General features: G+C 71.7%; 48 protein-coding genes and 1 rRNA gene. 24 read left to right on the top strand and 25 right to left on the bottom strand.

The annotated features are described in order from the left end of the window. On the top strand, positions 1-842 hold an 842-nt coding region (locus KUA19_RS41065), incomplete at its 5' end, for an RNA-guided endonuclease InsQ/TnpB family protein (RefSeq protein WP_217405285.1). Positions 843-1,004: 162 nt separating this feature from the next. Here KUA19_RS41065 and KUA19_RS41070 read toward each other — a convergent pair. Further along, positions 1,005-1,166 carry a hypothetical protein gene (locus tag KUA19_RS41070; RefSeq protein ID WP_217405287.1) on the bottom strand — a complete coding sequence of 54 codons (162 nt, stop codon included), beginning with the start codon at positions 1,164-1,166 and terminating at the stop codon, positions 1,005-1,007. A 156-nt stretch (positions 1,167-1,322) separates the two neighbouring features. On the opposite strand from KUA19_RS41070, the gene KUA19_RS41075 reads away from it, so the two are divergent. Next, positions 1,323-2,063 (top strand): class I SAM-dependent methyltransferase, encoded by a 741-nt coding sequence (locus KUA19_RS41075; protein WP_217405289.1) that lies wholly within the window; start codon positions 1,323-1,325, stop codon positions 2,061-2,063. Between the two features lie 81 nt (positions 2,064-2,144). On the opposite strand, the gene KUA19_RS41080 is transcribed toward KUA19_RS41075, so the two are convergent. From KUA19_RS41080 to KUA19_RS41090, 3 genes are all read right to left on the bottom strand, one after another. Further along, positions 2,145-2,930: a bestrophin-like domain gene (locus KUA19_RS41080; RefSeq protein ID WP_217405291.1), complete on the bottom strand. Its 786-nt coding sequence runs from the start codon at positions 2,928-2,930 to the stop codon at positions 2,145-2,147. A 230-nt stretch (positions 2,931-3,160) separates the two neighbouring features. Then, positions 3,161-5,692, bottom strand: a complete 2,532-nt coding sequence (locus KUA19_RS41085) for an ABC transporter permease (protein WP_217405293.1) — start codon at positions 5,690-5,692, stop codon at positions 3,161-3,163. Then, entirely contained in the window at positions 5,692-6,486 is a 795-nt protein-coding gene (locus tag KUA19_RS41090; protein WP_217405295.1) for an ABC transporter ATP-binding protein, read from the bottom strand. The genes KUA19_RS41085 and KUA19_RS41090 overlap by 1 nt, the downstream gene beginning before the upstream one ends. Positions 6,487-6,647: 161 nt before the next feature. On the opposite strand from KUA19_RS41090, the gene KUA19_RS41095 reads away from it, so the two are divergent. The 4 genes from KUA19_RS41095 (at position 6,648) to KUA19_RS41110 (ending at position 10,275) form a co-directional block, all read left to right on the top strand. Continuing rightward, positions 6,648-7,943, top strand: a complete 1,296-nt coding sequence (locus KUA19_RS41095) for a sensor histidine kinase (protein ID WP_217405296.1) — start codon at positions 6,648-6,650, stop codon at positions 7,941-7,943. Then, positions 7,940-8,605: a response regulator gene (locus KUA19_RS41100; protein WP_217405298.1), complete on the top strand. Its 666-nt coding sequence runs from the start codon at positions 7,940-7,942 to the stop codon at positions 8,603-8,605. Before KUA19_RS41095 ends, KUA19_RS41100 begins: the two co-directional genes overlap by 4 nt. Before the next feature lie 120 nt (positions 8,606-8,725). Next, positions 8,726-9,058, top strand: a complete 333-nt coding sequence (locus KUA19_RS41105; RefSeq protein WP_217405300.1) for a YciI family protein — start codon at positions 8,726-8,728, stop codon at positions 9,056-9,058. Further along, positions 9,055-10,275, top strand: coding sequence for an RNA polymerase sigma factor (locus tag KUA19_RS41110; protein ID WP_217405302.1), 1,221 nt, complete (start codon positions 9,055-9,057; stop codon positions 10,273-10,275). Before KUA19_RS41105 ends, KUA19_RS41110 begins: the two co-directional genes overlap by 4 nt. A 58-nt stretch (positions 10,276-10,333) precedes the next feature. Here the strand turns inward: KUA19_RS41110 and KUA19_RS41115 are convergent, their stop codons facing one another. Further along, the gene (locus tag KUA19_RS41115; RefSeq protein ID WP_217405304.1) at positions 10,334-10,843 is read right to left on the bottom strand and encodes a nucleoside deaminase; all 510 of its coding nucleotides are present in this window, start codon (positions 10,841-10,843) and stop codon (positions 10,334-10,336) included. Continuing rightward, entirely contained in the window at positions 10,844-11,443 is a 600-nt protein-coding gene (locus KUA19_RS41120) for a hypothetical protein (protein ID WP_217405306.1), read from the bottom strand. It lies immediately after the preceding gene. A gap of 174 nt (positions 11,444-11,617) precedes the next feature. On the opposite strand from KUA19_RS41120, the gene KUA19_RS41125 reads away from it, so the two are divergent. Next, complete coding sequence (locus KUA19_RS41125; RefSeq protein WP_217405308.1) at positions 11,618-11,923, top strand: trypco2 family protein; 306 nt, start codon at positions 11,618-11,620, stop codon at positions 11,921-11,923. Next, complete coding sequence (locus KUA19_RS41130; RefSeq protein WP_217405310.1) at positions 11,920-15,585, top strand: WD40 repeat domain-containing protein; 3,666 nt, start codon at positions 11,920-11,922, stop codon at positions 15,583-15,585. The genes KUA19_RS41125 and KUA19_RS41130 overlap by 4 nt, the downstream gene beginning before the upstream one ends. Positions 15,586-15,597: 12 nt before the next feature. On the opposite strand, the gene KUA19_RS41135 is transcribed toward KUA19_RS41130, so the two are convergent. From KUA19_RS41135 to KUA19_RS41175, 9 genes are all read right to left on the bottom strand, one after another. Next, on the bottom strand, positions 15,598-18,057 hold the full coding sequence (locus KUA19_RS41135) for a DUF4132 domain-containing protein (protein ID WP_217405312.1): 2,460 nt from the start codon (positions 18,055-18,057) through the stop codon (positions 15,598-15,600). A gap of 105 nt (positions 18,058-18,162) precedes the next feature. Beyond that, positions 18,163-18,483, bottom strand: coding sequence for a DUF3040 domain-containing protein (locus tag KUA19_RS41140; RefSeq protein ID WP_217405313.1), 321 nt, complete (start codon positions 18,481-18,483; stop codon positions 18,163-18,165). A gap of 284 nt (positions 18,484-18,767) precedes the next feature. Further along, on the bottom strand, positions 18,768-20,291 hold the full coding sequence (locus tag KUA19_RS41145; protein WP_217405315.1) for a hypothetical protein: 1,524 nt from the start codon (positions 20,289-20,291) through the stop codon (positions 18,768-18,770). A gap of 145 nt (positions 20,292-20,436) precedes the next feature. Beyond that, the gene (locus tag KUA19_RS41150; RefSeq protein ID WP_308167938.1) at positions 20,437-21,945 is read right to left on the bottom strand and encodes a ricin-type beta-trefoil lectin domain protein; all 1,509 of its coding nucleotides are present in this window, start codon (positions 21,943-21,945) and stop codon (positions 20,437-20,439) included. A 158-nt stretch (positions 21,946-22,103) separates the two neighbouring features. After that, positions 22,104-23,048 carry an inositol-3-phosphate synthase gene (locus tag KUA19_RS41155; protein ID WP_217405317.1) on the bottom strand — a complete coding sequence of 315 codons (945 nt, stop codon included), beginning with the start codon at positions 23,046-23,048 and terminating at the stop codon, positions 22,104-22,106. 15 nt (positions 23,049-23,063) lie between these two features. Then, positions 23,064-23,255: a hypothetical protein gene (locus KUA19_RS41160; protein ID WP_217405319.1), complete on the bottom strand. Its 192-nt coding sequence runs from the start codon at positions 23,253-23,255 to the stop codon at positions 23,064-23,066. A 90-nt stretch (positions 23,256-23,345) separates the two neighbouring features. Then, positions 23,346-24,011, bottom strand: coding sequence for a DUF6308 family protein (locus KUA19_RS41165; RefSeq protein ID WP_217405321.1), 666 nt, complete (start codon positions 24,009-24,011; stop codon positions 23,346-23,348). Between the two features lie 150 nt (positions 24,012-24,161). Next, a complete protein-coding gene (locus KUA19_RS41170) occupies positions 24,162-25,244 on the bottom strand; it encodes a glycoside hydrolase family 19 protein (protein WP_217405323.1) in 1,083 nt (360 codons plus the stop codon). A gap of 261 nt (positions 25,245-25,505) precedes the next feature. Further along, positions 25,506-26,354, bottom strand: coding sequence for a helix-turn-helix domain-containing protein (locus KUA19_RS41175; RefSeq protein WP_217405325.1), 849 nt, complete (start codon positions 26,352-26,354; stop codon positions 25,506-25,508). 101 nt (positions 26,355-26,455) lie between these two features. On the opposite strand from KUA19_RS41175, the gene KUA19_RS41180 reads away from it, so the two are divergent. Next, positions 26,456-27,055 carry an NADPH-dependent FMN reductase gene (locus KUA19_RS41180; protein ID WP_217405327.1) on the top strand — a complete coding sequence of 200 codons (600 nt, stop codon included), beginning with the start codon at positions 26,456-26,458 and terminating at the stop codon, positions 27,053-27,055. 117 nt (positions 27,056-27,172) lie between these two features. Here KUA19_RS41180 and KUA19_RS41185 read toward each other — a convergent pair whose 3' ends face one another. Beyond that, positions 27,173-28,021, bottom strand: coding sequence for a hypothetical protein (locus KUA19_RS41185; RefSeq protein WP_217405329.1), 849 nt, complete (start codon positions 28,019-28,021; stop codon positions 27,173-27,175). A 113-nt stretch (positions 28,022-28,134) separates the two neighbouring features. Here KUA19_RS41185 and KUA19_RS41190 point away from each other — a divergent pair, with 113 nt between their 5' ends. Continuing rightward, positions 28,135-28,641, top strand: a complete 507-nt coding sequence (locus tag KUA19_RS41190) for a GNAT family N-acetyltransferase (protein ID WP_217405331.1) — start codon at positions 28,135-28,137, stop codon at positions 28,639-28,641. 33 nt (positions 28,642-28,674) lie between these two features. Here KUA19_RS41190 and KUA19_RS41195 read toward each other — a convergent pair whose 3' ends face one another. Next, positions 28,675-29,886: a HEAT repeat domain-containing protein gene (locus KUA19_RS41195; protein WP_217405333.1), complete on the bottom strand. Its 1,212-nt coding sequence runs from the start codon at positions 29,884-29,886 to the stop codon at positions 28,675-28,677. A gap of 98 nt (positions 29,887-29,984) precedes the next feature. Here KUA19_RS41195 and KUA19_RS41200 point away from each other — a divergent pair, with 98 nt between their 5' ends. The 3 genes from KUA19_RS41200 to KUA19_RS41210 are packed head-to-tail and all read left to right on the top strand — an operon-like array spanning position 29,985 to position 32,091. Next, positions 29,985-30,380 carry a DNA-binding protein gene (locus tag KUA19_RS41200; RefSeq protein WP_217405335.1) on the top strand — a complete coding sequence of 132 codons (396 nt, stop codon included), beginning with the start codon at positions 29,985-29,987 and terminating at the stop codon, positions 30,378-30,380. Beyond that, complete coding sequence (locus tag KUA19_RS41205; RefSeq protein WP_308167939.1) at positions 30,377-31,516, top strand: PEP/pyruvate-binding domain-containing protein; 1,140 nt, start codon at positions 30,377-30,379, stop codon at positions 31,514-31,516. Before KUA19_RS41200 ends, KUA19_RS41205 begins: the two co-directional genes overlap by 4 nt. Then, positions 31,513-32,091, top strand: a complete 579-nt coding sequence (locus KUA19_RS41210; protein WP_217405337.1) for a transcriptional regulator — start codon at positions 31,513-31,515, stop codon at positions 32,089-32,091. The genes KUA19_RS41205 and KUA19_RS41210 overlap by 4 nt, the downstream gene beginning before the upstream one ends. Before the next feature lie 39 nt (positions 32,092-32,130). Here the strand turns inward: KUA19_RS41210 and KUA19_RS41215 are convergent, their stop codons facing one another. Then, a complete protein-coding gene (locus tag KUA19_RS41215) occupies positions 32,131-32,280 on the bottom strand; it encodes an SDR family oxidoreductase (protein ID WP_217405339.1) in 150 nt (49 codons plus the stop codon). 38 nt (positions 32,281-32,318) lie between these two features. On the opposite strand from KUA19_RS41215, the gene KUA19_RS41220 reads away from it, so the two are divergent. Continuing rightward, on the top strand, positions 32,319-32,897 hold the full coding sequence (locus tag KUA19_RS41220) for a TetR/AcrR family transcriptional regulator (RefSeq protein ID WP_308167942.1): 579 nt from the start codon (positions 32,319-32,321) through the stop codon (positions 32,895-32,897). A gap of 65 nt (positions 32,898-32,962) precedes the next feature. Here KUA19_RS41220 and KUA19_RS41225 read toward each other — a convergent pair whose 3' ends face one another. Then, a complete protein-coding gene (locus tag KUA19_RS41225) occupies positions 32,963-33,793 on the bottom strand; it encodes a helix-turn-helix domain-containing protein (RefSeq protein WP_217405341.1) in 831 nt (276 codons plus the stop codon). Positions 33,794-33,880: 87 nt separating this feature from the next. On the opposite strand from KUA19_RS41225, the gene KUA19_RS41230 reads away from it, so the two are divergent. The 9 genes from KUA19_RS41230 (at position 33,881) to KUA19_RS41270 (ending at position 42,601) form a co-directional block, all read left to right on the top strand. Next, on the top strand, positions 33,881-34,255 hold the full coding sequence (locus KUA19_RS41230; protein WP_217405343.1) for a nuclear transport factor 2 family protein: 375 nt from the start codon (positions 33,881-33,883) through the stop codon (positions 34,253-34,255). Positions 34,256-34,369: 114 nt separating this feature from the next. Further along, on the top strand, positions 34,370-34,993 hold the full coding sequence (locus KUA19_RS41235) for a 5-oxoprolinase subunit B family protein (protein WP_217405345.1): 624 nt from the start codon (positions 34,370-34,372) through the stop codon (positions 34,991-34,993). After that, the gene (locus KUA19_RS41240) at positions 34,990-35,841 is read left to right on the top strand and encodes a 5-oxoprolinase subunit C family protein (protein ID WP_217405347.1); all 852 of its coding nucleotides are present in this window, start codon (positions 34,990-34,992) and stop codon (positions 35,839-35,841) included. Before KUA19_RS41235 ends, KUA19_RS41240 begins: the two co-directional genes overlap by 4 nt. Positions 35,842-36,039: 198 nt before the next feature. Continuing rightward, on the top strand, positions 36,040-36,663 hold the full coding sequence (locus KUA19_RS41245; protein ID WP_217405349.1) for a flavodoxin family protein: 624 nt from the start codon (positions 36,040-36,042) through the stop codon (positions 36,661-36,663). A 3-nt stretch (positions 36,664-36,666) separates the two neighbouring features. Further along, on the top strand, positions 36,667-37,893 hold the full coding sequence (locus KUA19_RS41250; RefSeq protein WP_217405350.1) for an MFS transporter: 1,227 nt from the start codon (positions 36,667-36,669) through the stop codon (positions 37,891-37,893). Beyond that, positions 37,890-39,113, top strand: a complete 1,224-nt coding sequence (locus KUA19_RS41255) for a glycosyltransferase (protein WP_217405352.1) — start codon at positions 37,890-37,892, stop codon at positions 39,111-39,113. Before KUA19_RS41250 ends, KUA19_RS41255 begins: the two co-directional genes overlap by 4 nt. Then, on the top strand, positions 39,100-40,197 hold the full coding sequence (locus KUA19_RS41260; protein ID WP_217405354.1) for a hypothetical protein: 1,098 nt from the start codon (positions 39,100-39,102) through the stop codon (positions 40,195-40,197). Before KUA19_RS41255 ends, KUA19_RS41260 begins: the two co-directional genes overlap by 14 nt. Next, positions 40,194-41,597: a cytochrome P450 gene (locus KUA19_RS41265; protein ID WP_217405356.1), complete on the top strand. Its 1,404-nt coding sequence runs from the start codon at positions 40,194-40,196 to the stop codon at positions 41,595-41,597. Before KUA19_RS41260 ends, KUA19_RS41265 begins: the two co-directional genes overlap by 4 nt. Continuing rightward, the gene (locus KUA19_RS41270) at positions 41,591-42,601 is read left to right on the top strand and encodes a glycosyltransferase family 2 protein (RefSeq protein ID WP_217405358.1); all 1,011 of its coding nucleotides are present in this window, start codon (positions 41,591-41,593) and stop codon (positions 42,599-42,601) included. Before KUA19_RS41265 ends, KUA19_RS41270 begins: the two co-directional genes overlap by 7 nt. Positions 42,602-42,663: 62 nt before the next feature. On the opposite strand, the gene KUA19_RS41275 is transcribed toward KUA19_RS41270, so the two are convergent. From KUA19_RS41275 to KUA19_RS41290, 4 genes are all read right to left on the bottom strand, one after another. Further along, positions 42,664-43,275: a histidine phosphatase family protein gene (locus KUA19_RS41275; RefSeq protein WP_217405360.1), complete on the bottom strand. Its 612-nt coding sequence runs from the start codon at positions 43,273-43,275 to the stop codon at positions 42,664-42,666. Further along, on the bottom strand, positions 43,276-43,887 hold the full coding sequence (locus tag KUA19_RS41280; RefSeq protein ID WP_217405361.1) for a phosphoribosyltransferase: 612 nt from the start codon (positions 43,885-43,887) through the stop codon (positions 43,276-43,278). Continuing rightward, positions 43,871-44,608: a class I SAM-dependent methyltransferase gene (locus KUA19_RS41285; protein ID WP_217405363.1), complete on the bottom strand. Its 738-nt coding sequence runs from the start codon at positions 44,606-44,608 to the stop codon at positions 43,871-43,873. The genes KUA19_RS41280 and KUA19_RS41285 overlap by 17 nt, the downstream gene beginning before the upstream one ends. Before the next feature lie 328 nt (positions 44,609-44,936). Next, positions 44,937-45,662, bottom strand: coding sequence for a TioE family transcriptional regulator (locus tag KUA19_RS41290; RefSeq protein WP_217405365.1), 726 nt, complete (start codon positions 45,660-45,662; stop codon positions 44,937-44,939). A gap of 59 nt (positions 45,663-45,721) precedes the next feature. Here KUA19_RS41290 and KUA19_RS41295 point away from each other — a divergent pair, with 59 nt between their 5' ends. Continuing rightward, positions 45,722-46,942 (top strand): erythromycin esterase family protein, encoded by a 1,221-nt coding sequence (locus KUA19_RS41295; protein WP_217405367.1) that lies wholly within the window; start codon positions 45,722-45,724, stop codon positions 46,940-46,942. Here the strand turns inward: KUA19_RS41295 and KUA19_RS41300 are convergent. Both KUA19_RS41300 and rrf read right to left on the bottom strand, forming a co-directional pair. Further along, complete coding sequence (locus KUA19_RS41300; protein ID WP_217405369.1) at positions 46,921-47,424, bottom strand: hypothetical protein; 504 nt, start codon at positions 47,422-47,424, stop codon at positions 46,921-46,923. The genes KUA19_RS41295 and KUA19_RS41300 overlap by 22 nt on opposite strands. A 230-nt stretch (positions 47,425-47,654) precedes the next feature. Further along, a 5S ribosomal RNA gene (gene rrf / locus KUA19_RS41305) occupies positions 47,655-47,771 on the bottom strand. Positions 47,772-47,777 lie beyond the last annotated feature (6 nt).

The following is a 47,777-nucleotide window of genomic DNA, read 5'->3' on the forward strand; positions in this document are numbered from 1 at the left end:
CGGGTACGGCCCGGATCCTGTCGGCCACCGTGCGGCGTACCGGCGGGCGTTGGCATGTGTCGTTCACGGTGGAGGTCACCCGCACCATCCGTACCCCCGCCCATCCGGGGCGGACCGTCGGTGTCGACGTCGGGGTCGCCAACCTGGCGGTGCTGTCGACCGGGCAGGTCGTGCCCAACCCGCGCCACCTGGCCGCCGCAGCCGCACGGCTGCGCGGCGCCGCCCGGACCCTGTCCCGACGGCAGGGACCCGACCGGCGCACCGGACAGCAGCCTTCCCGGCGCTGGCGACAGGCCAGGACCCGACTGGCTAAAGCGCACGCCCGGGTCGCGCACCTGCGCGCCGACGGCCTGCACAAACTCACCGCCACCCTCGCCGCAACCTACGGCATGGTGGTGGTCGAGGACCTCAACATCAAGGCCATGATGGCCAACCGGCGCCTGGCCCGGCACATCGCCGACGCGGGCTGGGCCACCCTGCGGCGGCAATTGGAGTACAAGACCGCCTGGCACGGTGGGCGGGTGGTCGTCGCCGACCGCTGGTTCGCGTCCTCGAAGACCTGTTCGTCCTGCGGCGCCGTGAGACCCAAACTGCCGCTGCGGGTACGGACCTACACCTGCCAGCACTGCGGTCTGAGCCTTGACCGCGATCACAACGCCGCACTCAACCTGCAGCAGTACGTCGCCCGGAGTGGCCGGCAGACGCTAAACGGCCGTGGAGCCGACCGTGAGACCACCCCCGTGGTGGCAGGTGGCTGTGAAACGACCACCCCGCACCACCTCGGTGGGTCAGACGGGGACCGTCGGCCGGCAACGGCCGACTGCAACACGAGTGCGCACTAAAGCGCACTCAATTGCAACGGCCAAACCGAATCGGAAGCGGCGAGTGCGGGTTCGATCCCTGTCGAGCCTGTCAAGAACGCGCTGGTCCGCCGGAACACCTGCGGGTGGGCGGACCAGCCGGCGATATGTCATGCCTGGTGATCCATGCGTTGTCGAGGCGCCTCACGGGATCGGCGGCAGCGGCGGGATGCCGGGGATGGGCAGTTCGGGAAGCGGCGGCAGGCTGGGGTCGACGGGGAGACCGGGTGCGCCGCTGGTCAGGATGGCGATGAGGCTCGCCAAGAGGTCGTGGATGCTGGTCAGCAGGTCGGCGATGGCGTCCATGGGTGGTACCCGCTTTCGTGCGCGGCCGGGGGGAGGAGTGGCCGATTAAGGACTATTTGAATGCCTATATCGGACACGTCGCAATAGCAGGCCTACGTACGGAGGACACCCTCCGGTGTATGCCGCGCTCCTACCGAGGCGCGGTAAACAGAAGGCATGACCGATCCCTACCGGACGTTGGGTCCCGGCTACTCCGAACGCCGCCGACCGGATCCGCGCCTGGCCACGATCATTGAGGAAGCGCTGGGGGACGCCCGTTCCGTGGTCAACGTCGGCGCGGGCACCGGCTCGTACGAGCCGACCGACCGCATGGTGCTCGCGGTGGAGCCGTCCCCGGTGATGATCGCGCAGCGGTCGCCGGGCAGCGCGCCGGTGGTGCGGGCGGTGGCCGAGCGGCTGCCCCTGCCCGACCGGAGTTTCGACGTCGGGCTGGCCATCCTCACGGTGCATCACTGGACCGATCCCGCCCGCGGGCTGGCCGAACTACGCCGTGTCTCACGCCGCCAGGTGGTGCTCACCTGGGATCACACGGTGGTGTCCCGCTTCTGGCTGGTCGCCGAGTACCTGCCGGAGATCGCCGAGGCCGAAGCGGACCTGCCCGCCTGTGACTTCATCAGCCGACAGCTCGGCCCGGCGCAGGTGACGGAGGTGCCGGTGCCGCACGACTGCAGTGACGGCTTCCTGGCCGCGTACTGGAACCGGCCATCCGCCTATCTCGACCCGACGGTGCGCGCCTCGATCTCCTCGCTGGCCAAGCTCGACCCGACCCGGGTCGCCGAGGCGATGCGGCGCCTGCGCGCCGACCTGGACAGCGGACTCTGGCAGCAGCGCCACGGCCGACCGGACGAGGCCGGCTCGGCCGACGTCGGCTACCGGCTCGTCAGCTCGCTCGAGTGATGCCTGATCGCGTTTCTCCGGCTCAGAAACCGCGTGGCAGGCGAATTCCACGGACGTCGCGGTGGATGCGGGAGCGCGCGGTCAGGGCGCGGCCGGGGGCAGGTTCATCGAGACACGTAGCGAGACCAGGGCGGTGTCGGGGATCTCGATGAAGCCACGGGTCGGGCGGTCCAGGTCGACGATGGTGAACAGCAGCAGGCTGACCATGATCGCGGCCAGGAGCAGCGGGACGATGCCCCGACCCAGCACGCCGACGTGCAGTCCGAGCAGGGCCAGCGCGATCGCGGCACCGATGATCTCGACGAGCAGCACCTCGCTCGGCACTCGGTTGGCCAGTCCGGTCACGCGGACGGTCTGCGCGTCGAACATGTCGTTCAGGGTCTCTTCGTAGAGCCGCGGCGCGGTGGCGGTCGGCTGCTCCCGTACCGCCTGGGCGGCCAGGCGCCACAGTGGGCGCTGCAGCGCCGACGCTTCGGCGATCGCGGCGGCCGCCGCCTTGCTGCCCGGCCTTACGAGCGACAGGCGCAGTTCGGCGTCGGTGTAGTCGACCAGCAGTGCCAGGGACTGCCTGCGGATCGGTTCGTCGAGGGTCTGCGCCCGCAGATAGGTCGTGCCGATGGCGTTGGCCTCGACGACGACGGCCTGACGGCGGGACTCGTACCGGCCGACCGCCAGCGACAGCCCGAACGCCAGGATCAGGCCGACGAACGCGATCAGGGCGGCCTGCAGGACGCCGAACGACTCACGGACCTCGTCCTGGCTGTCGCGCAGCCTGGTGCCAATGGCCAGGCCGACCATCGCCGCACCGACCATGGCGACGACCAGCAGGAGGGCGAGCAGCCAGGTCGGCGCTCCGAACAGCAGCATCGAGCCCCTACCTCACGAAGTGTCCACCTGCGTCATCCGCCATCCGTTCCGCACCGCGAGCGCACAGTCGATTCAGTACGCCACTGATCCGCGAACGTCCTCCGGTTGTCAGTCGAGCGTAGGACGGCCGCGCAGGCGCGGGCTCGAATCCGCGAAATTCACTGCGATCAGGATTCGGGCTGGTGGCGGTCCCGCCCAGGCCTGGTTCGCCTGGGCGGGACCGCCCCGGATCACTCGGTGGCGATCGCCGCCAGGATGTCGGCGCGCGCCGCCCGGCGGGCCGGCCACAGCGCGGCCAGCACCCCGACCAGCGCCATGCCCGCCAGCGCCACCCCGGCGGTCGGCCACGGCACCGACATCGAGAACACCGGGTTGGCCAGGATGACGTACTGCATCACCCCGCCCAACAGCACGCCCACGCCGATGCCGAGCAGGCCGCCGTACAGCGAGATCACCACGCTCTCCCGGCGGACCGTGCGCCGCACCAGCGGCCGCGACGCACCCAGCGCCCGGAACACGCCCAGCTCGCGGGTGCGTTCCAGCACCGACAGCGCCAGCGTGTTCACCACCCCGAACACCGCGATCACCACCGCCGCGCCGAGCAGCACATACACCAGGCCGAGCACCAGCTGGTACGGCTGCAGCAGCTCGTCCAGCAGCTGCTCCCGGTCCAGCACCACCACGTCGGGTCGGGCGGCGTACGCCCGCTCCACGGCGGCCCGCAGCGCGACCGGGTCGGCGCCGAGGGCATACATGCTGTCGTTGTACGAGTCGACGCCCTGCGGCAGCAGCGACCGGTCGAGCACCACGCCACGCAGCAGGTCGGTGCTGCGGTGCAGGCCCACGACCGTGGCCCGCACCTCGGCCCGGGTGCCCCCGCCCGCCGCGTCCTTGGCGCCGAACCGCAGCCGCACCTGGTCACCGACCCTCAGCCCGGCCTCGGCCGCGCGCCGCTCGTCGAGCAGCACACCCCGGCGCAGATCAGCCTCGCCCGCGACCAGCCGCGGCCGCAGCACCGTGCCGAGCGCGGCCGGGTCCAGGGCGGTGAACGTCACCTCCGTCTGCTCCCCGTGCTCCGGCACCAGCTCGGCACCGCCCAGCCCCGGCACGGCCAGCGCGTCGACACCCGGCACCGCCGCAGCGGCGGACCGGGCCGCGTCGTCGAGTTCACCGAACGCCGCCGCGCGCACCACCACCGCGTCCTGCGGCACCGCCGACCGGATCTCGTCGGTGAGACCGGCCGTCAGGGTCTGCCCGACGGTCGCGAACGCGCAGACCAGCGAGAGGCCGATCATCAGCGCGGACGCGGTCGCGGCGGTGCGGCGCGGGTCGCGTACGGCGTTGCGCAGCGCGATCCGGGTGACCGGCCCGCCGCGCGCGCCCAGTAGCCGCGCCAGCGGCCGCAGCACGCCCGCGACCAACACCGGCGCCATCAGCAGCACCCCGACCCAGGCCAGCACCGCACCGGCCATCGCCTGGACGCGCGCGGGCTCGTCCAGCTCCGCCGCCTTCGTCGACGCGATCATGACGACTCCGGCGGCCACCGCCACCAGGCCGAGCACGGTCCGCAGCAGCAGCGAGCGGCGCGGCACCTCGGCGTCGGTGCGCAGCGCCGCCATCGGCGACACCCGGGCCGCCCGGCGCGCCGACCCGTACGCCGACACCACCGTCACCAGGATGCCGACCGCGTAGCCGAGCAGGATCGCCCACGGCGACACGGCGTACTCGACCGTCCCGACGACCGGCAGCACCCGCATCGCCAACAGCCCCAGCCCGACACCGAGAGCGACCCCGAACGTCGCGCCGACCACGCCCAGCACGACCGCCTCGGCGAGCACCGCCCGGCGCACCTGGGCCCGCCGCGCCCCGACCGCCCGCAGCAGCGCGAACTGGCGGGTCCGTTGGGTGACCAGCATGGTGAACGTGTTGGCGATGACGAACACCCCGGCCATCAGCGCCACCGCCGCGAAGGTCAGCAGCGCCTTGCGAATCACATCGGCGTCGCTGTCGGCGGACCGGGACAGCTGTTCGCGCAGCTCGCTGCCGGACTTCACCTCGTAGCCGGAGCCGAGCGCGGCGCGTACGGCGGCGACGATGGCGTTCTCGTCCGCGCCGGACACCTCCACCCGGTCGAAGCCGGGCACCGCGTCGGGTTCGTCGTCCTGGGAGCGCAGCAGCCGGGCGGCGGTGTCGGTGTCGTAGGCGACCGCGGGATCGAACTCCTGGCCCGCCGGATGGTAGGCGAACAGGCCGACCACGGTCGCGGTGTCGTCGTGGCCCTCGGTCAGCAGCACCCGGGCCCGGCCGCCGACGGCGATGCCCGCCTCGGCCGCCGCCTGGTACTCCAGCGCGACCTCACCGGGCCGCTGTGGACCGCGGCCGACGGTGAGTTCGAACCGCTGCGAGCCGTCCCAGTCGGTCCCGGCCGTGCCGGGCCAGTACGTCGTGCCCAGCTTGCCGTCGGTGCCCACGAGCGCGGCGTAGCCGCTGCGCACGCCCTCGGCCCGGCTCACCCCGGGCAGGCCCGCCAGCCGGGCGACGATCTCCGGTGTGATCCCGGGCCGCTCCGGGTTCCCGGGGCGGCCCGGTTCCACCAGCGCGGACACGTCGGAGCGCTGGCCACCACCGCGCACGGTCGCCGCGGCCGAGTCCGACACCACCCAGGTGGCGACCACGAACCCGACGCCGAGCACGATCGCGGCCAGGGTCATCGCCACCCGGCCCAGGTGTGCGCGCAGGTCGCGCAGCATCGCCCGCAGCATCAGGCACCAGCCCCGACACTCGTCCGGCTCCGCGCCGCCGACTCCAGGCCCCGGACCCGGTCCAGCACCCGGTCGGCCGTGGGCTCGCGCAGCTCGTCCACGATCACGCCGTCAGCCAGGAACAGCACCCGGTCGGCGTACCCGGCCGCGACCGGGTCGTGGGTGACCATCACCACGGTCTGACCCAACTCGTCCACGCTGCGACGCAGGAACCCCAGCACCTCCGCACCGGCCCGGGAGTCCAGCGCACCGGTGGGCTCGTCGGCGAAGACCACGTCCGGGCGGCTGACCAGTGCGCGGGCGCAGGCGACACGCTGCTGCTGGCCACCGGACAGCTGGGACGGACGGTGGTGCAGCCGGTCCCGCAGCCCGACCGCGTCCACCACCGTGTCGGCGAACCCGAGGTCAGGCTTGCGCCCGGCCAGGTCCAGCGGCAGCGTGATGTTCTCCCACGCGGTCAGCGTGGGCAGCAGGTTGAACGCCTGGAACACGAAGCCCATCCGGTCGCGGCGCAGCGCGGTCAGCGCGTCGTCGCGCAGGCCGCTCAACTCGACCCGGTCGGCGCTGCCGTGGCGGGCACCGTGCAGCCACACCCGGCCCGAGGTCGGCGTGTCCAGCCCGGCCAGGCAGTGCATCAGCGTCGACTTCCCGGACCCGGACGGGCCCATGATCGCGGTCAGTTCGCCGCGACCGAACGCCACCGTCACCGCGTCCAGCGCCGTGACCTGGGCATCGCCTGTCCCGTACCGTTTGGTCAGGTCCTCCGCGCTCACCGCGGCCTCGAAACTCGTCATGGCGCACACGCTGCTGCCCCACCGCCGTCCCGCCGTCGGGCAAGAGTCGATCACCGGCTACTACTTAAGTAGCGGGTCGCGGCGACGGAAGTAGCGCCCGGCCCGGCAGCGGTCCAGCCTAGGCTCGACAGCGGGTGACGGCCGCGGAAGGAAGCGGGGGTATGGAGCGGGTCAGAGCAGAGGCGGCGGTGCCGGGCCTGCCGTCGTGGCTGCAACCCGGGCGCCTGCTGCGCCGGGTCGGGCACCGACTGTTCCCGCCCGCGCTCGGCTGCGCCGTGATGCTGTTCTCGTTCGTCTCGCCTTACCGCCCGGCGCCGCTCGTCTTCGACGGCAGATACCAGAGCGACTCCGCCTGGCTGGTCGCGATCTGCGTGCTGGCCTGCGGCGTGAGCGCCACCCTGGTCCGGCGGTGGCGCTGGCCGCTGTTCGTCAGCTCGCTGGCGGCCTGGCTGGCCCTGGCGATGGGTGCCGCGGTGTTCGTCGCCGCCTACTACGCGGGCGCGGGCCGACCCGACCGGCCGCTCCACCCGGGACGGCCCTGGCCCTACTTCCTCGTTGCATTCCCGCTGGTCGGGTTGTCGCTCGGCTGGAGCGCCGTGCACAGCGACCTGCTCTATCAGGGCATGACCGGCGGCGTGATCTTCGGCGCCACCCTCACCGGCCTGTTCGGGGTCTCGATGTGCGTGGTGCTGCCGTTCCTGTTCGGGCTGTGGGTCCGGGCCCGCCGCCAGGTCCTCGCCCAGCTGCGCGAACGGGCCGAACGGCTCGAACGTGAGCAGCACGAGCGCGCCGAGCACGCCCGCGCCGAGGAACGCCGCCGCATCGCCCGCGAGATGCACGACGTCGTCGCGCACCGGGTCGCGTTGATGGTGCTGCACGCCGGGGCGTTGGAGGTGAGCACCGTCGACACGCGTACCGCCGAGGAGGCGGCGCTGATCCGCACCACCGGCCGGGAGGCCATGCAGGAGCTGCGCGAAGTGCTCGGCATGCTGCGCGCGCCCGATGGCGCCGACGGCGCCGCACTGGAGCTGGCGCCCCAACCCACGCTGGCCGACCTGGACCGGCTGCTGGAGTCCAGCCGCGCCGCGGGTCTGCCGGTGCGCCGCGTCGACGACGGGCAGCGGCGGGATGTGTCGCCGTCGGCCCAGCGGACCGCCTACCGGGTGGTGCAGGAGGGCCTGACCAACGTGGCCAAGCACGCCGGGTCCGTGCCGACCACGGTGACGCTGCGCCACGAGCCGCACGAACTGGTGGTCACGATCGAGAACGCCGCCCCGGCCCACCCCGCCCCGCCCCAGCCCGACAGCGGATTGGGGCTGGTCGGGCTCGCCGAGCGGGTGGCTTTGGCGGGCGGCTCCGTGCAGGCGCGGCCGCGGCTGGACGGCGGGTTCGTGCTGTCCGCGCGCATCCCGGCCGACCCGCCCGAGCCGGGAACGGAACGGCGGGAGGCGACGTGATCCGGGTGCTGGTGGTCGACGACGAAGCGCTGGTCCGCTCCGGCCTGCGGATGATCCTGGAGGCGGCGGGCGACATCGCCGTGGTCGCCGAGGCCCGCGACGGCGCCGAAGCCGTGGACGCCGCGCGGCGGCACCGCCCCGACGTGGTGCTGATGGACGTCCGCATGCCCGGCACGGACGGCCTGGCCGGGGCCGCCGCCGTCGGGCAGCTGCCCGAACCACCCCGCGTCATCATGCTGACCACGTTCGACCTCGACGAGTACGTGCACGCCGCACTGCGCGCGGGAGCGGTCGGGTTCCTGCTCAAGGACACCCCGCCGCGTGACCTCGCCGAGGCGGTGCGCACCGTCGCGGCGGGCAACGCGATGCTGTCCCCGACCGTCACCCGCCGCCTGATCAGCTCGTTCGCCCAACGTGGCCCGTCGGTGGCCGACCAGGCGCGCGCTCGGCTGGCCGTGCTCACCGACCGTGAACGCGACGTGGTACGGGCGGTGGCGCGCGGCCTGTCCAACGCGGAGATCGCCCGCGAGCTGGACATGGCCGAGGCCACGGTCAAAGCACACGTAAGCCGGGCGCTGGCCAAGCTCGGCCTGACCAACCGGGTGCAGGCCGCCATCCTGGTACACGACGCCCGGCTCGATCCCGGTCCCGACCCGCGTTAGACGCGGACGAGATTTCTCGAAAGATCTCAGCCGAGGGTGTCGGATCGCGGCCGCGGCGTTCGTAGCAGTGGTGACAGGCCGCTCGAGGGAGCGGACCAACGACGACAGGAGAAGGTCCCGATGGCGCAGTACCTGATTTCCGTGCTCGACGACTCGACCAACACCGGCTCCGAGGAGGAGATGGCCGCGATCGACGTCTTCAACGAGCAGCTGCGGACCGACGGCCACTGGGTCTTCGCCGGCGGCCTCGGATCGCCCAGCACGGCCACCGTCATCGACGGCAGGCACGGCGAGCCGGTGTTCACCGACGGTCCCTACCTGGAGTCGAAGGAGTACATCGCCGGCTTCTGGATCATCGACGCCCCCGACCTCGACGTGGCGCTCCGGCTCGCCGCCCAGGGGTCGAAGAGCTGCAACCGCCGGGTCGAGGTCCGGCCGTTCCTGAGCGAATGAGCGACGTCGGCGAGGTGCTCGCCCGGGTCCACCGGCAGGAGTGGGCCCGGGTGGTCGCGACCCTGGCCAGGCGCCTCGGAGACCTCGACGTCGCCGAGGAGATGGCCGCCGAGGCGTTCGCGACCGCCGTCGAGCGCTGGCCGGTCGACGGCGTCCCGCCGAATCCAGGCGCGTGGCTCACCACCACCGCCCACCGCAAGGCCATCGATCGACTCCGGCGCGAGGTCAGGCGCGACGAGAAGCACCGGGAGGCGCTGATGCTGTCCGACACGCCCGAACCGGTCGGCGCCATCGACGACGACCGGCTGCGCCTGGTCTTCACCTGCTGCCATCCCGCCCTGGCCATGGAATCCCGGGTCGCGCTGACCCTGCGCATGGTCGGCGGGCTCACCGTGCCGGAGATCGCCCACGCGTTCCTGGTCCAGGAGACCGCCTTGGCGCAGCGGATCACCCGCGCCAAGGCGAAGATCAAGACCGCGAGGATCCCCTATCGCGTACCGTCGCGTGCGGACCTGCCCGCCCGGGTCACCGGGGTGCTCGCCGTCCTTTACCTGATCTTCAACGAGGGCTATCTGGCCTCGGCTCCCGGCGAGGAGGCGGTCCGCGCCGAGCTGACCGCCGAGGCCATCCGGCTCACCCGGCTGGTCCGTGACCTGATGCCGACCGATGGCGAGGTCGCCGGACTCCTGGCCCTGATGCTCCTGACGGAGGCCCGACGGCCCGCGCGGGTATCGGCCGGCGGTGAACTCGTCACCCTCGGCGAACAGGACCGCGGCGCCTGGGACCGCGCGCTGATCGCCGAGGGCCACGCTTTGGTTCGCGCACGTCTGGCCACCGGCCAGGCGCCGGGGCGCTACCAGATCCTCGCCGCGATCAACGCCGTCCACACCGATGCCCGCGACATCCGCGACACCGACTGGTCGCAGGTCGTCGCGCTGTACGACCAACTGGTCCGGCTGGACCCCTCACCGATCGTGCGGCTCAACCGGGCGATCGCGGTCGCCGAGCTCGACGGCCCGCAGGTCGCGCTGGCCGAGATCGACAGTCTGCCGCTGGCGGGCTACCACGCCTACCACGCCACCCGCGCCGACCTGCTGCGTCGGCTGGGCCGCAGCGAGCAGGCGCGCGCGGCCTACGACCGGGCCCTCGAGCTGACCGGCAACACCGCCGAGACGGCGTACCTGATCCGCCGCCGCGACCAGCTGGCCGGCCCGTGAACCGCGCGGGCACCAGGCCCCGTCCGGCCGGGCCGCGGGCGGCCATGGCACCCGACGGTCACGGCTGTCGGCCGTGCAGACGGCGGTGTAGCGCACGAATCGCGTCGGCCAGCTCGGGTGCGGGGCCGTCGACCGTGACACCGGGTGCGATCTGCTGGATGGGCAGCGGCCGAACCGGCCCGGGCGGCAGGCCCATCTCCGCACGCCATGCGGTCAACTGCGCCGATGAGCTGGCGTACACGATCCGGCCCAGGCCCACCCAGGCGTGCGCGGCAGCGCACATCGGACAGTGCTCGCCGGAGGTGTAGACGGTGGCCGCCGCCCGCGCCGCGGCAGGCAGCTGAGCGGCCGCCCAGCGCGCGATCTCGAACTCCGGGTGCCGGGTCTGGTCGCCCGACGCGACGTGGTTGTGGTCCTCGAACAGGACGGTGCCGTCCTCGGCCACCAGCAACGACCCGAACGGCTCGTCACCGACCGACAGCGCCAGCTCCGCCAGCTCCACGCAGCGGCGCAGGTGCGCCAGGTCCGGCTCGCCGAGCACGACACCTCCGAGGTCCCGGGCGGTCACTCAGCGGCTCTTGGCCAGGGCGATCTCCGCCTGCATCAGCGCCACGAGTTTGGCGATGTTCTCCGGAGTCGCATCGTAGCCCGCGGTCGTCGCCCCGAGCACCAGCTTGCCGTCGAGCACCCCGATGCCGACGTGCGTTCCGGCGCCCTGGGTGACGCTCCCGGCGAAGACCTGCTCTCCCATGCTGGGCACGGGCACGGACGTGAAGCCGGGAACGTCACGGCTCAGCTGCACGGCTTTCTGGTAGCCCGCGGCGGCTGCGTCCGCGTCCGCGTACGCGTCCGTGGAGACCGTCACCTTCTTCGAACCGTCGTTGTTGGTGAAAGCCACGCTTCTCGTGGCCAGCGGATCACCCGACGCCGTGGGATTCCAACCCATGTCCGCCTCCTGCGTGAGGTCGGGAAACAACGACTGGATGTCCGGTAGGGGTACCACGGCGGTACGGGGAAGCAGCGAGTTTGAAGGCGAAGGCTCGGCGACACTCGGCGACACCGCCGAGGTGGTGGGGTTCGCGCACGCGGGCAGTGCCAGGACCGCGATCGCGGCGGCCACGAATCCCGCCAGTCTCGCCCGGGTCGTCTTCTTCACCAGCGTGGTCACATCCGCCCCCGCATCCAAGAATCCACTCAAGCCACAGCTTGCCGACCAAGGAAATATATACCGCGAACTGATATGAAAATGGCTATTCGGATCAGTAGCCCTGCCTGGCGGGTGGTCCGGGCGGTGGGGCAGGATGTTCGGCGGTCCATCCACTCACGACCGCGGGGGTTGCGCATGTCCGAACTCGGGTTGGTCGACGTCGTGTCCGCACTGCGCGCGGAGCTGGCCCAGGCCGCGGCCGCCGCCACCGGCAGCGCGATCCAGTTCCCCGTCGGGCAGGTGACGCTGCAGTTCCAGGTCGGCGTCACCCGCAACGCCGAAGCCCAGGGTGGAGTCCGGTTCTGGGTGCTGGAACTGGGCAGCTCGGCAGGGGTGGCCCGCGAGTCGATCCAGACCGTCACCATCGTGCTCGACCCGCCCGTCGACCCGGACGGGCGCCCGATCCGGGTGGGTTCGTCGACGGACGAGAAGCCCGCGTGACCGGGCTCGCGGACCGTGCGGTCGAGGTCATCCACGACGCCGGTCCGGCCGCGGCCCGCCGCTGGACCTGCTCCTCCGGCCTGCTGATCGGCGCGAGGCTGGTGCTGACCGCCGCGCACGCGGTCCCGCCCGGCGGCACCGTGACCGTGCGCCGCGCCGACAAGGTCGAACTGGCCGCGACCGTGCGGCTGCGCGGCGACGAGTCCACCGCCGACCTCGCCATCGTGGAGCTGGCCGCACCGGTCGGCCAACTGCCGCCGCTGGGCTACGGCACCGTCCGCCGCGACGGCGCGGACCAGGTCCCCGGCTGCCGCGGCATCGGCTACCCCGACTTCCAGACCGTCCGCCGCGACGGCGGCCCACCGGTCCGCGACACCGCGCAGCTCGACGGCGTCATCCCCACCGCCGAGCAACGCATCGCCGACCTGCTCACTCTCCGCGTGACCAGCGCCCCACGCCCGCTGCCACCCCAGCAGGAGGCACTCGGCGCCTCACCGTGGTCCGGCGTGTCCGGCACGGTCGTCGTCACCTCGTACGAGGGCACCGACGTCGTGGTCGGGGTGGTGACCGAGCACCGGCCCCGGGCCGGTGACGGCGCCCTGACGCTCACCCCGCTGCACCACATCGACCGGCTGGCCGACGCCGCGTCCTGGTGGACGTTGCTGGGCACCGAACCGGACCTGCTGGTGCCGCTGCCGCGCGCCGCCGACCGGCCCGCCTACCTGGCCACCGTCGCCGAGGTCGCCGCCCGCACCCCCGTGCTGCTGGAGCGGGCCGCGGAGCTGGCCGAGCTGACGCGGTTCGCCACCGGCCAGACGGCCGGTACGTGCCGGTGGCTGACCGCCCCGCCGTGGGCGGGCAAGACCGCGCTGGTGGCGCACCTGGCGGCCCGACCGCCCGAAGGCGTCGACGTCGTCGCGTACCTGATGCAGCGCCGTGCCCTGGACGCCAGCGGCGAACGTTTCCGCACCGCCGTCTGCGGGCAGCTGGCGGCGCTGCTGGACGAACCCACCCCGGCCGCCGCCGACCCGGCGGCGCTGACCCAGCTGTGGAACCGCGCCGCCGACCGGGCCCGGCGGACCGGTCGACGTCTGCTGCTGATCGTCGACGGCCTCGACGAGGACCTGCGCCCGGCCGGCGAACGCAGCGTGGCGGCGCTGCTGCCGACCGGCACGGACGCCGCCCGGGTGCTGGTGACCAGCCGTCACACGTTCGAGCTGCCCGACGACCTGGACCCCGACCATCCGCTGTGGCTGGTCACCCCGCACCCCATCGGGCAGGCTGTACCGGCCGCCCGCATCGAGCAGCGAGCCGGGCAGGAGCTGCGGGCCCTGCTCGGCGACGGCGCCACCCGACGGCTGCTGGGTCTGCTGTCGGCCGCGGGCGGCCCACTGCGTACGGCCGAACTGGCGGCGCTCGACCGCACCGACCCGTTCGAGGTTGAGACGGCGCTGCGGGAACGCGCCGGGCGGGTGCTCGACGGCACCGGCGGGGCGTGGCGCTTCGCCCACCAGACGCTGCTGGACGAGTGCCGTGACACCGTCTTCGGGCCCGAGCGGCTGGCGCCGTTCCTCGACGCCGTCGACGAGTGGGCACGCGACTGGCAGGACCGCGCCTGGCCCGCCGCGACGCCCCACCACCTGTTGGAATACCACCCGTGGGCGCTGCTGGCGCGGGGTGAGACCGCCCGGCTGACCGCTCTGCTCACCGACCCGCGCTGGCTCGACAGCGCGCTGTCCGCGACAGGGGTCGACGCGGTGCTCACCCTGCTGCGTTCGGTCGCCGATCGGCGAGTCGCGGCGGTGCAGCGGCTGCTGGAGCTGGAGGCGCACCGCCTGCGCGCCGGTGACGGCGACCGGGCCGGGCAGCTGTGCCTGGCCGCGGTGCAGGCCGGACTGCCGCTGGGGCAGCTGGACGGCTGGGCCGAGGCGGTCGGGCGGCAGGGCCTGGGGCTGATCGCCCGGTCGGTGACTCGCGGCGTCGCGCCGGCCCTGGTACGCAGCCTGGATCCGCAGGCCGGGCAGGTGTGGACGGTCCGGTTCCTCGACGACGCCACCGTGCTGACCGGCGACGGCGACGGGCGGCTGCTGGTGTGGAACCTGGCCGACGGACGGTTCGAACAGCTCGGCGCGCATGCCGCGGCGGTGCACGCCGCGGCGGTGTCCCCGGGCGGTGACGCGATCGTGTCCTGCGGAAATGACCGCACCGTCCGGTTGAGCTTCCGCGACGGCAGCCCGCCGGTGCCGATCGGCGGCGCGTCGGGGCAGGTGTGGTCGGTGGCGTACGCGCCCGACGGCAAGCAGGTCGCCGCCGCCGGACGCGACCGCACCATCCGGGTCTGGGACCTGGCCGAGCCCCGCGACCTGGTCGTCGGCGAGCACACCGACCAGGTCCGCGCCCTGGCGTACACCCCGGACGGGCGGATGCTGGTCAGCGGCGGTCGCGACAGCGCGATCCGGATCTGGTATCTCGCCGAGGGGACCGGTGCGTTCCTCGGCGGCCACGACGGTTGGGTCGAGTGCCTGGCGGTGACCCCGGACGGGGCGCACGCGGTCGCCGGGTCGTACGACGGCGTGGTGCGGGTGTGGCCACTGAACGGCGGTGCGTTCCGTGACCTGGGCCGGCACGAGGCCCAGGTGTGGACGGTCGCGGTCAGCCCCGACGGGGCGTGGGTGGTCAGCGGCGGTGGCGACGGGCAGGTGCTGGCCTGGCCGTTGGCGGGCGGGCAGCCGAAGGCGCTGGGCCGCCACGACGCGCCGGTGCGCTGCGTCGCGGTCAGTCCGGACGGCCGCCATGTGCTGTCCAGCGCCGCCGAGGGGCCGGTGCGGCTGTGGGACCTGACCGCCGCCGACACCCGGGCGCACGGCGACGACACCGAACTCACGACCGTGGCGGTGAGCCCGGACGGGACGCTGGTCTTCGCCGGTCATCACGACGGCCGGGTGGTCTGCCACCAGGACGCCACGGCCCGCACGTTGGGCAGCCACGGCCTGCCGGTGCGGGCGCTGGCCGCCGGTGGCGCGGGCGTCGCGGGCGGCGCTGACGACGGGACGGTGCGGTGGTGGTCGGTCGATCCGGGCACACCGCCACTGACGCTGGGCGAACCCGGCGGCCCGGTGCGGGCGCTGGCGTGGGACGGCGAGGTCCTGGTCTGCGCGGATACCCAGATCAGCCGGTGGACCGGTGGCCGCCGGGTCGGCGGCGCCGACGTGGGGCCGGAGATCCTGGCGCTGGCCACGACCGGCGACGGGACCATGGTTACCGGCCACGGATCCGGCACGGTGCGCCGGATCGGCGTTGACGGCGCCGTGACGCGCCTGCGGAGCGGCGGTGCCCAGGTGTGGGCGGTGGACGCGCACGGCGAGGTCGCCGTGACCGGTGACCGGGCCGGGCAACTGCTGCTGTGGTCGCTGCGCGAGGGCACCTGCCGGGTGCTCGGCGGCCACCGCGGCACGGTGACGGGGGTCGCGCTGGCCGGGCCGGAGCTGGTCGTCAGTTCGGGCCAGGACGGCGTACGGGTGTGGGACACCGCGACGGGCCACACCGCGTACGTAGCGACCGGCCCGATCACCGCCCTGGCCGCCGCGGGTGGCACGGTCGCCACCGCGTCGCGGGAGCTCGGCCTGGCGGTGTGGCGACTGTCGACCCGGCACGCCCGGTAGACCGAACAGGCGTCACGGCACGGGATGCACTGTCCCACACCTGCTGCAGGGATCCGGGCTGCCCGACGCCAGGCCCATCTTGTTCAGCGTCCACCAGTCGGTGATCTTCTCGTCCTCGGCCAGCAGCAGGATCCGGCTCAGCAGGAGCGTGGTGAGCCGGTCCCCCCGGTCCACGGTCGGGAAGATCGCCGGGTGCGGCGTGTCGCCCAGCAGGTACGGCAACTCCATGTGCTGCCTGCCGTCGCCGATGCGGAAGGCGCCCGTGCCCAGGTGCGCCTGGTACACCGCCCGCGTTCCGTGGACCACGACCGTGTCGCCCTGCCGGGTGATCCGGTCCGCGCGACCGCCGCCGACCACCGCGGCCAGCAGATCGCCACGAGCACGGGCCAGACCCGTCGAATAGTCCCCGACGCTGCGGCACCCGGCCCAGGCGGCCCGGTCCAGATCGCGCACCGCCTCGGAGAACAGCACCGGCGGGACCCGGTCGGCGGGCACGGCGGCGTCACCGTGGCGGAACTCCAGCCGGGCGAATCCGACATCACCCGCGGCCCAGTACCCCGTCGTGACACCGTGCAGCACGGCGGTGTGGCCGCCGAGCCGCTTCGTCGCGTACGGCCGCGCGTCGTCGAAGAACGACCAGCCCCGCGACGACAGTTCCCGAGTCGCCGGGCCGCCGCCGATCACCCGGCCGGTGAAGCGGGTCGCCTCCCCGGCGGCCTCCTCCGGCGTCGGCGCGTACCACTCCCGGAACAGCTGCGGCAGGGGCTGGCACAGCCGGCGCCGGGCGGCTTCGGCCTGCCAGTGGCCCAGCACTCCGGCGGCCGCCAGGGTGGCCGGATGCGCCACCGTGAGCCCGCCGCCGACATCGACCTCGTCGAGCAGCCCGAACCGCCCATCGGCGTCCTGCCACACCAGCCGCGGCAGGAGCCCGCAACCGGCCAGGGTCGTCCGCATCCGGGCCAGTTCCGCCGACGGCAACGGGGTACCGGCCGCGATCAGGCCCCGCAGCGTGCCGCGCAGCCGCGCGGTGTGGCCGCGCGCCAGTTCGTGCTGCTCACGTAGCACCTCGAAGCCCGCATCCGCGCGTATCGCCTTGGGCACCGACTTCAGCACGCGGCCGTTCTTCGTCGCGACGATCGCCGGTTCGGCACCGTCGAACCCGACCGCGGCGGTGTACGGCCCGACGGCCAGCGGCGGCGGCACCGGCGTGGGCGAATACGCCTCGCCTGCGGCGTCCAGCGCGGCGGCGTCGGCGTACCCGCCGACCTGGGCCAGGTGCTCCAACGCGACGTCGATGGCCGCGGCGTGCTGGCGACGTCGCTCCGGCGCGGGAAACGTCAGGCCGCGCCGGAGCACCTCACGCAGCGCCACCCAGCGGTCCAGCACCGTCTCGCCGTCGGCGGGCGGCAGCATCCCGTACGCGGTGATGCCCACGGGCGAGTCCTTGGCCACCCGCGTCATGATCGGTCCACGGCGCAGCCCGAGTGCCGCCGCGACCACGTCGTTCGGCGCCAGCTTCAGCAACCGGCGCACATCCCCGGCCTCGGCCGCCGCCGCGAGGATCGCCGCCCGGTCGTTGCGCACCACACGGTTGACCGCCTGACCGCTCTGGATCAGGCGCAGCAGGCGCTCGGCGCCCGCCATGCCCAGCAGCGGCAGCAGCGCCTGCGCGTCCCCCGCCGCCAGGCGCAGCGTGAACGCCCGTTCCTGCCGCTCTGTCGGCGCGCCGCGCAGCGACTCGATCAGCTCGGCACGCTCGGCCCGCGTCAGCTCGGCCGCGCCGAGGTGCCGGTCGACCCGCCAGTCACCGGTGCCGTCCAGTGCCCGCAGCACGAAGCGCAGCCCGCGCGGTGACGGCGCGGCCATCACCCGGGCACCGTCGATCACCGGCGCGGACACGAGTCGCCACGTCTGTTCGTCCCAGGCTGGTCGGAACCGTTCGGCAGTCGCCGCGGCGACGACGGGACGACCATTCTGGGTCAGGTACACGTCGGTGCCGCCGTACGCGACAACCTCATCGTCCAGTTCCCCCGCCGCCTGCAGTGCGTCCACCAGCAGCGTCAGTGAGCCGTTGTGGATGCGGCCGAGCGGCGTGAGTGCGATGGCGCGCAGCAGTTTCAGGTCACCGGCGGCGAGCGCCTGCTCGACGAGCCGGTCCAGGCGCCGTCCCTGGTGGTGCTCCTGGTCGAGCAACTCTTGCAGCGCCCGCACCCGGGCCGTGGTGGGCCAGGGCGCGTCGAGCACGTGGGCCGGGTCGGTCGGGTCGGTGAGCGGGAACGCCGCGTCGTACAGGCGGTCCAGTTCCTGCTCGTCGGCGTTCGGCAGGCTGCGGGCGGCACTGCCGCCGTCCAGTTGTCGCAGCATGTCCCGCGCCGTGGTCCGCAGGGCCGAGAGGTCCCCGGCCGCCGCGGCCCTGCGCGCCAAATGGACCAGCGCCATCATCGCCAGCGTGCCGACCGCCTGCCCGTCCATGAGGCCACTCCCCTGCCGTCCGTGATCGCCGGACAGACCATAGGGGACGCCTGCGACAGGCGGAACGCCACGCGTTCTTCCACGTGACGAGCGGAGCCAGGCTGCTCAGTGCCAGGACTGCGGAAGACCGCCGCGGCCGTCGTCGGCCACGGCCAGTCGCGCCCCGGCGCGCATGACCAGGACACCGATCAGCGACAGGAAGCAGGCCAGCGCCACCACCGCGAGCACACCGTGGCCGGTGAGCAGGCTGGCCCCCGTCACCAATACCGCCACGACCGCCGCCAGCGCCAACGAACCGAAGCCGTCGGCCTCGGGCAGGCGACTTCGTGCGCCGCGGGTCATCCTGCGCGCGAATCGCGGATCCTCGCGGAGTGTGGCCTCCTCGATCGCCCGCAGGCGCTTGCTCTCATACTCGCTCAGCGTCATGGCGCCCGTCCCATCGCCGGCCCACGTACGGCACCGACGGCACCGTCCCACCCGGACCTACCCGCCCGGCGCCGGCCCAAACGATGTCCGCCCCGGCAAACGACGATCCCCGCACCGGACGGCGCGGGGATCGTGAAGTTCACACGGCGTCCCGTGGTCGAAACGGGAACGGGGCGGAAGATCAGTGAGCCGCCCGCTCTGCCAGGCCGGGGTCTCCCCCGGCTCTTTGAGCTAACACCGTGTGCCATGACTGTGCCCGACCGCACGGTCGCGGCGCAACGAATTTATCCGCGTTGGCCCGCCTCGCGCGACAGCGTCGCGGCCAAGGCCAGCTGCCGCCCGGTCGGCGCGTGCCCGGAGAAGACACCGATGTCGCGCAGCAGCCCGGCCAGCAGCGGCGACGCGATCTCCACCCCGTGCACCAGATCGGGCGCGGGCGCCGGACGCTCCAGGTAGTCCTGCTGGTAGGGCTTGGTCCAGCCGTCGCGCTCCGGATCGACGCCGTTCTCACGACACGTCTGCCGGACCAGGTCCGCCGAGCAGTCGTCATCGCCCAGCACCACGTCCCACGGCAGCGGCAGCTCGGCCCACACCCGGACGTCGATGTGCTGCTCGCCGCCGCTGATGGTGTGCCAGTACGCCACATCGGACGCCACCAGCGCCGGCACCTTGCCAGGGCAGGCCGCCTCGACGACATCGTCGTATCCAAGTGCCATGGTGAGGTTGAGCCAGCCGGTGCGGGCCTGGTTGAAGGCGCGCGAGGCCGCGTTCCACGAGGACGAGTCGTCGCCTCGGCGCATCACCATGTGCATCGGGTCGCGGTTGAGGTCGTACGCGGCGCGCAGCGTCCGGGCGCAGGCCGCCAACTGCTCGTAGTACACCCCGAGCAGTTCTCCGCACTGTTGGTCGTCGAGCCGGTCCAGCACCGCCGCCCGGGTCGACACCATGGCCAGCACCTCAGGGCGGCACGTCGGCGCGGCCAGCGCGGCCTTGAGCAGTTCCTCCGCCAGGCTGTCCATCGGCCGGGTCTGCGAACCGTTGGTGAACCGGGTGCGCATGCCCAGGCGGGCGACGTAGTACGCCACGAACGCGGCGGTGCGCGGGCAGGCGGTGAAGTCGTCCACGGTGATCAGGTGGGCCAGGCGGGTCTTGCCGAACGCGATCGCGGCCTCACGGTCACGCTCGGCGGCCAGCACGGCCGTGCGCTGTTGCAGGTGCAGCACCGCCCGTACGGCCCGCCGGTAGGCCCGCACCGGCACGCCGGGCAGGCGCGAGCGTCGCGTGGCGGCGTCGAACCGCTGGCGCTTGTCGGCGTGGCCGCCCGTGTCCCCACGCCGTCCCTGCGGCGTACGGCGCCGGGTGTACTTCCAGGGGCCGAATTCGTGGGTGATGGTGCCGACCGGCACCGTGCGCCGCGCCGCACGCGGCTCTGCCGAAGGCAGACCGAGCAGGTCGAGGGCCGCCCCGAGCCAACGGCGCAGCGAGCCGGGATCGGCCGCGTCGGCCGCGTCGGGCATCGCCACCTCCGCCGGCTCGGCCACCACCCGCACCGCGGCGACGGCCGCCTCGTATGCCCGGGTCAGGCCGGGGTGACGCCGCCACGTGATGGGCATGGACGAACCGACGACCGCACCCCGGCCCCGCGCGGCGCGGGCGACCCCATGCAGTTCCCGTGCGCCGGTGGGCGACAGCCACCCGTACGCTTCCAGGTCGAGCAGGTCACGTGCGACCTGCTGCGGGGCGCGCCGCTCGCGCAGCCCCGCGTGAAGCTCTGCCAGAATCCGCTCGCCGGTCCGGTCAGCCGCCAAGACACCCTCTCCCGCTGTCGTTCGCGCTCACCAGCGCGTACGCCAATATGGCCGGGGCGCCCGGTCGACGTCCAACCAATTTCGGGTCCCCTGTCCCGCACGCCTGGACGGCATACGGGACAGGGCACCGCGACGGTGGACGTTCTCAGCCGCGCCACCACTTCTGGTTGGCGCCACCGGTGCACTCCCACAGTTCCAGCGGGGTGCCGGTGCCGCCCCAGCCGGTGACGTCGACGCACTTGTTCGCCTGCGGGTTCACCAGGTCACCGGCGCCGCTGAGGACGAACTGCTGGGCCGGGTTGCCGCTGCAGCCGACGATCTGGATCGCGGCGCCGTTGGCGGTCGACCCCCAAGCCACGTCCATGCACAGATTGTTGACGGTCCGGATGGTGCCGTCGCCGGGGAAGGTCCAGTTCTGCGCGTTGGTGCCGTTGCAGTCCCACAGTTGCAGCCGCTGGCCGTCGACGAAGTTCGAGTTCGGCACGTCGATGCACTTGTTCTGCCAGCCGATGATGCGGCTGCTGCTGCCGCCGCTCGTGGTCAGCGTCAGCCCGTAGGCGCCCAGGATCTCGTTGACCGGCTGGAAGAACGTGGTGCCGCCGGTCGAGCAGTTGCCCGACCCGCCGGAGGTCACACCCTGGGCCTGGTTGCCGCTCATCCAGGCGCCACCGGAGTCGCCGCCCTCGGCGCAGGCGTTGGTCTGGGTCAGGCCGTACACCAGCGAGCCGGAGTAGTTGACCGTGACGTTCTTGGCCTGGATCACGCCGCAGCGCCAGCCGGTGGTGCGGCCGGAGCGGCAGATGGAACTGCCGACCGCCGCCTCGGCGGAACCGGCGACCACCACGTTGCCCCCGGCGTAGTTGTTGACCCACGGGCGCGGGGTCCAGTTACCGTTGGTGCGCACCCAGGCGTAGTCGTTGCCGGGGAACGAGGAGCCGGCGAAGGTGCCCTGGCTGACGTTGTTGTAGCCGAGGGTGGGGCTGCCCGCGCCGCCGCAGTGACCGGCGGTGACGAAGCCGCCGTTGTTGACCGCGAAGCCGATCGAGCACAGGGTGTTGCCGTTGATGACGTACTGGTCGCCGCCGCGGATGTCGTACAGCGGCCGGGGTGCCTGCGCGCCGGTGACCACGCGCACGGTCGACGGGTCCACCTTGCTCGCGGTGATGAGCTCGCGGGCGGTGGCGGTGTCGGGCGCCGAGACCACGACGCTGTTGGTGACGGCGTCGACGTACCAGCCGTAGGCGCCGGTGCGGGCGGCGGCCGCGCGGTCCAGGGCGTTCTTGGCGGCGGTCAGCTGCTTCTCGCTGCGCGCCACGACGGCGGGGACGGCGCCCGCGGCCCGGACGAGGTCGGCGTCGCGGCTGGTCAGCACGCCGACGGTGAGGCGGCTGTCGGCGGTGGAGTACCAGGCGCCGGCGAACCGGTCGCCCAGGCTCGCGCGCAGGCGCTGCTCGGTGTTGGCGGCCGCGGCCTCGTGGGCCTGGCGCAGGCGCGCCTGGGTCTCGGTCAGGGCGAGGTCGCGGCGCAGCGCCTGCTGCATGGTGGTCGCGGTCGACGCGGTCGGGGGTACGGGCACAGGGGCGGCCGCCGCGGGGGCGGGGATGACCAGCGCGGCGGCGAGCACTGCCGCACCGGTCAGGGCGGTGATTCTCACGTCGGTCCTCTTTCCGGGGGACGGAACGATACGTGAGAGCGCTCTCTGGGGAGACTTTACAGTCAGCCGACTCGAAGTCAATAGATGCGGATTGGTCGATGCCGTTCGACCCGCCCCCGGTCGGTGTCGGTGCGCACGGCACCGACACCGACGCACGGTCAGACAGCTGTGCCGGGCGGAGACTTGAGCAGTGCCGACGCCTCGGCGAGGTAGCCGCCGCGACCCTCGCGCAGCGCGCTCGCGGCGAAGCGGATCAGATCGATGTTGACACCTGCGGCACCGCTCGGGTCGTGCACCTTCAGCTTCACGTCCAGGCTCACCGCCGTCTCGCCCCAGCCCTGCGCCTCGACGTTCAGGTGTGCCACCTTCTGCGAGCCCAGGTGGGGCAGATACCCGAGCGGAGCCAGCTCCACCTTGCCCGCCCCGGACAGGGCGTTCAGCTTCGACTGCTTCTTGGTGTTGGCGTTCTCGGCCAGGTTGCGGAAGTCCTCGGTGCCACCCAGGTTGACCTGATAGGAACTGACCAGGGTCAGGCCGCGCTCCGCGAGCAGCCGCAGCAGCGTGTCGTGCACCACCGAGGTGCCGAACTGGCTGGCCAGGTCATCGCCGACGAGCGGCAGACCGGCCGCCTCATACCGCTCGATCCACTTCGGGTCACGGGCGACCGGGTCGGACGTGGTGTTGATGAAGGCGACACCCGCTCGGCAGGCAGCCTCGGCGTAAGCCCGAGCCGTCTCCGGGCGACCGCTCGGTGCCGCATACAGCAGCACCTCCGCGCCCGCCAACGCCGCGGCCACCCGATCCACCTCGGTGGCATCGACCAGACCCCTGGTCACCGGAACGTCCGCCTTGGGCAGATCGCCGCCGAGCCGAGGAAAGTTGTTGGGCACCATGAAGATCGCCTCGGTCAGATCCCGGCCGACCTTCTCCTCCGACGTGGCGAACGCGGCCACGAACTCGATGTCACCGACCCCCAGCCCCTCGATCGTCGGCCTGCGCAGACCCACCAGGCTGCCGGTGTGCCGATAGAAGGCGATCCCCTGCACCAGCGCTGACGTGTTGTTGCCGACACCCGCGACCGCGACCCGTACCCGTTTGATCATGAACCCGAGGGTACGTCACGACAACCAAGCGGCCGACGTCCAGCACCCAGCCCGCACCCACGCACGCGGCTGTAGGCGCTCCTCCACCTCGACGGCCGGGCCGCTCGGCACGTCCCAGGCCGCGGTGAACAGGCGCAGGAACTCCCACACCGCGGCGCGGTCAGCCAACCGCCGCCGCAGCTCGCCCGCAGTGTCGAAACCAGTCATGTCGTTCCCCGTTCTGGCAGCGCACCCACAGCGGCGGATCCTGGCATCGGCACGACATCGTGGTCCGTCCACCGCGCAGGTGTGGCTCGGTCAGTCACTCCGACTCATCCACAGCAAGGTGTCGAGCAGCCGCAGGAGCGGTATGTCCGAAACCTCGGCCCGCCCGGCGGCGAGGTCGAGGTTGGACCGGATCTGCTCGTCGCGGACGAGGCAGCGCAGGACGATCCAGTCCGTGCGGTGCGACCGGTTCGTCAGGCCGAGCACCTTGACGATCTCGCCGTCCCGAACCGGAATCAGCTCTGGCCGCTTGCGCGCGCACAGCTTGCTCGCGACCACCCACGGGTTCTCCCCGAGCAGCGCCTTCACCCGCAGATACAGGGTGCTGGCAGCGCGCAGCGTCGCGACGCCCGCGCCCGCGAGGTCCTCTCCCGGCACGGCCGCGAGCAGTGCGGACAGCTCCGCCCGGGAACCGAGGATGTCGCGCACACCCCGCGGGGTGGCGACGACGTTCAGGAGGGTGACGGCAAGCAGGTCGGCCGGGCTGAACTCGGTCCGCTCGTTCGGCGCGAGGTCGAGAAAGGCGCGACCGGCGTAGTCGCCCGCCACGTCGTAGTAGGTCCGCAGCTTGTGCGCCGCTGTCGCCGTGTCCGCCGAGAGCCGACGAGCCGCCTCGACAGCGCCCACGACCTCCGGACCGGCCGGACCTGACCACCCATGTTTCGTCGTCAACTCGTCGACGACGGGGTCAGACAGCATGCCGACGACGATAGTCGGCGCGGCTGGCTGCCCGGGGCCCCGGCGCCGGTCAGCCGACCTGCCGACGCGGGCGACAACCGCGTCCGGCGGGGTCGCCGCCCGGGGCCGCGACCCCGCCGGAGTCCGGGGCGGGATCGCGGCCGATTCGGATCAGCAGTACAGGTTGTTCCCGGCGGGCACGCCGAGGATGTTGACGAACTGCTGGTAGGCGTTGACTCGGCTCTGGACCTGGGCGGGGTTGCCGCCGTTGCACTCCAGCGAGCCGTTGATGCTACGGATCGTCTCACCGAAGCCCGCGCCGTTGACCATCGCGTTGTGCGAGGTCATGGTGCCGGGGCCGTTCTGGGTCATCCAGTACCAGATGCCGGTCTTCCAGGCGACCGAGGCGTCGTTCTGCACCAGCCAGGGGTTGGTGAGCAGCGGCAGGCCCAGGGCGTTGCCCGCGGCGTTGTAGTTGAAGTTCCAGCTGAGCTGGATCGGACCGCGGCCGTAGTAGGCAGCCTGCCCGGCCGGGCAGCCATAGGACTGGCTCGTGTCGCAGTAGTGCGGGTAGTTGGCGGTGTTCTGTTCGACGATGTAGACCAGCCCGCCGGTCTCGTGGTTCACATTGGCCAGGAACGCGGCGGCCTCCTGCTTGCGCACGGTGTCGCTGCCGGTCCCCGTGAACGCCGGGTAGGCGCTCAGCGCGGCGACCAGGCCGGAGTACGTGTAGAACGAGTTGCGGCCCGGGAACATCTGGTTGAACTGGGCTTCGCTGACGACGAACCCGCCGGGGTTGGTGGGCGGGCTGCTGGCCGGCGGCTGGCCGCCGCAGGTGTACGGGTCCCAGTACCAGGTGCTGATGATGGGGTCGTAGCCCGGGTTGTCGTGCTCGGCGATGTAGTACAGACCGTTGGTGTAGCGCACGACGTTGCCGGTGGTGTACCAGGTGCCCGCAACCCAGTTCGGGTAGTTGCAGGTGCCGGGCGGCTGCGACGGCGGCGTGCTGCCGCCGCACGACCCGAGGTCCTGCCAGACGCCGGAGGTGCCGGGTGGCGCCTCGTTCTGTGTCCACCATTTGGCCTGGTAGTTGCGACCGCTGTAGGACACCTGCATGCCGCCGGTGTAGACGGCTGACGACTGCCACGGGGTCGCGCAGGCGGCGGCGGACGCCGCCGTGGTGGGGATGATCGCGATCAGTCCACCCGCGACCGCCAGGGCCAGAGCTGCCAGCAGGGCACGCATTCTCCGCATGTGCTCACTCCTCTCGAGGAGAGGACGGCCGGGACGGGTCGGCCGTCCATCGATGCGCGTCAGCGTAACATCTGTATGGAAAGTTTCCTAATAATAAATGAACGATCATGACCGCCGCGATGAGGCCCGGGGAAGCGACCGATGCCAGTGGGTACGGCGACGATCGCAAGGTCGGCAGCGCGTGCGTCTGGGCGACTTCGGCCGTCCGCTCCTGCGGGCCGACCGCGTTGCCACCCAGCAGCGCCTGCCGGTGTCGACCCGCTACGCCACGAGCCGCAGCGGACGCCGCCGGTCGTCTTCGACACCGCCGCGCAGTCGCACGAGCGCCTCAGTGGTCGCGGCGTCGGCGGGGTGGAACACCACCACCTGCTGGGCGTCGGCGGTCAGCTCCAGCGACTCGCGTAGCAGCCGCAGCTCCGGACCTGACGGGTGGCTGATCCGCAGGGCTGCTCGCGGCGGGTGTTTGTGGAGGTTGAGGCGACGGGTGAACTCCGGGCCCGCGAGGGGGGCCAGCGTCGCCGACAGCCATTCGGACGCCTCGCGGGAAGGCCCGGTCCACAGGTCGAATGCCTGCTCGTCGGCGACGATGTGCCAGTCCGGGAAGAACGAGCGGGCACGCGGATCGGTGAAGACATACCGGGTGAGGTTCGGCTCTGCCTCGTCGAGCAGGCCGCTGCCGCGGTGCACCGCCGCGAAGCCGCTGGTGTGGGTGAGCACGTCGCCGATCCGGTTGGTCAGCATGGCGATCCCCGGTTCCAGCAGTCGCAGGGTCGCCACGGCACCTTCGCGCACCTCCCGGCTCGGTGGCGCGCCGCCGCTCCGGCCCGCGCAGGCCCCACCACTGATCTTCGCGAGGTAGTGCAGGTGGGTGCGGTCCGCCATGCCGAGGCTGAGCGCGTCGGCGATCGCGTTGACGATGGCGGCGGAAGGGTGACGGTCGCGGCCCTGTTCGATCCGGGTCAGGTACTCCACGCTGATACCGGCTCGTGCGGCCAGGTCCGACCGACGCAGCCCAGGTGCCCGCCGACGGCCAAGCTCGGGCAGCCCCAACTGTGCGGGTTGGATGCTGTCCCGGGTCGCGCGGATGAAGTCCCCCAGCGGTGTACCCATGCCGGAAGTCTATGGGGGCACGGTGGCGGCAGCCTGGCCCTGCCAGGGCCAGCCTGAGCGCGGTCTGGTTACGACCGTGGCACGGACCGATCGTTGTGGTCATGGACAACACGATCAAACAGCGGCTCGCGATCATCGTCGGCAGTGTGCGGGAGGGCCGATTCGGCCCCACGATCGCCTCATGGGTCGCCGAGCAGGCCCGGCAGCACAACGGCTTCGACGTCGAGGTCGTCGACCTGGCCGACGTCGACCTGCCGCTCGGGCTGCCCGCCATGCCGCCGAAGCTGGCCGGGGCGGACTACCCCCGCCCCGTGGGCATGGGTGCCCTGACCACAGCACTGGCGCGCGCCGACGCGTTCGTCGTGGTCACGCCGGAGTACAACCACAGCTATCCCGCCTCGGTGAAGGCCGCCATCGACTGGCACTTCACCCAGTGGCAGGCCAAGCCGGTGGCGTTCGTCAGCTACGGCGGCGCGTCGGGCGGTCGGCACGCGGTGCTGCACCTGCAGAACGTGCTGACGGAGTTGCATGCGGTGACCGTCGGCGAGAGCTTGGCGTTCGCGAACTACTTCACCGCATGGCAGGACGGCCGTCCGCTGTCCGACGACGCCACGGGACACGCCAAGTCGCTGTTGGACCAGCTGTCCTGGTGGTCGCACGCGCTGAGTGCGGCCCGTGCGGCGGCGCCCTATCCGGGATGAGAACGACCGGCGGCCCGTAGGGCGGCACGGCAGCGGGCGGCCGCACACCGGGACCCGGCAGAGCCGGAGTCGCGTGCTCGCCTCGGCAGACTTCGCCGCCGAGGCGAGCCGCGATGCTCACAGGCTGCGCTGGACGATCTGGTACCCACTCGACGATGTGCCGCAGACCGCGTAGAGGGCGAGCGTGCGGCTCGCCGCACCGTTGTTCCGCATCGCGGTGAGGAACACTCCGGCGCCGGTGGCCTCGCCGGGTGCGCTCTCCTGCGTCACGGTCCGGAAGTTGGCGCCGCTGGAGTCGATGATCTGCCCGCCGCCGCCGAAGACGAGCTTGCCCGACGGGCAGCCGGCGACAGCGCGCAGGAACCCGCCCGCGGCGATGGTCAGATCGCGGCGGACGATCTCGTACCCGGTCGGCGCGTTGGCACAGACGGCGTAGAAGCCGACGTTGTGTGCCACCGTGTCGTTGTTGCCGACCGCGCTGCGCCACAGTTTGAGGCTGCCGCCGAGTGCCGAGTCGGGGCCGGTCTCCTGGATTACGGTCCGGAAGTCGCGGGTGCCCTCGCCGACGACCTGCGCGCCGCCGCCCAGCGCCACCTTGCCCGACGGGCACAGTCCATAGGTGCGCACGAACCCGCCCGCCGGGACGACCGCGTCGCGCCGAACCACCTCGTAACCGGCCGGGGCCGTGGCGCAGACGGCGAACAGGCCGATGCTGTGCGCGGCGGCGTCATTGTTGCGCAGGGCGATGAGCCACAGCGATCCGCTGGGCGAGGACTCCTGCAGCACCGTCCGGAAGTCGTGGCTGCCTTCCCCCAGCACCTGGGTTCCGCCCGCGATGGCGACCTTGCCCGCCGGGCAGGCCACCGTGGTGCGGACGAAGCCGCCGGGCGCGACCGCCGCGTACGCGGGTGCGGCCGGTAGGAGCACAGCAAGGGCAGCAGCTAGCGCCAGCACTCGGCGAGTCATGCGAAGTCCTCCATGCCTATGGATGTATCGATACGGTAGGTGGCCGCCGAACCGCACCGCAAATCCGCGGCCGAACCACGGTGCGGGCGGTGATAGGGCCGTACCGTGGTGGCATGACCACGCTGCACGGCGATCGCGTGACGCTGCGCCCGGCCGGACCCGGCGACGTCGACGCCCTCGTCGCCATCCGGGCCACGCCGCAGGTCCGTGACCGATGGCAGGGCGACGACCTGGCCGCGGAGATCGCGGACGACCTCACCGATCCCGACCTGGAACTGCTGGCGATCGAGCACGAGGGCCGGATCGTCGGCGCGATCCAGTGGCACGAGGAGACCGACGCCATGTACCGCCACGCGGGCATGGACCTCTACCTCGACCCCACGGTGCACGGCCGTGGCCTGGGCTCCGACGCGGTACGCACGCTGGCCCGGCACCTGATCGGCGAGCTGGGCCACCACCGGCTGGTCATCGACCCGGCGGCGGACAACACCGCGGCCATCGCCTGCTACGCCAAGGTCGGCTTCCAGCCGGTGGGCGTGATGCGCCGCTACGAGCGCGGGCCTGACGGCACCTGGCACGACGGCCTGCTCATGGACCTGCTCGCCGAGGACCTCCGCTGACCCGTACGGCGGGCCGCCCAGGCCCGTGGCACGTCAGGTTCGCGCCGACCGCACCTCGCCGTTGACGTACGCCCGCAGGTGTTCGCGACTGCCGGACAGCCCGTAGTCGGACATCAGCAGGCTGAAGTTCCCGAACCGGTGCTCGCCCAGCATCCAGGCCCGCGGCGACCGGGCCAGCACCGTCAGCAGCCGACGCTGGTCCTCGGCCAGGTGCCCGTATGCGGTTCCCGCGGGCACCGGCTCCGGGAACGCCACCCGCAGGGCGGACGCCACCATCGTCAGGGCATCGCTGCCGCTCACGGTCGGGATGCCGCGCAGCCACGCCGCGAAGACCTTCCCGGCGTGGCGGCCGGTCAGCCGTTCCAGCACCAGGCCCGCCAGCCCGGCCAGGTTTCCGTCCAGGAACGGGATCTGGTCGCGAGGTGCGCCCGACGCCCAACCGAGCAGTTCGGTGACGGCGGCGTCCGGCGCGTCGTCGCCGTCGACCAGGGCGGTGGCGACGGCAGCCGCCCAGCGGGTCACCCGCTCGGGCGCGGCCAGCAGGTGGTCGGGCGGGCGATGACCGAGCAGACCGGCCGCGACCAGTGCGGTGGCCGCCGCTCGCACCTGCTCGGCAGTGTCCTGCGCGTCGGTCGCCGCGGCCAGCAGGGCCGGCACGCTGTCGGCCGCGTCCTCGGGGAACCACGCCAGCGTGTAGGCGGCCCGGATGCGCAGCGCCGGATCGGGGGCGCGCAGCAACTCGCGCAGCAGCGGCACACCGGCGCGGACCGCGTCGTAGACGGCCAGCTCGATGTGCCGGTAGTAGCGCTGCTGGTCCTCGTCGGACAGGGCTTCGACGTAGCGGTACTCGCTCTCGTCGTCGTAGTCGGGGTGGTCCGGCCTCGGCGCCGCGGCGCGCACCGCGTCCCCGCCGTGGGCCTGCTCGCGCATGAGCGCGACCGGGAACGTGCCCGGCAGCCAGGCCTCGTCACCCCCGATGGCCATCACCGCCAGCATCTCCACCAGCACGGGCCGGTCCGGGACGTCCTCGTCGGCGAGCAGTTCGAGCAGGAAGGGCGCCGCGTAGGCGGTCGCCTCGTAGCGCGAGCCCTGGTGCACGATGCTGGCGTACAGCTGCTGGTAGGCACCGATGCGCACGTCATCGTCCGCGCGGGCCAGGTCGCGGATCTGGCCGGGCACGTCGTCAGCGGGGCCGTACGCGTGGGTCAGCAGGGCCCAGTCGATGTCGTCGAGTCGCTCCAGCACCGCGGCATTCTCACATCCGCGTACGACAGCCCATTCAACACGATCACAGTGTTCAACAGTCTGTTGACAAACAGATTGTTGAAAGACAGGCTGGCGTGATGGACGAAGCATCCGCCGACCAGGCCGCGGGCGCCACCGAACACTGGGCTCGGGACCGGCTGACCGCCCACGGCGGCGACGAGCTGCCCCGGTTGCCGTGGCTGGCCGACGGGCAGCCGCACGACGCGTTCACGCTGATCCGCCAGGCGCTGTGGCGGGCCGTCGCCGACCGGGACGCGTTGGACCTGCCCGACGACCTCCTGGCCGCGATCACGCTGCTGGACGCCGCCCGCGCCGAACTCGACCAACTGGAGGCGGGCCTGCTGTTCGTCGCCCGCGCCGAAGGCCTGACCTGGGCTCAGGTCGCCCGCCCGCTCGGCCTGCGCACCGCCCAGGCAGCACAGCAACGGCACGACCGGGTGACCGCCCGCCTCGACGGCAGGGCGGGTGCGTGAGCGTCGTCCCCCTCGCCGACGCGAGCCGCGAACACGGCCGCAAAGCCCACGGGCTCGGCGTCCTGCTGCGCGCCGGTCTTGCCGTCCCGGCCGGGTTCGTCGTCACCGACCCGGCCGTCGACCCCCGGGTGGTCGCCGCACACCTGGACCGGCTCCCGGGCCGAGCGGTCGCGGTCCGATCGTCGGGGCTGGCCGAGGACTCGGCGACGGCGTCGTTCGCCGGGCAGTTCGAGACCGTGCTGGGTGCCCGGGGCCTCGACGGGGTCCTCGCCGCGCTGCGGCACTGCGCCGCCTCGTCGCAGACCGAGCGGGCACGCGGCTACCGGGCACACCTCGGCCTCGACGACGAGGCGACCGTGCCGGTGATCGTGCAGAGCCTCGTCGAGGCCGACCGCGCCGGCGTGCTGTTCACCCGTGACCCGCGGACCGGTTCCTATGCAATGGTGGTCAACGCCTCGTGGGGCCTCGGGGAGTCCGTCGTGTCCGGCGCGGTGGTGCCCGACGAAGTCGTCGTGACGGGTATGGGCGATACCGTCCAGCTCACCGTCGGCGCCAAGGCCACCCGGCTGGACCTGGGCGAGCATGGGCTGGTGCGTTCGGCGGTCCCCGGACCCGACCGGCGCCGCGGCTGCCTGACTCCGGAGGAGATCGCCCAGCTCGTCCTGCTCGGCCTGACCTGCGAAGACCTCTTCGGCCAAGCCCAGGACCTCGAATGGGCGATACGCGACGGCCGGATCTGGCTGCTGCAGGCTCGCCCGATCACCGCCCTGGGCACCGCGACCGCCCCGAGCGCCGACGACGCGACCCGCCCGCTGCTCACCGGTGTGCCGAGCAGTCCCGGCCGGGCGCTGGGACCGGCGCGGATCATCCGGTCGGTCGACGACTTCTCCCGCCTGCGGGCAGGGGATGTACTGGTGTGCCGGACCACGGACCCGGCCTGGACGCCGCTGTTCGGTCTCGCCTCCGCCGTCGTCACGGAGACCGGCGGCATCCTCTGCCACGCGGCCATCGTCGCGCGGGAGTTCGGCATCCCCGCCGTCGTCGCCGCCGCCGAGGCGACGACCATCCTGACCGAGGACGCACCCGTCACGGTCGACGGCACCGTCGGCACCATCACCGAAGGACTCGGCCGATGACCCATTCGTCCCCCACCGACCTGCTGACGCTGCACGCGGTGCGGCTCAAGGGCTTCGCCGACACCGCCGCCGTCGCGGCCCGGTTCGGGCTCGACCCCGCCCAGACCGGCGAGGATCTGCTCGACGCCCAGGCATACGGCTGGGTCACCAGGGCGTCCTTCGCCGACCTGACCGGCTGGTCGCTGACCGGCAGCGGATACCGGCGCAACACGGCCCAGCTCCGCGACGAACTCGACCAGGCGGGCGCCGAGAAGACCGTCACCGCCGTCCACGACCGGTTCCTGCCGCTCAACGCCGAGGCCACCCAGGTGTTCACCGCGTGGCAATTGAGCTCCGGCCGTCCCGCCGAGACGTTGCGCCGACTCGCCGACCTCGCCGAGGAACTGCGTGGGCTCGAACAGTCCCTGGCCGCGCGGCTGGGCCGATTCATCGGTTACCACGAACGGTTCACCGCCGCGCTGACCCGCTCCGATCAGCACCCGGAGTGGATCACCGGCATCGAGGTCGACTCCTGCCACCGGATCTGGTTCGAATTGCACGAGGATCTGATCGCCACGCTCGGCATCGTGCGGTAGCCGAGCCGGTGGAGGTCGCCGCGGCGGGTTCCCGGGTGCTCAGTCGGCGATGACGGCCACGCCGGTGCGGCCGCCGTCGACGTCGAGGACGGTGCCGTGGACGAAAGCGGACTCGTCACTGGCCAGGTAGACGGCGGCTGCCGCGATCGCCTCCGGTCGGCCGACGTGTCCGGCCGGGGTGCCGCGCATCCAGGCTCACCGCCAAGGGCGCCGCCACCCGCGCCCGGATCGTCGCCGCCGCCGCGGACCTCGTGCTGGCCCGCGGCGTCGGCGGCACCAGCCTCGACGACGTGCGCGCGGGGACGCTGACGAGCAAGAGCCAGCTGTTCCACTACTTCCCCGGCGGCAAGACCGAGCTGGTCCTGGCGATCGCGGAACTGCAGCTGGAACGGGTGCTGCAGGCACAGCGGCCGTACCTGGACACCCTGGACACCTGGGCGGCATGGGACGGCTGGCGCGACGCGCTGCTGGACCACTACAGCTCCCAACCACACTGGGGCTGCCCCATCGGCACCCTGGTGAGCGAGCTGACCGGCACGGACCCGGTGGCGGCGGCCGAGGTCGTCGGGCACATGAACCGCTGGATGGACCACCTGCGGGCCGGGCTGCGGCGGATGCGCGACAGCGGCCTGCTCCGCGCCGACACCGACCCCGACCGGCTGGCCCTGGCCGTCTTCGCCACCGTGCAGGGCGGCCTGCTGCTGACCCACGCCGCCCGGTCACCGGAACCACTGTCGGCAGCTCTCGACGCCGCCCTCACCGTGCTGCACGCCGCCGCGCCCGGTGACGAGCTCGCCCGCGGCTGACAGCCCAGCATCGTCACCTCCGCGAGCAGCAGCGACGCGGTATCAGCTCTGGATGTGCTTACCCGTCACATGGCGCCGCTGACCGGTAGATCCGACCGGTCCGCTGGATCCGACCGGTCTGCGGCGAGACCGTGGCAGTACCGGGCGGTCTCGTCGTCGGCGGGCAGGAACGTCTCGACCGCGACCTCGGCCAGCGCGATGTCGAACGCCGTGCCGAAGGTGGTGATCGTGGTGATGAACCGCAGCTCCACGCCCCGATGTCCGACCCGGATCGTCAGCGCGATATCCGCCGGATCCGGCGGTGCCACTTCGACCGGTGGACCGTACCCGACGAGTTCCTCGTGCAGCGCGGCGAGGAACGGATCACCGGTGTTTCCCGCTTGAACGGCCAGGCGGGGCAACAGGTGCGCGCGTACCTCGGAGAGGTTGCCTACCCTGGCCGCGAGCCCCAGCGGGTGAAGGCCCAGCCGCATCATGTTGATCGGAGGCGTCCGCAGGTGCTCCGCCACATCGGCGGTGAGCAGGTCGAACGCGGTGTTGGCGAGCAGCACGTCCCACCGCCGGTCCAGTGCCGCCGCCGGATACGGCTCATGCGCCCGCAGGATACGGCGCAGCGCGGCGCGTACCCGCTGGTCATCGGGGTCCGTCGCGCCGCTCTCCCGGTAGACCGGGGCGTGCCCGGCGGCGGTGAGCAGCCGGTTGCGTTCCCGCAGCGGCACCGCCAGCTGCGCCATCAGCCGCAGCACCATGGCGGCGCTGGGAACGGTACGCCCGGTCTCGACGAAACTGATGTGCCGCGCCGACACGTCGGCCTGGATGGCCAGGTCGAGCTGGCTGAGACCGCGAAGCCTGCGCCAGTGGCGCAACTGGTGGCCGATGGACTCCGAGGCGGTCATGCCCCGATTGTGAGCACAGACCGGTGGGCTCGGCCATTACCCGCGACGTAATCGACGGCCCGGCGCGTGGCTGCCATCGTCTGCGCCATGGAGAACACCGGCACCGCACAGCGGAACAAGGAACTGGTCCTGCACGGCTTCGCACGGTTCGCGGCGGGCGACATCGAGATCCTCCGCACCCTGCTGCACGAGGACTTCCTTGAGCACAGTCCGGGCAACCCGTCCGGCCGCGACGCGTTCATCGCCTACATCGCAAACGCGCCGGTCGCCGGAGCGAAACTCGACCTCAAACGGGTCGTCGCCGAGGACGACCTGGTGGTCATGCACTATCGCATGACCACGGCCACCGAAGAAGTCGCGGTCGTCGACATCTGGCGCCTGGCCGACGGCCTGATCGTCGAACACTGGGACGTCGTGCAGCCGGTCCCGGCCCCGTTCGAGACCCCGAACGGAATGTTCTAGACCAGCCCGTGAGACGACACGGCGGTGGGCGTGGGCCGACGTCCGCGACCATCGCCGCCCAACCCGCGGGGTAAACTGCCGAACACCGATCGCCGACCGAGGAACCATGGCCGCATGAGAATCCTGCCGTTCGGCCTGACCGGCTGGCTGATCGAAGTGGACACGACCACCGAGGCCACCTCGCTGTACGACCACCTGCACGCCCTCGCGCCCACCGGCCCGATGGCACTGGTCACCGACCTCGTCCCCGGCGCCCGCACCGTCCTGCTCGACGTGGACCGACCCGGTATCACCCACACCGAGGTGACCGCGCTACTCGGCGACTGGCGACCGGGCACACCGCGGGCCCGACACTCCGCCGAGATCGTCGAGATCCCGGTCCGCTACGGCGGCCCCGACCTGGCCGAGATCGCCCGGCTGAAAGAGGTCTCCGAGACCGCCATCGTCCAGGCACACACCGGATCCGAATTCCAGGTGGCGTTCTGCGGCTTCGCACCCGGCTTCGCCTACATCAGCGGCCTGCCACCGATCCTGCACGTGCCCCGGCTCGAACAGCCCCGCACCTCCGTCCAGGCCGGGAGCGTGGCGCTGGCAGGTGGCTTCACCAGCGTGTATCCCCGCCGCTCCCCCGGCGGCTGGCGCATCCTCGGCCACACCGACGTCGCCCTGTGGAACGTCGACCGCGACCCGCCCGCCCTGCTGCCACCCGGCACCCGAGTCAGGTTCACCGCCGCATGACCGGCCTGGTGATCGTGCGCCCCGGCCTGCTGACCACGGTCCAGGACCTCGGCCGCCGAGGACTGGCGAGCCTGGCCGTCCCCCCGTCGGGCGCGGCCGACCGGCAGAGCCTCCGGTTGGCCAACCGGCTCGTGGGCAACGACGAGAGCCGGGCCGGTCTGGAAGCCACCCTGCTCGGCGTCGACCTCAGCTGCGGCACCGACCGCTGGCTCGCCGTCACCGGCGCACCCGGCCCGGTCTTCGTCGACGACCGGCCCGCGGCCCAGTACGCACCGGTGTTCCTGCCCGCGGGTTCGGTCCTACGGATCGGGCCGGCGGCCAGCGGACTGCGTACCTATGTCGCCGTGGCCGGCGGCGTGGACGTGCCGCCCGTGCTCGGCAGCCGCTCCACCGACGTCATGTCCGGACTCGGGCCCGCCCCGCTCACCGCCGGGACCGAACTGCCCCTGGGCACACCGCAGGGCGACCCGGCACCCGTCGACGTCGCCCCGGCGGCGGCGATTCCGGCCGACCCGAGGGTCCGGCTGCTTGCCGGGCCACGCGCGGACTGGTTCACCAGCAGCCTGGACGGCCTGACCTATACGGTCACCGGTGAGAGCAACCGCGTCGGCGTGCGTTTGGACGGCCCCGCCCTGCGGCGCACGCACCGGGATGAACTGCCCAGCGAAGGAATGATCTCCGGAGCCGTGCAGGTTCCGCCGTCCGGACTGCCGGTCATCCTGCTCGCCGACCATCCGACCACGGGCGGATATCCGGTCGTCGGCGTCGTACACCCAGACGATCTGTGGCTGATCGCCCAGGCCCGACCCGGGACCCGGCTGACCTTCGTCCCCGCACGCAGGCGATGACCACTCCCGGACCGCGGTAGCGCCGACTCCGCCCAGATCAACGCCCCATCGGCCCACACATTGAGACATCCACCTGTGCGACAGCCATGGCCGGGCAGTGAGAAATGTAAGATCCCCGCTGCGGCAGGATGTTCGCGGGACACGCTCGCGCGCCGATGACAGCGCCCGGGAGGCGTCCGTATCGATGATCAGGTGAGCATGAGAATTCTGGCTATCAACGGGTCGGAACGCGGTCGCGGCTCGACCTGGCAGGCGGCACAGGAGGCGCTCGCCTACGCCCAGGGACGCGGCTGCGCGACCGAAATGGTCAACCTGGCCGAACACCGGATCGTGCCCTGCGACTGCGGACGCTGCAACTCCCGCCCCGATCCCTGCCCCGTCGACGACAGCGTCGGCGAGATCGTCGACCGGATGATCCAGGCCGACGCGGTCATCTTCGCCGCCCCCGTCCACGGCTTCGGACTGTCCTCGCTCATGCAGACGTTCATCGAGCGCGCCGGCGTCGGTCACCTGCGCTTCGAACGGCCGCTCACCAACACCATCGGCGCCGTGATCGTCGTCGGCCGACGCTACGGCCACCTCGACGTGCACGCCCAACTGCTGCACAACCTGCTGCTCAACCGCTTCATCCTGGTGGGCAGCGGCTTTCCCGTGACCATCCACTCCGGCGGCGAGCAGGGCGTCCTGTCCGACCTCGAGGGCATGGACGCGCTGCGCCGCAGCGTCGACCGCATCGTCGACGTCGGCACCGCGCTGATCGCGTCCGGAACGAAGCTGCCGCTGCCCGGCGAGGTGGAGCGGCGTGTCGGAAGGACCAGCTGACCGGTGACCACCATCGCGAAGGCCGACGCCCCGGCCGGCAGCGGCCTGACCCTGCTCGTCGGCAGCAAGTTCGCCTCCACCGTGGCGTACTCGATCCTGTGGGTGCTGCTGCCGCTGTACGTCTACCAGTCCAGCGGATCGGCGCTGGCCGCCGCCGTCGCCTCCGCGGTCAACGTCGTGCCGTTCCTGCTGTTCGGCATGCTGGCCGGCGCGTACGTCGACCGCTCCTCCCCCGCCCGGGTCATGGTGTGGATGGAGACCGCCAACGCCGCCGTCCTGCTGTCGGTCCCGCTGCTGGACGCGACCGTGGGCCTCCCGCCGCTGGTGCTGATCCTGGTCGGCTTCGTCTCCGCCACCGTGTACGTCTGGTTCGAGGTGGCCAGCTCCGCGACCATCCCCGCCGTCGTCGGCAAGTCCGGCGTGTTCCGCGCCAACAGCTGGCTGTGGATGATCTCCACCCTGGTGACCTCGGTCGCCGCCCCGGTCGGATTCTTCCTGCTCGACGCGCTACGCCTGGGCCCCACCTTCGCCGTGCTCGCGGGCTGCTACCTGGTGTCCGCGCTGCTCATCGCGCTGCTGCGGCTGCCCCGGCCCACCCGGGCCGAACCGGGCACCCGCGAGCCGGGCGCGATCTGGGCCGGACTGCGCTTCATCGCCGACCAACCGCTGCTGCGCGCCTACACCACCGTCAACGTCGGCGTCGGCGTCAGCGCGGGCGCGGTGTACGGAATGCTGGTCGTGTTCAGCTCCCGGGCCCTGGGCCTGGCCACCGACGACTACCGGATGGCCTGGATCATGACCGCCGCCGGCGCCGGAGCCCTGATCGGCGCCATCACGGCCCGCCGCCTCAAGACCGCGCCACCGGTGCCCACGGCCAGGTGGCTGATCGGCGCCGACCTCGTCCTGCTGCTGGCCTACGCCGCCGCCCCGAACTGGGCGTTCGCCCTGGTCGCGTTGCTGGCCTGGAACTCCGTGCACACCTGCTTCATGGTGGTGGGCATCTCGGTCCGCCAGATCGTGACCCCGCTGCCGCTGCAGGGCCGCGTCAACGCGGTCGGCCGGATGATCGCCTGGGGTTCGGTGCCGCTGGGCACCCTGTTGTGCGGCTGGCTCACCGACCTCATCGGACCCCGGCAGGCGCTGGCCGTGCTGGCCGCCTGCGCCCTGGCCAGCCTGATCGTCGCGCTGCGCACCCCACGCACGCTCACTACGGAGGAAGCGCCGCGATGACCGCAGACCGGTCCGCCCTGCGCGTGCTGTTCGTCGCGTTCAGCCGCTCCAGCCTCGGCCACGTCACCCGGATGCGCACCGCCGCGCAACGGTTCCAGCTGGCCGGCCACGAGGTCGCCATCGCCTCGCACGAGGAGGTCCGGCCGCTGGTCGAACGGGCCGGTCTGCCCTGGATCGGCATCGACGAGATCGGCCCGGCACCGGCCTGGCGCGGCATGAACGACGTCGCCGAGCTGCGCGCGTTCGCCCGTACCCGCCTGGCCGCGCCCGCCTACGTCGAGACCTGCCTGCGCGACGAGCTGCGCGCCATCGACGACTTCGCCCCCGACGCGGTCGTCAGCGACATGCGCAACACCGCGTCGGTGGCCGCCGCCATCCGTGGGCTGCCCAGCGTCACCTGCCACAACCTGCGCCTGTTCCGCCATCCCATGCACGCTGTGCTGCCCGAGGTCCTGATCACCCTGGACCAGCTCGGAGTCCCCGAGGCGCATGCCCGCAAGGTGCTCGGCGACGCGATGCTCGTGCCCGACCTGCCGCTGCTCGATCCGCTGTCCGACATCCCCGCCGACACGATGGCACTGGTCGGGAGCCTGGTCTCCGAGATCCGGCACGTCGGCGCCCTGGTGCCCGCGGAACTACGCGACGTGGCGTCCGATGCCGTACGCGAGCCGATGCTCAACATCACCCTGGGTGGCAGCGGCGCCGGGGACAAGGACCTGCTGCGTGCGGTGAGTGCCGCGGCCGGGCTCGGCGTACGGCTGGTGGTCACCCTCGGCACCGACGGCGAGGGCAGCGATGCCCTCGCCGCGCAGGTACGGGCGGCGGCCGGTGACGCCGAGGTCGACGTCGCCGGGTTCCGGCACGACGCGGTCGACGTGATGGCCCGCGCCACCGCCGCGATCGTCCACGGCGGACACTCCTCCATGATCGAAGGGCTGCTGTGCGGAACACCCCTGGTGTTCCTACCGCACTCGGCCGAACAGCGTGGCAACGCCGGTCGCATCACCGACCTCGGCCTGGGCGCGACCGTCGAACCCGACGACGAGGCGGACACCATCACCGCGAAGATCCGGTCGATGCTCACCCCCGCCGACCGGGGTCTGCACACCGCCTTCGCCGCCACCCTCAGGTCCGCCGACGGCGCGCAGGCCATGGTCCAGCACGTGGAACAGGCCGTCGCGCTGCACCGCATCACCAGGAGCACCCATGTCCGACCGTGACGGCGACATCCGCCTCTCCACCGTCATCATGACCCACCCGGCGCGGGCCGACCGCGCCGAAGCGCTGGCCGCCGCGCTGCCCGAGCTGGCGCCGACCCTGGTCGTCGACACCGGCCAGCCCGGACACGGCAACCTCGGCAACGCGGTGCGCGCCTGGGCCGCCATCGGCGCCGACGCGACCCACCACCTGGTGCTGCAGGACGACGCGCTGCCGTGCGCCGACTTCGCGCGACTGGTACGTCAGGCCGTGGGCGCCCGGCCCGACGACGCCGTGAGCCTGTTCTGCGAGTGGGGTTCGCGCAGCGCCAACCTGGTCCGCGTCGCCGCGTGGCAGGGCCTGTCCTGGGCGCGGGCGGTCGACGTGTACACCCCGTCGCAGGGCCTGGTCCTGCCCCGGCGGGCGGCGCTCGACTTCGCGGCCGAGTTCGCCGACCAGACCGGCCCCGACGACCTCGCGCTGGCGGGGTTCCTGCGCCGCACCGGGCGGCGCAACTCGGTGACCGTGCCGAACCTGCTGGAGCACGACGACCAGCCCAGCCTGACCGGCAACGGATTCCAGGGACTGCGCCGCTCCGCCTGCCCCGCGACAGCTACCGCCGGGATCGACTTCGACACCGAGGTCGCCGGGGAGGGCCTGGTCTGGGTGCCGTGGGCGTCGTGGATGCGGGTGCACGCCGAATGGTTCTACTGCGGCGACGTGGGCGAGCCGACCTGGCTCGGCGAGTTCGCCGACACCCGGCTGCCCGAGGGGCTGCGCCGAGCCGACCTGGCCGACCGGTTCTACACCGATCTCAAGGAAGCCGACCCGGCGCTGACCGACGCCGTCAGCGAGCTCACCCTGTTCGAATACTGGACGACGTACTTCTGCCTGGGCCTGGCCCTGCCCGGACCGGCGCGAACCGAACCGGCCGCACTGACCGCCGACGCGTTCGGCACGGCGCTGCCGGGCCTGTTCCGCCGCTACCTGCCGATGTCCACCGTGCAGGCGCTGCGCGCGGAGGCCGGACGGCTGGCGATGTCGGCGTTGCGGCACGGGGCGCTGGCCGACCTGGCGCGGCCGCACGCGGGCTGGTACTCCGAATGACCGGTGTGGTGCCCGGCCCGCCACCGCACCGCTGGCTGGGCCGGCGCGGCAACGCGCACGCGTACGCCGCCGACCCGGTGCGCTACACCGCGCGCCTGCACCACGACTTCGGGCCGGTCAGCGGCCTGGTGCGGGGCGACCGGCGGCAGGTCTTCGTGTTCGGCGCCGACCACAACCGCACCGTGCTCACCGACGGCGACGTGTTCCACACCGTCCTGGAGTACGCGATCCCGGCCCGCATCCGCGCCGCCCGCCGGGGCATCGGCCTGCTCAACATGAACGGCCCCGACCACCGGGCCGCCCGGCACACCGTCACCCCGTCGTTTCGGCCCCAGGCGATCGGACAGCACGCCGACCTCATCGCCCGACTCGCCGCCGCGGAGGTCGACTCCTGGACCCCGGGCCAGCCCTTCGACCTCGGCGCGAGTATGCGCCGACTCACGCTGCGGATCGCCTGCCTGTGCTTCTTCGGCGTCGACATCGCCGACGGCGCCGACGAGATCGGCCGTATGGTGCAGCAGATGCTGGCCCTGCGCTACTTCGCCTCCTCGATCCGCTACTTCCCGTTCGACCTGCCCGGCGCCCCGTACCGGCGGCTGCTGCGGGTCATCCGGCGGCTCGACGACGCCCTCGCCGCCATCATCGACGCCCGCCGCGGCGGCGGACAGACCTCCGACCTGCTGCAGTCGCTGCTGGCCGACCGCGACGAGCACGGGCGCGGCCTCACCGACGACCAGCTCGTCGGCCAGCTCACCACGCTGCTGGTCGCCGGGCACGAGACCTCCTCCAGCACCCTGGCCTGGACCCTGCTCCTGCTGTCGCAGCACCGGCCCGAACTAAACGAGGTGCTGTCCGACCTCGACGGACGGAGCCCGCAGGAGTGCGCCGGGTCGCCCGTGCTGGACCGGGTGCTCAAGGAGACGCTGCGGCTGCTGCCGCCCGGCCCGAACACCGCCCGGATCGCGGTCGCGCCGACCACCGTCGGCGGCCACGAGATCCCCGCCTGGTGCCAGGTCATCACCAGCAAATACGCGACCCACCGCGACCCGGCCGTGTTCGCCGAGCCGCTGCGGTTTCGGCCCGAGCGCTGGCACACGGCCACGCCCAGCCGGTACGAATACCTGCCCTACGGCGTCGGACCGCACGTGTGCATCGGCGCGGCCTTCGCCGACCTCGAGATGAAGATCGTGCTCGGGACGATCCTGCGTCGGCACGTGCTGCTGCCCGTGCCCGGCGCCGTCATCTCGCGCCAGGTGGGCCTGCTGATGTCGCCCAAGGGACCGGTGCCCGTCGTCGCACACCCGGCGCACGCGGTCCCGCCCGCCCGCGACCGGGTCGACGGCGACCTCAACGAGATGGTCGACCTGTACGGCGAGCAGCGGTGGAGGCTCGGATGGTAGAACAGCTCCCGGTCAGCCTGGTCTTGGCGACCTGCGACAAGCGCGAATACCTCGCCCTCACCCTCGAGTCGCTGGTCGCCCAGACCCAGCCTGCATTCCAGGTGGTCCTCTGCGACGACGGCACCGCCGGCGGGGTCGAGGACGTCGTCGCACCGTTTCGCGACCGGCTCGACCTGCGACTGATCACGCAGGAGAACCGGGGCCGGGCCGCGGCCCGCAACACCGCGCTCGCCCACGCCGACGGCGACCTGATCGTGTTCCTGGACGACGACCGCATGGCCCACCCCGACTTCGTCGCCGAGCACCTCGCCGCCGCGCACGACGGCGGCACCGGGACCATCGGCTGGAAGCGGCGGGCGCTGACCTGGTGGCGGCCCGGCATCCTGCCCCTGGGCGAGACCGACCTGCTGCGCCTGGTCCAGCGCGTCGGCGACGTCGCCCGGCTGGCCGAACCGATCCGGTTCCTGGCCCCCGGCGACGTCACCACCGACCCCCTGGACGCGTTCACCCGCACCGAACTCGGCGACGAGCCCGACAACTACCACGCCGTCATCGACGAGTACGGCCCAGGCCTGGCCGACTTCCGGTTCGGCTGGGCCCTGGCGACCACTGCGAACCTGTCGGTACGTCGCGACGCCGTCAAGGAGGTGGGCGGCTTCGACGAGTCGTTCACCGGCTGGGGCATGGAGGACACCGACCTGAGCTACCGGCTGCACCATGCCGGAGTGACGTTCTCGGTACGCCCCACCGCGGTCAACTACCACCAGGTGCACCCGCTGGCCGACCCGAACCTCATGCTCGCCCAGCGGGCGCAGCGCGCCCAACTGCTGCGCAACCTCGACCACTTCTGCCGTCGGCACCGGGCCCTGGACGCGTACCTGTTCCGCCGCCGCTGGGAATACGCGATGAGCCTCATCGAAGCCGACCGCCTGCTCAAACTCGTCGAAGGCCAGACCAGTCCGCTGCTGCGGCAGGAACTGGAGGCCCTGTACGCGGCCCGCTGACCTCAGCCTGTACTGGCCGCCCCCGGTTCGAGGAACACAGGCGGTTCAGTGCCTGGGAGACTTCACTTGAGGATCGGGGCGAACTCGTTGACCGAAAAAACCCGCCACCCCGACCCGTCCCACACGAGACTGGAGACTCCGCAGTTCGGGACTATGAGACTGCGGTAACACCGCGACCCGGCTCCGAGCGACCAACTCAGCAGCACCTTGATGACTGTCTCGTGAGTAAAGCAAGCTATGTTGCCCTCTACAGTCATGGATAGTGTCTGGAGCCAACCAGTGACTCGTCGCTCGACAGCGGCCAAACCTTCGAACTGCCCGAATGCTACCCGCCTCGGATCTTCCCGCCAGAGATTCCATTCACGAGGAAACTGCAGCGCGATCTCCGCGCCGGTCCGCCCGGTCCACGGCCCCATCTCCATCTCGGCCAGTGCATGCTCGATCTCAAGCTCTAGACCGAGCATGGTGGAGAGGCCCCTCGCCGAGAGAATAGCTCGACGCTGTGGACTGCTGACAATCCGCGCGACACCGACTCCACTCAGGTAGTCAGTTGTCCGTTCCACAAAGTCTGTCGCGTCAACGGCAAGGTCGTCATCAACCCGACCCGCATAAATAGATGCCCTGTTCGCGTCTGTCGGGGCGTGCCGGACAAGTAACAGCCTACCCATGGACATCTAATTGGGCCGCTTCAGTCGCTCGTCCCCCATTACATGCACCCAGCGCGACGTCATCCACGGCAACCGCGAGATGACGTAGTTCATACCTCGGCTGATATCACGCCCAACCATGACACCATAGTACGTCGGCATGATCGCTGGCGAATAGGAGGTGTACAGGGCGGCGGTCTTAATCTCCAGAGGACCCGCCTCACCTAGGCCACGAAGGTGGTTAACCACGAATCCCAGCGAGGTACCCGTGTCATTGCAACAGATCAGCACCAAGGCCCTACTACCGCTCAGCAGCGAAAGAGATGCCGCAGACACCGGATCAAAATGAATCTCTCTCGAACCGTCCGGCATGCGTCTGTTTATTGTGGTGACAGAGACTACCGAGCGGAGCCCAATGTGGCCCGCCAAGATCGAACCGACGACTCCACTATTTCGGTCGATCGTTACGATATAGTCCGGCATGAACCCATCCTGCCGAAGGCGATCCACGAGGCCGACAATCAGGCTCAGGATAGTGTGAAATCGAAGTCGAAACCGAGATCGCTGCCGTATGACGATGATCCACGTGGCGACGAGGCTCGAAACGATACCGAGAACGAAACTAAGAGCGAGCTCCATCCGCATCCTTCACCATACTGAACTCACCCCTGCGCGCGGCATCAAATGCCTCGGCGATGAGTTCCGTCCATCTCGGATCAACATATGCTACGGTCAGGAAGCAGCTCGTTTGCAATGCGGCAAGCCGCCAGCCATCGTCGGCGGCGCGTTTCGTCGCCTTCGAAACGGTGTAACGCGAGTCGTCGACATCGTGGAATACGATCGCTCCAGAGCGGCACATCAGTGGACGCACCGACTCGTAGTCACCCACGGGATGCTCCCCATGGTGATTCGCGTCGATGAATGCGATATCTACTGAGCGTTCACCGAGCACCTTCGGAACATCGACAGGCGATGAACCTACAGCCAGATCAACGAATTCGTCGACGCCGATGGTGCCGAGAAACTTCTCTGCGGCAATCAGCCCATCAACGCCAAGGCTGCCTTCGCTGTAATTGTCCAGCGTAATGAGCCGTCCATGACCCGCCGTTGCGAGACCCATCCCGAGCCACGCGGCCGAATAGCCGAAACCCGTCCCGATCTCGAACACCGTGTCCGGCCTTCCGAGGATGACCAGGTTGGACAGGAAGTATGCTTCGGTCCGACTCACGGAAACCGGGCGCGCATGGCCCTTCAAGGAATAATGCGTTCCGTCCCACGGCGCGTGAGAGTTCCGACCGGCGGGCCACACTTCATCCATCATCTCGCGTCGAGCTTCGACCAGCCGCTGGAGATAGTCCACAGGAACCCGACCGCCCTTCGCTGGGACAGGTGAGTGCACTCTCCTCACCGACACCAAATCCTAGATCCGCCGATCCCGTCCCTCCTAAGCCGATCATCTATTTCTCGATATATCTCCGTCCTGTGTTGAGGGCGACGGGTCAGGCTGTCCCCGGACTTCGCTCAATTGGACTCATGTGCGGAAAAGTACCGCTGGCACCTCCGCTGCCTGCCGCCCCAGGAGCTCCATTGTGCGCTGGCCGACCTGGTTGTACACATCGGCGTGGCGCTCAGGCGGGTGGCCCACCGGTTCGCCCGTGGGCCCGACCACCTGACCTGATCCTCAGCTATTACCCCCGCGCCTGGTCCCATCGGCAGTCGAGGTACGCGTCCAGTGCGGCCGCGCCCGTGAGCATGGCCCGGCCCCGGGCGGACAGGCGCGCATGCCAGTCGTGCAGCATCGAGCCGAGCGGTGCGACGCCCCCGGCCGAACGGAGCTGCGCGATCAGCGGCACGATCTGCGCCAGCCGGTAACCGCCGCGTCTGAGCTGGTGGACGAGCTGGGCGTCGCGTACATCGGCCGCGCTGTAGACCCGGTAGCCGGTGTGCCGGTCACGGCGCGGCCGCACCAGACCGGCCCGCTCCCACTTGCGCAGGGTGGCCGGGCGGATGCCGAGCTTTCCCGCCAGCGGACCGACGAACATGTCGCCGCGCTCCTGCGGCACGGGGCTGAGCTCGGCCAGCGCCGCCTCGACGGACCGCAGCGTACGACGGTCCTCGCGCAGCTGGGCATGGCTGGCGTCGATGAGTTCCAACGCGTCCTCGATCGCGTCCCGGTTCACCGCCTGCATGATCGACGTGGCCGCCTGGTGGCCGTGGCCGGGAACCAGGGCGAGGAACGCCCGCAACGCCGACGCGTGCAGCGGCGTGTAGCCGCGGTACCCGTACTCGCTGCGCTCCGCCTCCGGCAGAATCCCGGCCTCTTCATAGTTGCGGACCGCCTGTGTGGACAGCGCATGCGCACGGGCCAGGTCGATCGGCCTGAGGCGACCGGAGGATTGAGGGTTTCGCAGCACAGATGCACCTAAAGCAGCGGAGAAGTTTCAACCATCGGTTCAACGATACCGTTGAAGCAATGAACACCGCGATCAAAGACGCCGCCCGTCCAGTCGCCGCCGAAACCCTCCTGGGGCTGCTGCCCGCCCAGCCGCGACTGCTCGCCCTCGGCGAGCCCACCCATGGCGAGGACGTGCTGCTCGAGGTGCGAAACGACCTCTTCCGGCAGCTCGTCGAGCACGGCTACCGGACCATCACCATCGAGAGCGACTGCATGATGGGCCTGCTTGTGGACGACTACCTCACCATGGGCGCCGGCACCCTCGACGACGTGATGGCGCACGGTTTCAGCCACGGATTCGGCGCCTCCGCCGCCAACCGCGAACTCGTACGGTGGATGCGCGCCTACAACGACGGCCGCCCCCGCTCCGAGCAGCTGCGCTTCGCCGGCTTCGACGGCCCGCTGGAGATGACCGGCGCCGCGAGCCCCCGGCAGGCGCTCACCGCACTCCACGCCTATTTGTCAGCCCGCGTCGACATCGAGCTGCTCCCCTGCACACCGGAGACGCTCGACCGCCTACTCGGCGCCGACGACCCGTGGGGCCACCCCGAATCGCTGCGGGACCCGGCGCGGTCGGTGGGACAGACCCCCGAGGCCAGACAGCTGCGGCTGCTCGCCGACGATCTGGTCGCCCTGCTCGACACGCAGCTGCCGCACCTGGCCGCGGTGTCCACCCCGGACGAGCTCGACCGGGCGCGCCTGTTCGCACGCACTGCCACCGGGCTGCTGCGATACCACTTCTGGCTGGCCGACACGTCACCCGGCCGCCTGCCGCAGCTGCTGGGCGCACGCGCAACGATGATGGCCGGCAACCTGCTCGCCACCGCCGCGAACGGACCGGCGCTGGCCTTCGCGCACAACTCGCATCTGCAGCGGGAGCAGAGCAGCACGCGCCTGGGCGACATGCCACTGCAATGGTGGAGCGCCGGCGCCATCGCCGGCTCCCACCTCGGTCAGGGGTACGCCTTCGCGGCCACCGCCCTCGGCACGATCCGACACCACGGAGTGGACACCCCGCCCCCGGACACCCTCGAGGGCCAGCTGTACGCCCTGCCCGAGGACCGGTGCATAGTGGACACGCGGCGGCTGAGCGCCATCCTCGGCGAGCAGGTGCCCGCGCCGCGGATCTCACCCTGGTTCGGCTACGCCCCGCTGGACCCGGCCCACCTGTCGGACATCGACGCGCTGTTCTTCGTCAAGGACTGCCCGGCGCCGGGTCAGATCTCGCAATCGGAGTAGCCGTAGGCGCAACTGTGATGGACGTCGGCGTCCAATACGTCGTCGGCGGTCAGGACTGCCCCGGCCAGTGGTGGCACCGATATGCGGTCCCAGGCCACATCGACGCTGACGGTGTCGCCGAGTTCACCGCAGAACATGCGGTGGGAGAGGGTCTCCTCTTCGTTCTCGGCGTCGTCGTCAGCATCGAAGTCGTAGCCGAGCGGCTGGCGCGGGCCCGCGAATGTGATGGTCGGATAGCCCTCGACCGAGATGGTGACGAACGGGTGCAGGTCGATCGAGGCGGCCTGGGCACCGTGCTGGTACACCTGCAGCGTCAGGTCGGCGCCGTACCAGCACAGCAGGTAGAGGTTGATCTCCTCGGCGAGTTCGGCGGCCAGGTCGGACTTGATCTCGGCGAGGCTGCCGCGAAGGTAGTGGGTGCATTTGCGGGCCCCGCCCGAGCCCACCCCGAAGGCAAGTTCGTAAAAGCTCTTTCGCGACATCGGCGCATCATAGGCGACCCGGCCGACAGGTCGACTGAAGCCAGAACCGGCGGTACCGCTGCCGGTGGCGTGCAGGTCCGAGTCGATCACGGTGGTGGGGTGGGGACACGCCGTCGAACACGCCCACAAGTCCATGACCGACCGGCGGGTCAGGTCGTGGTCGTGGTGTGTGCCCTGGAAACGCGTCAAGGCCCACCCCGGAAAGGGGTGGGCCTTGAACAGCGATGTTTGTCCGGCGGCGTCCTACTCTCCCACAACGTCCCCGTTGCAGTACCATCGGCGCTGGAGGGCTTAGCTTCCGGGTTCGGAATGTTGCCGGGCGTTTCCCCTCCGCCATGGCCGCCGTAACACTA

It is taken from the genome of Catellatospora tritici, from assembly GCF_019083965.1.
GTDB lineage: Bacteria > Actinomycetota > Actinomycetes > Mycobacteriales > Micromonosporaceae > Catellatospora > Catellatospora tritici.

Coding starts and splice junctions, on each gene's coding strand:
- KUA19_RS41110 (WP_217405302.1), top strand. CDS start 9,055: ATGAGCGACGTCGGCGAGGTGCTCGCCCGGGTCCACCGGCAGGAGTGG.
- KUA19_RS41080 (WP_217405291.1), bottom strand. CDS start 2,930: ATGCTGCTGTTCGGAGCGCCGACCTGGCTGCTCGCCCTCCTGCTGGTC.
- KUA19_RS41210 (WP_217405337.1), top strand. CDS start 31,513: ATGACCCATTCGTCCCCCACCGACCTGCTGACGCTGCACGCGGTGCGG.
- KUA19_RS41095 (WP_217405296.1), top strand. CDS start 6,648: ATGGAGCGGGTCAGAGCAGAGGCGGCGGTGCCGGGCCTGCCGTCGTGG.
- KUA19_RS41265 (WP_217405356.1), top strand. CDS start 40,194: ATGACCGGTGTGGTGCCCGGCCCGCCACCGCACCGCTGGCTGGGCCGG.
- KUA19_RS41295 (WP_217405367.1), top strand. CDS start 45,722: ATGAACACCGCGATCAAAGACGCCGCCCGTCCAGTCGCCGCCGAAACC.
- KUA19_RS41280 (WP_217405361.1), bottom strand. CDS start 43,887: ATGGAGCTCGCTCTTAGTTTCGTTCTCGGTATCGTTTCGAGCCTCGTC.
- KUA19_RS41165 (WP_217405321.1), bottom strand. CDS start 24,011: ATGCTGTCTGACCCCGTCGTCGACGAGTTGACGACGAAACATGGGTGG.
- KUA19_RS41300 (WP_217405369.1), bottom strand. CDS start 47,424: ATGTCGCGAAAGAGCTTTTACGAACTTGCCTTCGGGGTGGGCTCGGGC.
- KUA19_RS41200 (WP_217405335.1), top strand. CDS start 29,985: ATGGACGAAGCATCCGCCGACCAGGCCGCGGGCGCCACCGAACACTGG.
- KUA19_RS41070 (WP_217405287.1), bottom strand. CDS start 1,166: ATGGACGCCATCGCCGACCTGCTGACCAGCATCCACGACCTCTTGGCG.
- KUA19_RS41090 (WP_217405295.1), bottom strand. CDS start 6,486: ATGACGAGTTTCGAGGCCGCGGTGAGCGCGGAGGACCTGACCAAACGG.
- KUA19_RS41240 (WP_217405347.1), top strand. CDS start 34,990: ATGACCGGCCTGGTGATCGTGCGCCCCGGCCTGCTGACCACGGTCCAG.
- KUA19_RS41245 (WP_217405349.1), top strand. CDS start 36,040: ATGAGAATTCTGGCTATCAACGGGTCGGAACGCGGTCGCGGCTCGACC.
- KUA19_RS41075 (WP_217405289.1), top strand. CDS start 1,323: ATGACCGATCCCTACCGGACGTTGGGTCCCGGCTACTCCGAACGCCGC.
- KUA19_RS41185 (WP_217405329.1), bottom strand. CDS start 28,021: ATGACTCGCCGAGTGCTGGCGCTAGCTGCTGCCCTTGCTGTGCTCCTA.
- KUA19_RS41160 (WP_217405319.1), bottom strand. CDS start 23,255: ATGACTGGTTTCGACACTGCGGGCGAGCTGCGGCGGCGGTTGGCTGAC.
- KUA19_RS41190 (WP_217405331.1), top strand. CDS start 28,135: ATGACCACGCTGCACGGCGATCGCGTGACGCTGCGCCCGGCCGGACCC.
- KUA19_RS41140 (WP_217405313.1), bottom strand. CDS start 18,483: ATGACGCTGAGCGAGTATGAGAGCAAGCGCCTGCGGGCGATCGAGGAG.
- KUA19_RS41235 (WP_217405345.1), top strand. CDS start 34,370: ATGAGAATCCTGCCGTTCGGCCTGACCGGCTGGCTGATCGAAGTGGAC.
- KUA19_RS41155 (WP_217405317.1), bottom strand. CDS start 23,048: ATGATCAAACGGGTACGGGTCGCGGTCGCGGGTGTCGGCAACAACACG.
- KUA19_RS41175 (WP_217405325.1), bottom strand. CDS start 26,354: ATGGGTACACCGCTGGGGGACTTCATCCGCGCGACCCGGGACAGCATC.
- KUA19_RS41105 (WP_217405300.1), top strand. CDS start 8,726: ATGGCGCAGTACCTGATTTCCGTGCTCGACGACTCGACCAACACCGGC.
- KUA19_RS41270 (WP_217405358.1), top strand. CDS start 41,591: ATGGTAGAACAGCTCCCGGTCAGCCTGGTCTTGGCGACCTGCGACAAG.
- KUA19_RS41180 (WP_217405327.1), top strand. CDS start 26,456: ATGGACAACACGATCAAACAGCGGCTCGCGATCATCGTCGGCAGTGTG.
- KUA19_RS41135 (WP_217405312.1), bottom strand. CDS start 18,057: ATGGACGGGCAGGCGGTCGGCACGCTGGCGATGATGGCGCTGGTCCAT.
- KUA19_RS41275 (WP_217405360.1), bottom strand. CDS start 43,275: ATGTCCATGGGTAGGCTGTTACTTGTCCGGCACGCCCCGACAGACGCG.
- KUA19_RS41255 (WP_217405352.1), top strand. CDS start 37,890: ATGACCGCAGACCGGTCCGCCCTGCGCGTGCTGTTCGTCGCGTTCAGC.
- KUA19_RS41085 (WP_217405293.1), bottom strand. CDS start 5,692: ATGCTGCGGGCGATGCTGCGCGACCTGCGCGCACACCTGGGCCGGGTG.
- KUA19_RS41260 (WP_217405354.1), top strand. CDS start 39,100: ATGTCCGACCGTGACGGCGACATCCGCCTCTCCACCGTCATCATGACC.
- KUA19_RS41225 (WP_217405341.1), bottom strand. CDS start 33,793: ATGACCGCCTCGGAGTCCATCGGCCACCAGTTGCGCCACTGGCGCAGG.
- KUA19_RS41170 (WP_217405323.1), bottom strand. CDS start 25,244: ATGCGGAGAATGCGTGCCCTGCTGGCAGCTCTGGCCCTGGCGGTCGCG.
- KUA19_RS41215 (WP_217405339.1), bottom strand. CDS start 32,280: ATGCGCGGCACCCCGGCCGGACACGTCGGCCGACCGGAGGCGATCGCG.
- KUA19_RS41125 (WP_217405308.1), top strand. CDS start 11,618: ATGTCCGAACTCGGGTTGGTCGACGTCGTGTCCGCACTGCGCGCGGAG.
- KUA19_RS41230 (WP_217405343.1), top strand. CDS start 33,881: ATGGAGAACACCGGCACCGCACAGCGGAACAAGGAACTGGTCCTGCAC.